Below are 54683 nucleotides of genomic sequence, written 5' to 3'. Positions count from 1 at the left end.
TCGCGTCACCGCGGCGTCAAGCGGCTCAAACCACGTTATCCTCGTCGCCATCGTGGCAGGCCTCCACCCTATCGCCCCAATATCGTCATTATACCCTCTAAGTGAACAGTATTGGGCGTATACCCCGACCGTGACCCCCTATGAGTACCGGCCCGGATTCGTCTCCAGCCTGGCCTGGACGGCTGGGGTGAACCGGCTTGAGGGCGGATACTGGTTCGACTGGTCCACGCTGCGCCAGGTCAGTCCGATCAGCGTGGTGGAGCAAAGCGGCAGCCCCGTGCGTCTCGATGGTCTGGCCGGAACGCTTCATCTGGCCGATGGAACCCGGCTGGCCTCCTATGATGCCACGACCGTCACCCGGACGAATGCCCTGTTCCTGCATGATCACCTCGACCTGCTGGGCGGACGGCTGGGCGTGGATGCCGCGTTCAAAGAGGCGATGGTCACCAGGATCGGGCGGAACGGCCTGCCGGGAGCGCCGGCGCAGCCCGGCCTGAGCGCCGCGGAATCGCTGCCGACATTCGGGGCGCGATTCGCGATCGATCGTCGCCATTCGGTCTTCGTGAATGCGTCCACGGCGTTCAGGGTGCCGACGATGAATGCACTTTACGATACCTACAACGCCGCGACGGGGCGGGTCGCGACCGCGGCGAACCCCGAGCAGAAGCCGGAATATTCCATTTCCGAGGAGATCGGCTATCGCTATGCCGGCGATCTGCTCACGGCGGGTGTGACGTTCTTCAACTACAATTTCACCAATCGGCAGATCAGCAGCCAGGTCGTGATCAATGGTGCGCAGGTCACCCAGAACATCAATGCGGGCGGGCAGACGTCGCGTGGTGTCGATATCGAACTGGGGACGAAATCCTGGCATGGATTCCGCTTCTATGCCTCGGCCGAATATCTGCATGCGACGATCGACAATAATTTTCGTGTCGGCGCGGATGCGTTGCCGACGGCCGGAAAACTGGCGGTGCGCAGCCCGGAATTTCAGGCGGCGCTGGTCGTCAATTACGATCGCGGCCCCTTTTTCACCACGATAACCAGCCGCTTCGTCGGGCGGCAGTTCGCGACCCTGATGAACGATCAGGCCATTCCCGGCTACGTCACGGCGGATCTGGCGCTTGGCTACCATCTGCCGGCCGTCGGTCGCGCGCATCCGGTCATCAAGGTCAATCTGACCAATCTTTCCAACAATCATTACCTGTCGGGCGTGGCGGGGATCGCGGCATCGTCGCGGGCCACGCGCGGGGAAAATGGCACGCTTATCAATGCGGCGGGTACGCCGAGCTATTACGTGGGCGGCGTGTTTGCGGCCGTAGCATCATTTTCCACCAATTTCTGACGGGATCGGGAAGAAACCCCTATGAAACAGGCCAGACTGATTGCCGCCCTGGTGTGCGCGGCGGGTATCGCATGCCCCACGGCCGGGTTGCGGGCCGGCCCGACGGTCTATCCGACCGGCGTCACGATCGACCGGGCCGGCAAGACATTCGATTGCTTCACCCTGTTCAGCGCCCCTGACGGCGCGACGCACCTGATCGACATGCGGGGGCGCGAGGTGCATCGCTGGGCGCATGCCGGACTGCCCGGTGCGATGATCGATCCGGCGCTGACAGGTGGCCAGGCGGGGCATGTCCTGTTGCAGAGCGCCGCGATCGCGGGGGAGAGCGCGGGTATCATGGAAAACCGGACCGTCGCGGAATTCGACTGGAACGGCCGGCCTGTCTGGCAATGGAGCGGCCGGGAGGGCACGGGTGGGGCCCGGCAGAACCATGACTGGGCGCGGCTGCCCAATGGCGACACGGCGTTGCTGGTCGCGTTGCGCCATCCGGTCCCGCAACTCGACGGGCATGTCGTGGACGATCAGGCGATTCAGGAGGTGGCGCCGGACGGCCGGGTGGTCTGGCAATGGGTGGCGGGCGAGCATCTGGACGAATTCGGCCTGTCGCCGGCAGGGTTGGCCTATCTGAAGGAAGAGACGGGTACGCCGGGCGCGCCCAATCCTTGGGGATATCTGGAAATCAACGATATGCGTCCGCTTGGCCCCAATCGCTGGTTCGATGGGGGCGATCGTCGTTTTGCGCCGGAGAATATCATGATCGATTCCCGCAAGGGCAATATGGTCATGATCATCGCGCGCGAGACGGGGCGCGTCGTCTGGCGGCTGGGGCCGGATTTTCCCGGATCGCCGCATGATGCGGACCTGCGGCTGGCGCGCAGCGCGCTGCCGCGCCCGGTCGATCAGATTTCCGGCCAGCATGATGCGCACCTGATTCCGCCGGGCCTGCCGGGGGCGGGCGATCTGCTGGTGTTTGACGATCAGGGGCCGGCGGGCTTTCCCCGTGTTGCGCTGGGCGTGTATGTCGGGTCGCGCGTGCTGGAGATCAATCCGATCACCCGCCAGATCGTCTGGCAATATTCGGCCTATGAGTCCGGTATGCCGCCATGGACGTTCTACAGTTCATTTGTCAGCAGCGCCCAGCGCCTGCCCAATGGCAATACGCTGATCGACGAAGGCATGAACGGGCGGATCTTCCAGGTGTCGCCCGCGGGGGAGATCGTCTGGGAATATGTCAGCCCCTATCAGGGGCAGGGGACCTTCGCGGGACGGAGCGTAATGACCCGGCTGGTCTACCGGGCGCAGGCGGTGAGCCGGGAATGGCTGCCTCGGCCGATAATGGCGCGATGACGGTGCAGGCCGGACTGTGCCGCGTACCTCTCGGCGAGGCGTTCAGCATCAGAATGCCGGCGGCCGGGATGACGGTGAACGGGACGAAGACCCGGAATGCTGTGTAGGCAGGCGCGGGGCCGAGGGAGACAAGGCGCCATGAACAGGATGCCAACGACAGGCTGGAGGCCATGACCATGGCGCGCGCTACGCGTGACGGCGGACGCTTGCAGTGAGGATCGAAGCTGAAGACAGACGGCCGCTTCTATAGGGCGGCCGTCTGTGTTTGGGGCGCTTTAGAATTCGGCGCCCACGGTCAGGAAATACATACGCGGGGCGATCGGGAAGGCCGAGTAGGTGGTCGAGGCGTTGCCGATGCTGAGTGTCGACCAGCCTTTCGTATTGGTCAGGTTGGTGATGTTGCCCTGGATTTTCAGGCCGCGCACATGGGGAATGCCGTGGATGGTGTAGCCCGCGTTCAGGCTGAACAGGGCGTAGCCGCCGACATGCTGGTCGTTGGTGTAGGTGGTGTAACGCTTGCCGATGACATCGCCGATGAACTGGGCGTTGAACGCGCCCCAATTGGTCGAGGCCACGAATTTTTCGGTCCAGTTCGGCACGCCCGCGACATTCTTGCCGGCGGTCGGCACGATCGACGAACCGGTCGAATAATTGTCGTTATAGACCGACTTGTTATAGGACAGCGCGTTATAGAACGAGAAATGGCGGCCGAACTGCGTGGTGAAGGAGAAATCCATGCCGTCGGTCGAGACCGAGCCCACATTGGTCAGGATGTTGGCGCTGCCGACGATCCAGGACAGGTTGGGCGCGGAAGCGACCGACAGCAGGCGGTTCGAGAAGTGGACGTGATAATATTCGAGCTGGCCGCTGATATGCGTCAGCGGGCCGAACGCGATGTCGCGGTTGGTGCGCAGGCCGGTTTCGTAGGTCCATGACGTTTCGGGGTGGCCGTGGTCGCGGAAATGGTCGAACGCCTCCTGCGTGGTGACGCCCCAGGGGGTGGCGTTGCCGGTGCCTTCGGCCTGGAAAGCCCGCATGTTTTCCTGGATGTTCGCGAACCATTGTTCGTGCGGCGTGATGTTCCACAATGCGCCGAAGGCGGGCAGGAACGGCTTGACCGCCGCGATGGTGCCGCCCGGAACGGTCGAGCCGGTCTTGCTCGCGACCGGCAGGGTGCCGTTCGTGTAGACCAGTTCGGACTTGAAGCCGGCGTTCAGCGAGAAAGTCTTCGACACCTGCCAGGTATCCTGAAGGTGCGTGGTCCAGGTATTGGTGTAGAAATAGTTGGTGTACTGGTGGATCAGCGGGTTCTGCTGCCGGTCGTAGGGTGTGGTCGGGTCGGAGGCCGAGAACGGATACCAGCGGCGGGCCTGGGTGTTGTTGTTGCGCTCGTACCAGCCGCCCAGTTCGATATGGTGGTTGCCCAGCTTGTAGCGCAGGGTCGAGATCAGGCCGCCGCGATTGTCCCAGTATTCCGTCGTGCGGGTGGCCATGCCGCTGCCGCCGAAGACGCCGGAAAGCTGCGAGGCCGAATAGGTGGGGTAATACGCGCGGAAGAGGGTAGGCAGGCCGGCCGCCGAGATCGGGCCTGCCACGACACCTTCGCCACCGTCATGGTGGTAGTAGATCTGGTTGTCCCAGTGCAGATTTCTTGAAAAATCATGCGTCCATTTGGTGTAGGCCAGAAAATCCTCGCGCTGGGCCGCGGAATAGTAGTTCCGGTAATTCAGGCCGGCGTCCTTGTATTCGGAGGAGTTGTAGTATTTCAGGGCTTCGTTAAGATTGGGGTAGATAAAGGGTTTTTTGTAAAGTGTCGTGTATTGGGGGTCGTAGATGCTGTCTTCGTTCGGCTCGACCTTGTCCGACCAGTCGAAGAAGGTGGTGATCTTGTTGTTGTCGTCCTCGTGGACGAACTTGGCGTTGACCTGGTTGCCGCCCTGGTGGCCTGCGAAATCCCATGCGCGGGCGTCCTGGCGGACCCAGGCGACATAGGCCGAATTGCCGTTGCCGAAATCGCCGGTGTCGATGCGCGCGAAGGTGCGGAACGTGGACCAGCTGCCGAATGTCTGGTTCAACTGGCCGCCGGCCCGGTGCATCGGGTCCTGCGTCTGGAATTCCAGCGTGCCGCCCAGGTTGCTGGTCGAGGCCGTGCCCAGCGCGCCGGCGCCCGTGGAGACCGACGCACCGCCCATGATCTCGCTGATGGCCGCGCGCTGGGGCGTCAGGCCGTTATAATTGCCGTAGGACTGGTCGCCCAGCGGCATGCCGTCGAGCGTGAAGCCGAGCTGGTTCTGGTTGAAGCCGTGGATGAACAGCGATGAATTCTGTTCGTTATTGCCCCAGGGATCGGCGTTTTCGAACACCACGCCGGGAAGGATTTCCAGGGCCTTCACCGGGCTCATGCCCGGCAGCATACGCTGCATCTGCACATGACTCACGCTCTGTTCGGAGCGGGTGCGGTGTGCTGTGGAGATGATCTGCTCGGTTGCCGGAGCCGGGGCTGTCGTCGGTGCCGGGGCCTTTTGCACCGCGTTTCGACGCGGCGTCGAGCCCTGCGTGGTCGTATCGGTCGATGCCGCGTGAGCCGAGGCCACGCTCATGGCCAGCAAGGTCGTGGCCAGCAGGGTGCGGCGGCGCGACGCGGCGGAGGGAACGGCTTTTTTCAGATGTCTGGATAAGAATGTTGGCTGCATTCCGGTCTCTTCCGATCAGGGCGAATTGACGCGGCGCTCTTAGCGGAATGAGGAGACGGATGGCCCATGAAGGTTTGAAGACGTTGCCGAAAAGCCACAATCATTACAAAGTTTGTCAAACGGGATGACGCGCGCCTTATATCGGACGTGTTTGTGGGCGTGCGACGGCTACAGGCCGTTCGGAAGCCTTCGGAGAGGGGGGCGCGGTGTGAGCGGTGGAAGTGAGGGCGTTTAGCGCGCCCTGGTCGCGCGGGCGATGCATTGCGCCACCACGATGCCGCTGGCCGGGATGAGAGCAAACAGCGCGAAGACCCAGAACGTGGCCTGTTCGATGCCGGCCACGTTGCCGTCCGCCAGGCCGGCGATGTTTGCGATCATGCCCGCCCAGGCGCCGGCCAGGGCCGTCGTGTAGAGTTGCACCGTGGTCAGCGAGGCCGACGCGAGATCGCGGTCGGCGGGCTGGGCGACCATGAGCACGCGGGTGAGCAGGTGTGGCCAGGCTGCCCCGACCCCGAGCCCGACGGCCAGGAAGGCCAGGCAGACGGGCAGCATCGCCGGCCATGCGCCATTGGTGGGTGTGGACAGGTAGAACGCCAGGAAGAGGATGCCGGCCAAACCCAGCGCGGGGGCGGCGACGAGGGCGCGCGCCACGCGGGGCGGCGGGGCGCCGGCGTTGAGGATGGCGCCGGTGGACCAGCCGGCCGCCATCAGCACCGAGAGATAGCCGGCGGTGAGCGGGGATTGGTGGTGGAGGTCCTGCAGGAAGAGTGGCGCGAAGATCTCGATGACTTCCACAGTCAGGGCCAGGCAGCCCATCAAAGCGTAGAGGGGGGCGAGGGCGGAGCCCCAGGTGAGTGCGCCGGCGGGCAGCAGGCGCGTGCGGTGGTGACGGTCGAGATGGGCGAGGCCGGCGAACAGGCCGAGCACGACGAGGCATCCGGCCAGATTGGCCCAGACATGCGGGCTGGAACCGGCCACCGACAGGCACAGGACGGAGCCGACCATCAGCGCGATCTGCGCCCACGCGACGCCGGGGCGGCCGGCGGGCTGGGTGCCGGTCGTGCGGGGCAGCACGCTGATGGCCAGCAGGACGAACGGGATGCAGAGGGCCGCGAGCGTCCAGAAAGCCATGCGCCAGGCGCCGAGGCCGGCGAACAGGCCGCCGATGGCGGGGCCGATCAGCGTGGCGACGCCCCACATCGAGGACAGCATGCTCATCGCCCGTGGCCACAGGTCGGGCGGGAAGACCAGCCGGATGACGGCATAGGCCATCGAGACCAGCAGGCCCGAGCCGATCCCCTGCATCACGCGGCCGGCCAGCATCACCGGCATGGCCGGGGCGGTGGCGCAGAGCACGGCGCCGGTGGCGAAGATCGCGGTTGCGATGCCGTAGGCGGTGCGTGGGCCGAAGCGGCCGAGCGCGCGCGCCGACAGCGACGAGCCGACGATCGAGGCGGCGACGAAAAGCGACGTGTTCCACGTATAATAACGCATGCCGCCGATATCGCGCACCGCCGAGGGCAGCACGGTCATGGCCATATACAGATTGATGGCATGCAGGACGACGCCGGCGGACAGCGTGATGGAGCGCGCGGCGTTGCCGCCCGAGAACAGGGCCGCCCAGCCGGTCGGGGCATGGAGCGGGCTTGTCTTTGCGGATTGAAAGGACACGGCCGCTATCCGTGTCTTTCGTCGAGCACCGGCCAGTAGATCGGCGGCTGGAGGAGCGGGCCGGGGCGGGCGAAAAGATAGCCCTGTCCGTAATCGCAGCCCAGTTCGCGCAGGATGGCGGCCTGGGCTTCCGTCTCGATTCCTTCGGCGACGACCTGCTTGTTCAGCGCCTTGCCCAGCGAGATGATCGAGCGGACGATTTCATGCGCGTTGCGGGCCGGCATCGTGAGTTGGTGGATGAAGGAGCGGTCGATCTTGATGATATCGACCGGGAAGCGCAGCAGATGCACCAGGGAGGCGTAGCCCGTGCCGAAATCGTCGAACGCGGTGCGGCTGCCGGCCGTGTGCAGCACCTGCAGGGCCTCGGCGATCTCTTCGGACGCATGGTCCAGGGCGATGCCTTCGGTGACTTCGACGCAGAGCCGGTGGGGCGGGACCCCGGCTTCCTGCAGGCGGTTGAGGATGTGCCGCCCTGCCGCCGCGCCGAGCAGATGCACGCCGGTGAAATTGACCGCGATGTAGGCCAGCCCGTCGCCGATATGGGCCAGTGCGTCCAGGGCGATGGAAATCACCTCGTCCTGCAGGCGCGGGCCGATTGTTTCGTCCGTCAGCAGGATCTGGAAATCCGGTGGCGTCAGCAGGCCGAGTTCGGGGTGGTTCCAGCGCAGCAGGGCCTCGCTGCCGCGTTGCAGGCCCGTCTTGAGATCGACCAGGGGCTGGTAGTACAGCACGAATTCGCCGGCCGCGAGGGCATGGGGCGCGTCGGTCAGCAGGCGCGCGGCCAGGGAGTCGGCGCGGTCGAATGCCAGCGTATAGGGCTGCCGGCGGCCGCCGCCGCGCTGTTTGGCCCAGTACAGCGCCCGGTCGGCCCGGTGCATGGCGGAGACGGCGGAGCCGCTACAGTCGGTCTGCCCCACGCTGAACCAGAGCGACAGCGTACGCCCGGACTGCGACCAGGGCTCGCCCTGGAGGGCATCGAGCCGTTCGAGCAGCGTCTGGGCAAGGGGCCGGGGCACGATGATGCCGAATTCGTCGCCGCCCAGCCGGGCGACGATGGTGTCGTCGGGAACGATCTGGCCGAGACGGGTGGCCATGTGACGCAACAGATTGTCACCCAGTTCCTGCCCGTAGGAATCGTTGACCGACTTGAGATGGTCCACGTCGATCAGCAGCAGGGTGGAGAGTGGCTCGGCCTGTTCGAGAGCCGTCTGGAAAGCGGCGCGATTGCCCAGTTGGGTCAGGTGGTCGGTCATTGCCGCGCGGCGCAGCGTTTCGGCCTCGGTCTGCATGACAGCCATCGCGCGGGCCGCCTGGTCGCGCGCGCGCCCGATATCGCGCAGGCGGTAGGCGACCGTGACCGAGAGGGCGACGGATTCGAAGGCGATGCAGGCGAAGGTTGTCATGTCGATCGCGTCGCTCTGGGGCAGGAGCCCTATATTGCGGGCCAGCCGCAGGGCGAAGACCGAGATGACGGGCAGCCAGCCCAGGAGGAAGAACCAGATGATCCGGCTTTGCCTGCGGATGGCGACCGTAATCGTCGCGGCGATCCACAGCACGTCCAGAATCAGCACGCCATTGAACAGGTGATCGGTCCAGATCGGCGGAAACAGCATGTCGGCCGCCGCGATGAAGCCGGCGGCGGCGGAAAGCACGGTCAGGACATAGCCTGTCCACAGCAGGCGCCGGTGGCGCGCGTCGGCCTCGATAAGCGTGAGCAGGAGCATGGTTCCGGCGGCGATCATCGCGCCCAGGAAACAGTCGCTGAGCCGGACGGCCAGCGGGCCGGTCAGGCGGTCGTCGAAAATGCCGAGAAAATTGGTCCAGGAGAGGCAGTAGCCCAGCGCCAGGACGGTCCACGCGGCATACCAGAGCTGGAAGCGGTCGCGCCGCCCGTCATAGATGGCCAGATTATAGACCATCGCGGAAACCAGGGCGCCGATCATGATCCCGATCAGGATCAGCCACGCTGTGCTCCGCGCCGCTTCGTCATCGGGGGTGCGGGCTTCGATTTTCCGGATGAAGTGGGCGCCGTCGAGATGATGAAAGCCGATCGACAGGCTCGAGATTTCCACGCCGGGCGAATCGAAGGGGAAACGCAGCAGGCCGCCAGGCGCCCAGTCATTGCCGACATGGCCGTCGGAATAGCTGTAATTCTGGATGCTGCCGTCGCCGTTGGTCGCGGCGACTGTGATGCGGTCGAAACGATTTTCGTCGAGGAGCAGGGACCAGCCCGAGGGGAGGTCTTTCAGCACCGACGGGTCGGAGAGACGCAGCCAGACCCAGCCGTCGGTGCGGGGCGGCATGCCGCAGCCCCGGATACTGTAAGCCGAATGGCCGATCTGCTCCACCATGCCCGCCGCGCCGTCCAGGCAGATGGAAGCATGAAGATCCACCGGCGCGGCATGGGCCGACACGCCCAGTGACGAGATCAGCATTGACAGCAGGATCGCCAATGCACCTTTGAACATCAGAAGGTCTTCACCCGCATCATGGCTTCCGCCGTGACGGGCGGGAGGACAGGCTGATTGATTCCCACGAGTACCCTTATATCGATTGTTGAGACGTGGCGTCGTGCGCGGTCTGAAGTGCGGTCAGGGAAGGTTCACAGCAACCATTCTCGTCTTGTCTGGTCTTTCTTACGAGGCAAAGGTAACCAAAGTGGCAACAGCATATGCCCTCGGCGCGCGGTGGTCGAGAGCCGAGTACGCGCCGATCGTCGTGTCGTCGGACCTGTGAGAGCCTGACCGAAAATGCGGTCTGGTGAGCGGGAGTGGCCCGTCAGGGCCGCGTCCGGCGTGTGTTTCCGAGCATCGGAGCGGAGCGGCCTTGATGGCCGTGGGCATCGAAGCGCAGGACACGCGCGGAGGACACGCCACCCGCGCGCATTTTCGGTCAGGCTCTGAGGGCGTGGGGCTGGGTGGCACATGGGGAACATGGCGCACGGCCGGAAACGGGGGGATGTCGGGTCGCACTTTTGTTGAGTCTCCCGTTGCGTTCCGGCATGGCGAGGCTGTCTGTGCCTTGTTTATCTATGCCGTATCGCCTTTGAAACGTAAGCCTTTCTGCATCCCTGTCGGTGATTTACATTCTTTTCACGTTTGATTGGTTATTCTTAACGCTGCCAGGCGATATGCGGGCTTTCCAGAGGGATCGCCATGCCGGCATGGGTGGGGACGACGCGGACGGTGTAATCCGTTACCGGTCGGTCCAGTCTGGTCGTGAGCGCGTAATGGGTCAGGCCGTCGGCGTCGCGGCAGCCGGCGGGGGGGATGATCGTTATGGCGGCCGGGCCGCCATCGACGGGATCGGCGTAGAACTGCACCTGGACCGCATCGGCGGGAACAGGCCCGAGCGCGAGCGCCACGGTGACATGGTATTGCCCGTCGGGCTGCGAGATCGTTACCGAGTCAATATGCATATCGGGCCAGGATGTATCGAGCAGGTCCTGCCATTGCACGATCTCGCGCGCCGCGCGGCCGCCATCGGCCAGCCGGGCGTGGTAGCGGGCCGCCGCCGGCAGGTAAAAACGTTCGGTATAGTCGCGCACCACGCGGTTGGCGGAGAAAAGCGGCGTCAGGCGCGCCATGCTCTCGCGCATCCGCGCCACCCACGACGCGGGAATGCCCTGGGGGTCGCGGGCGTAGAAGGCCGGGGCGATTTCGGTTTCGAGCAGGGTGTACAGCGCTTCGGCCTCGGCGGCGTCCACCGCAGGGTCGTCGCCATGTTCGCGGCCGTCGCCCAGTGCCCAGCCGACTTCCGGCGCGTAGGCCTCGGCCCACCAGCCGTCCAGTTCAGACAGGTTCAGCCCGCCATTGACCAGCACCTTCATGCCGCTGGTGCCGCTGGCCTCCCACGGGCGGCGGGGGGTGTTGATCCAGAGATCGACGCCCTGGACCAGGACCTGGCCCAGCGCCATGTCGTAATCGGCCATGAAGATGACGCGGCCGCGGACATCCGGCCGGAGCGAGAACGCGATCCAGCGCGTGATCAGGGCCTGCCCCGCCATGTCGGCGGGGTGGGCCTTGCCGGCCAGCACCAGTTGCATGGGCCGTTCGTGGTGCGAGAGCAGGCGCGCGAGGCGGTCGGGGTCGTGCAGCAGCAGGTCCGGCCGCTTGTAGGTCGCGAAACGGCGGGCGAAGCCGAGCGTCAGCACGTCGGGGCTCAGGGTCGGGACCGGCAGGTCCGAGGGGCCGCCGTTGCCCGTATAGCCCTGCTGCTGGGCGCAGAGGTCGGTGATCTTGCGGACGAAGCCCGCGCGGGCCTGGCAGCGGGCGGACCACAGCGTGCGGTCGTCGAGCGCGCGGATGCGGTCGGCCACGCCCTCCTGCGTGCCGCGCCAGCGTTCGGGGCCGGCGGCTTCGGTCCAGAGCGTGTCGGCCTCGACCGAATCCCAGCTTGGCGTGTGCACGCCGTTGGTGACGTGGCCGACCGGGACTTCGCATTCCGGCCAGCGGGGAAAAAGCGGCGCGAACAGGCGGCGGCTGACGGTGCCGTGCAGGCGCGAGACGCCGTTGACCGCGCCGCTGGCGCGGATGGCCAGCCATGCCATGTTGAAGGGCTCGCCATGATCGTTCGGATTGGCGCGGCCGAGGGCCAGCAGGCTTTCCATCGGGATGCCGAGCCGGTTGGCGGTGTAGTCCGCGAGGTAGGTGCGGACCAGGTCGGGCGGAAACCGGTCGAAGCCGGCGGGGACGGCGGTGTGGGTGGTGAACAGGGTGCCAGCCCGCGCGATGGTCAGTGCCTCGCGGAAGGGGATGTGCAGCCGGTCCATCAGGCCGCATGCGCGCTCCACCGCCGCGAAGGCGGCGTGGCCTTCGTTGAGGTGGCAGACATCGGGCTGGTAGCCGAGCGTATCGAGCAGGCGCCAGCCGGCGATGCCCAGCGTGAGTTCCTGGCGCAGGCGCAGGTCGGCGTCGCCGCCGTATAGCTGGGTGGTGACGCAGCGTACGCCGGGCGGATTGGCCGGGTCGTTGGTATCCAGCAGGTAGAGCGTCGCGCGGCCGACGGTCGCCTTCCAGGCGCGAATCCACACATGGCCCCTGGCGAAACGGATCGGGATGCGCAGCACGTCGCCTTCCTTCGTCAGCACCGGGCTGATCGGCAGCAGGGACGGGTCGTTGAACGGGTAGAGCGCGTGCTGCTGGCCGTCCGGCGTCAGTTCCTGGCGGAAATAGCCCTGGGCGAACAGCAGGCCGACCGCGACCACCGGCACGCCGAGGTCGCTGGCGGCCTTGAGCTGGTCGCCCGCCACGTTGCCCAGCCCGCCCGAATAGATCGGCAGGGCCTCGCTGAGCATGTATTCCATGCTGAAATAGGCGATGCAGGACAGGGCGGAGGCATCGTGCTGCTGCGCGAACCAGGTGGGGTGGCGCAGCCCCTCGGCCTGGGCGGCCATGGCGTGGCCGACTTCGCGGCGGAAGGCGGGCTTGTTCAGCAGCGCATTGAGGTGGGCGCGCGAGGCGTTGTTGAGCGTCGTCCAGGGGTTCTGGGTGTGTTCCCAGCATTCGGGATTGATCTGGCGCCAGAGCGGATCGGTCGCGTGGTTCCAGCTCCAGCGCAGATCCAGTGCGAAGCCGTGTAATGCGCGTTCTGCCGCGCGCGCGGTCAGCGTGGGATTCTCTGGCGCCATGTCACGTCGTCTCCCTTGTGTATGTTATCGGATTGTCGCGTCTGGCCTCGTGCGCAGCAGGACGCGGATCGACCGGGCCTGGGCGGGCAGGCGCGCCATGTCGCTCACCGGCGTTGCCGTTTCGGCGGTGAGGATGTCGGCGGGTGGGGCGGCGGCGGTATCGACGAGGCTGCGCCATGGGGTGGGGCCGCCACGCGCCACCTCGGGCAGGGCGAAATGCAGCGTGTCGTCCCAGCCGTTGATGAAGACATACAGATCGTCATCCGCCATCGCGGCGCCCCGCAGGAAGAAAGCCAGGCTGCGCGAGACGGGACGCAGGTCCGGTTCGCCGCCGTCGACGCCGTGCCATGAAACGTCGTCGCGCCAGCCGACGCTGCGTGCGATGGAGGGGTGGGCGGCGCGAAAGGCGATGAGCATCCTGACGAAACGCAGGAGCGCGCTTTCGTTTTCCGTCTGGCGCCAGTCGAGCCAGTTGGTTTCGTCATCGCGGTCGTATGGGTTGGGGTCGCCGCCCCGGCTGTGGCCGAATTCGTCGCCGGCCTGGAACATCGGCGTGCCGTTGGCCAGCATCAGCAGGCAGAAGGCGTTGCGCGTCTGGCGGCGGCGGAGCGCCTGCACCGGCTCGGGTGCGCCGTCGATGCCCTGATGGCCGCAATTGGCGGCGATCTGGCCGGGATCGTCGTAGGAAAACAGGTCGCGCAGCGTCAGCCCGTCATGGATGGCGATGTAGTTGATGCTCTGATAGGGGCGGGCGGCGTGGGCGCGGTCGTCGGGGAACAGGTCGGTGCTGCCGTAGAGGCGGGTCATCAGGGCCGGCACGCAGCCGTCATCGCCGCGCAGGAAGCGGCGGATATCGTCGCGGAAGCGGGCGTTCCATTGCCGCCAGGTCCGGCCGGGAAAGGCGCGGCCCAGTTGCATCAGCGAGCCGTCACCGACCCAGGGCTCGGCGATCAGTCGCGTCTGGCGCATGTGGGCGGCGGTGGAGAGTTCGGTGATGATCGGCGGTTCCGCGAGATTGATGTGCCCGGTCTCGTCGACCGAGAACATCGAGGCGAGATCGAAGCGCAGGCCGTCGATGCCCATCTCCTCGATCCAGAACCAGGCGCTGGAGAGAATGAGCTGTCGCACCATGGGCGCTGCCACATCCAGGTCGTTGCCGCAGCCGCTGCGGTTGGTGGGGCGGAACGGAAGGCCGGGTGCGCGCGTATAATAGCTGGGATTGTCGATGCCACGATAGGACCAGACGGGACCGCCGGCATGGTCCTCGCCCGTATGGTTGTAGACGACATCGAGAAAGACTTCGATTTCGGCTTCGTGCAGGGCGGCGACCATCGCGCGGAATTCGCGCCAGGAGGTGGCGACCGTGCCATCGGAGGCGTAGCCCGCGTGGGGCGAGAAGAAATTGAGCGGCATGTAGCCCCAGAACGTCCCGTGGAGCGGATCGCGCTGGAAGATCGGCATCAGTTCCACCGCCGTGACCCCGAGCGCCTTGAGGTAGGGGATGCGGGCCGTCAGCGCGGCGTAGCTGCCGCGTTGTGCCGGGTCCACGCCGGATGAGGGGTCGCGGGTGAAGGCACGGACATGCAGTTCGTAAATGACGAGATCGTGATCGTGGCGTCGGGGGCGCCGGGAGGGCGGGGGCGTGGTGGCCGTGCGTTCCGGCAGGACGCCCAGCGGCGCGCGCCCGGCGGTCGGCCCCGGCTTGCACGCGGCGTCGCGGTCGAAGTCGGGCGGGAAGAAGACGCCGCGTGCGTAAGGGTCGAGCAGCAGTTTTTCGGCGTCGAACAGCAGCCCGTCTTCCGGGCGGTGCGGGCCGGCGACGGAGTAGCCGTAATAACAGGCGTCGCCCACCCGGTCGGCGGGGAGGCGGGCGTGCCACATATCGCCCGTCTTGTTGTGCGGCAGGCAAAAACACACACGCAGGCACGGGGTGAGGAGATCGTCCGCGCGATAGAGCAGCAGGGTGATGGCGGTGGCGTTGCGTGAGAAGAGGCTGAAATTGAACGCCTGTTCCTCGGGCAACCAGAAGGCGCCGGGCGGAAAGGAGGCGCCGTCGGACGCCGTGAAACTGCTGCTGACCGGCAACGTCGCGTTCGGCATGGCCATGCTCGCCACGGGTGGGGGTGTGCGTAGCCTAACGGGATCGTGGCGCGAAGGCGAGAAAATCCCGCTTTGGCTGGAGCGGGGCGAGGACGGGCATTGCGGGTGCCGGCGCTTTTGGGCGGCGGCGCGGTGGAGTATTTTGGTGTGAGATTTTATGTCATGAAATATTGTGTTAATTTATGGAAAAAAATCGATTCTGTTTTTATGTTTGAAAAACATTGAAATTTCCTTATAATTCCTGTTTAATTGATATTGATAACAATCAAGATGGAGGTTGATGTTTTGCGATTGAGCCGTTCCGCGTTGTCCAGTCTGCCCGCTGTCGTCTACAGGCCGCGTTTCGATCCGGCCTTGTTGAAAAGCGGGATTTTGCATCTGGGATGCGGGAGTTTTCATCGCGCGCATCAGGTCGCGGCAACCCAGGCGGCGATCCATCATGCCGGAGACGACGGACTGCGCTGGGGCATCGTGTCGGCGACGATGCGGCGGCCGACGCTGACCGATCAGCTCCGGCAGCAGGATAATTGCTACACATTGCTGACCCGCGAGCCCGATGGCACGGTGGCGTCCGTGATGGCGGCGATCTCGGAAGCCGTGTTCGCCGGGGGCGATCCGGGGGCGTTGATCGGCCGGATTGCCGATCCGCTCATCAGGATCGTGACGCTGACCGTGACGGCCAGTGGCTATCACATCACCGCCGAAGGGCGGCTGGACCCGGAATCCGACGCCATTCGCGAGGATCTGTCGCGCCCGTTCCCCCATACCGCGCCCGGTATCCTCGTGGCGGGGCTCGATCTGGTGCGGCAGCGGGGCGGCGTGCCGCCTGTGGTGCTGAGTTGCGACAACGTGGCCGAGAATGGCGATACGCTGCGGCAGGTGGTGATGGATTATGCCGCGCTGCGCGGCGACGATGCGCTGTCGGCCTGGATCGGCGCGCATGTGGTCTTTCCCAATACGATGGTCGACCGGATCACGCCGCCTTTTCAGGAGGCGGATGTTGAGGATGCACGGCGGCTTCTCGGTGGCGTGGAGGATGCGATCCCGGTTTCGGCGGAACCGTGGTTTCAGTGGATCATCCAGGCTTTCGATGGTGAGCGGCCGGTCTGGGAGGCGCATCCGGGCACGCGCTTCGTGCGCGATGTCGGTGTGTTCGAGCGGGCGAAGTTGCAGATGCTCAATGGCACGCACATGATCCTGGCCTATGCCGGGGGGCTGGCCGACCTGCCGACCGTTGCCGAGGCGGCGACCGATCCGGCGCTGGGGGCGATTGCCACGCATTTCATGCGGCATGAGCAGTCGGCCGGGGTGGCGCTGTCGGAGGAGGATCTGGATTCCTATGCCGCCGGGCTGATGACGCGCTTCTGCAATCCGGGCATCGCGCATGATGTGGAACGGATCGGGCGTAATGGCTCGGCCAAGATGGCCGCGCGGGTGATTGCGCCGATGCGGGAGAATCTGGAAGCCGGTCGGCCGGTGACGGGGGCGGTGCTGCTGATTGCGTGCTGGATCCGATGGTTTGCGCTGCATGAGCAGGAAGCGCTGGAAATCGGCCTGACGGACCCGCGGGCGGATGCGCTGCGGCAGATCTGCGCCGATGCGCGGGATGATCATCGGGCGCAGGCGGAAGCGTTTCTGGCGATGGAGGAGGTGTTCGGGCCGCCTCTGCCGGATCATGACGGGCAGGTGGCGGCTATTGCCGATATGCTGCGGCGGCTGAGCGATGGAGATGTGCGGGCTGTGTTGCGCGAGGTTGCGAAAGCGTGTTCGTAAGGGCAGATGAGTTCATACCCGCCCGGGATATAGCTGGGGTGGAAAGCATGCGGGGGCGGCAGCTTTGGGGGGGAAGCGGAAGGTCGGCTTCGAAAACACAGAATGCATAAGCGGACGTCAGCATCCCCTAAGAGTCCGGTCGAGATCATTTTGAACAATTTCAAAACCTTATAAACGGGACGTACCCCGTCCACCAAGTTTGCAACGAATAAAACTCAATGATTTCAAGGTCCGGTGAAATCTACCATACCTGCAAGTGGTTGAAATTTCATAGAAAGATCTCGGCCAGACACTAAGATACCCTGAAGGGACGAGGGTTCTTACTTCTGTTCCGTACCGACGTATCGTCTCCACAGGCAGAAAGACGTTGCTGCTGCTCACTTCAAAATAACTGCCGATGCACTATCATCTCAAGGGCACAACCTCTGGAGTTCGGTTTGCCCGCGTGACAGGATAGTCCGGTCTTCGGACAAGCTCTGGTTCTGATTAAGAATCTCAGCTTTGCTATTTTTCAGGTGGCCATCCAGGTCAGAGAATGTCTCAGATATATATTCGCCAACCATTTCCATTGCGGCATCCTTGAAGGATGAAAGATACCCATCGGCAGCATCCTGGATCGCTACCATCCTGCGTTCTTTCTCTCTTCTCTGGGCGTAATCTTGTCGGATCGCGCGACCGACGGAGTATAGAGCCGACCCTATTGCAATAGCAGGTCCAACGGCTTTACCAATTTTTTCGGCAGCAACGGCGATCTTCTTCTCGCCCACACCTTTGAACAGAGATTTCAGAATAGTGCTATCTGAGGTCTTCGAAAGGCCTTTTCCAAAGGTTAGAACATTCTCGGCTACCCCAGACATATCCTGGGCACTGATTGTCAGGATCTGTTGGCCAAGACTTCTCGACATTTCGGCTAGCTCTTGAGCTAGAACACTCGGGGTTGCATCATGCTTTATATCCATCTCAATGCGTCCAGACTGAGTGTCTTTCTTCGTGTAACTCTCGGATGGCATATAGTTGTGGTTTAGCTCGCGGAAGACCTCTTCCGTTTCCCGCACCAGAAATGTCAGGATTTTCCCATTCATTTGCTCTGTGACTTCTTCAATCTCAGAGTAGGGATAATCTGGATTGTCAGCTTTCGCACGGCAAAATGCGACAACGCGTTTTTGTTTCTCCAGGACCACCGTATCAATGGTCGAAGTTGCTGAGGTGCGGATCCGCTCCTTGCCCTTGCGAGCGCCTTGCTCCAACTCCTCGACTTTCTGACTCTCGACAGTTCCCGCCTGCTTCTCGAGTGCCGTGCTGGCAGCATCAATGACATCAATGACATCTTTGGCTGCGCTGCGGCACACAGTCGCGAAATCACAGGTTTCAAGGAACGCGTACAAACGGTTTTCAAGCTGTTCCAGTCCACTTCTCCGGATCAGCATGTTCTTACCCTCGATGCGACCTTTTAGTGCTGTCCGGGCATTTATGACGCACACAGGGACGTGCTCGAGAACGTTTTCGATGCCTGCCTTTTCAGCGGCCATCTGCATGTGTTCCCTGGCAATATTAACTACTGTCAGGTAGTCTGTTCCCTCAGGATCCAGCCCGAGCTTGTCATTAATAACGAGCATCACCCGCCGGTTCCTGGCTACAATCTCCATCATTGCTTCCCAGGTAGCGTTTTCTGCTGCGGTTCCGCCTGCGGCAACCACGAAGAGGACAACGTCGCTCTGGTTCAGGGACTCTTCAGTGACTTTTTCATGTTCGATCGGGGCATCGATACCCGGTGTATCGAGGAGTGAGTAGCCTTTCCAGTCATAACCTTTGACCTCTGCCGTTTCCGGCCGATCTGCCATCGAAGCCTTTTCGGCACCCATCAGAGCGTTCAAAAGTGTGCTTTTACCTGCATTGTAGACTCCATAAACCATGATCCGGGGGCGATCGGATTGGGCTTTAAGCTTCAGATTAGCTTCCAGGTCGTCAACCTTTTCAGGGCCGAGCCAGCGGCTGACAATTGGACTGACCTTGTCAAACGCGGTGAGGATGTCGTTGAAATCAAGAATTCCCATTTGCCAGTTCCTCTTCAATGCGCTTGGCACTGTGGTTCACGCTGGCTGCAATGCCGCGGACCTCTTCGTTGAAAAAAGACAGTGACGTCTGGTTTCCTTCCTGGACCCACTGTTCTAACGATGTCTGTAACTGCTTCCGGTTTTCTCTGGCCCAATCTTCGATCACTGCATATGCACTGTTGAACACCTCTCCGATGTTAGGGCCATGGCTGACTTTGACTTCTTTCTCGCCGTCCAGAAGTGAACCAGCCATCTTCCCCACAAAGCCGCCTACCGGGGCAGTGATGAGCGACAGCCACCCCGCTCCTGCGATACCACCAATGGCCGTACCGGCTGCGGCAGCGATATTGCTGCCCAGTTCACTCTTATGCATTCTGGTTTCCGTGATTTCCCGGAAACGAGGAATTCTGTCAGGCTCTTTGAGTTTCGCACGGAAAGCCTGCATCCCCTGATCGCGTCCGAAACGACCCAAGAGGTTCTTGCCGCGCTCCTGGAGCGAAGCAAGGAACGCGGCTCGTAACTCATTCTTCAGAGCCAGGTTCAACTGATCCTTCGAGTTCTTGATCACCAGGCTGTTGGTCACATCGCGAAGCGATTTCTTTATGTCTGTTTCAAAAGCCCCACACTCTACCCGGACCTCAGCTTCCTTCTGTAAAATGGCTTTTTCGAACCTGCTGCTGGCTGCTTCATAGACTTTCAGGTCCTCACTCAACTTGAGAAGGGACGTCCTGAGATCGGCTAGAGCCACCCTGGATCTGTAATCCAGCTTTTGGGTTCTGAATCTCTCTACCAGTGTGGAAAAGAAATCCTCCATTCCGCTGCTGGTCCACCGTTCCTGGACCGGGCAGGCTCCTTCAAAGGCAAAGCGTGCTGAGAGAGAAAGTATGGAGAAATCAGCATCTTTCAGCCCGGCCGCATCAACTGCCTTTTGAACGAGATTTCGTACTCTCTCCTGCTGTTCACCCTGCACCGAGGGAGATTTCATAATCGTCGCCTGAATGAGCTCGCCATCCGAGCCCTCGTCATCTTCAATGATGTCTGAGGCAGTTATGACTATGAGGAGCGGTTTTCCACGCCCGAGCAAACTGACGATTTCTTCGATATCAGATCTGCGTTCTGGGCTGCTCGACGTCAGGGTGTAGATGACCAAATCCGCGGTATCGACGTATTGGGATGCAAGCCTGCCGTTTTCACTGTTGACGGAGTGGATGCCTGGGGTATCAACCCATGTGAAGCCGGGAAAAGAAAAATACTGGATCGAGGACGTGGTCTCACCAACGCCTATCCCAAAGCTTTGTTGCCGGTCCATCTTTTCCGAGGACATGGCCTCGTTGAGCGAGCCACCAGCCTCGTAGAAGAATGCTGGTTTGGGATTTGCTCGCTTCACATCTTCCGCCTGCGGTGTGGGCACACCATAGGCGACGAAGTTGCCGAGCGATGATTTGCCAGCTTTAACCTTGCCGAACACGCAGACCATACGCCCCTGGCCACATTTTCCAGCGAATTCATACCGCTTGCCAAGTGACGCCAGGTCTTCGATCAGTCTGGTTGTAGTGTCCCCGATCGAAGCGCTCCAATGTTGCCTGGCCTCCCGTAGCGGATGGACGGGAGGAAGTTTCGCCCCCTCTTCGTTCACCAGTTCAACGGCTTCATACAACGTAGAACTGATGGCATTCAGAGAGGAGAAGCGCGCCTCCAACCCGTAACCGTTCTCAACCCTGACCATCTTGTCGACGACATCAAGAAAATGGCGCCGGTCTTTCACCAAGACTTTTTGAGAAGTTGCATCCATTTTCCGAGCCAAATTAAATAAGAATTCATCCGACTATAAAAGTTTGTTACAATTAGTTCAAGACCCTTCTATTTTCGGATTGATTGCAACTTCTGGTTGCTGGAAATATGCCATTTTCAGCTAAGGAATGGGCTGGCAAGATTGGTACAGGTTGCCGGGTTTTCTGCTGAAGGACCATGACTCGATGACGCACCGGACTGCGCGCCACTCCTCGACGTGAGCCCAGAGGTTCTTACCAAGGTGCTGATAACGAGAACTATTGCCGACTGTTCGCTTTCCGAAAACCAAATAAAGCTCTACTTATGACCGAAATGAGGCGGAAGCAGCCGTAATTGATAAAAACGAGATGTCGAGGGCGGACGGGGTTTGTTGCCCGCCCTTCGATCTTTTGGAATGTGTGTAGAGATGCGCGCGGGGGCTTTTGGGCGAGCATTTCCATTCAGAGACTGCTTGTAAAGCCAGCCTGTTGAACGAAGAAGTCGTTTAGTTTTGCGCCCGGTATATATGCTTCGCGCTTCGGAATGGGGCGGCCTTTGGGGGCGCCGAAGCGCAGAAAAACGCGCGTCGGACCGCCGCCGAACGGATGATGTTGCAGACAGCTTCCGGGCGTTCAGGCGTGGGCCTGTTCCAGCCAGTGGCGGACATGGTCCAGGTCGTCGACGATGGCCATGGCTTTTTGGCGAACGTCTTCGGTGGGGGCCAGGAGGTCGGGGACCACGATGACGGGGATGCCGGCGGCGTGGGCGGCGCGGGCGCCGTTGTGGGAATCTTCCAGCGCCAGGCAGGCTTCGGGGGCGATGCCGATTTTCTCCGCCGCCGTCAGGTAGGGTTCGGGGTTCGGCTTGCCGCGCGTGACATCGTCGCGCGTGACGATGGCGTCGAAGCGGGTCAGGAGGCCGACCAGTTCCAGGTGGTGGTCGGTGCGGTAGCGGCTGGACGAGGTGGCGATGGCACGGGGGAGGCTGAGCCGGTCGAGCAGGTCCAGCAGCGGGGTGACGCCCTTTTTCAGCACCAGACGGTCGCTGTCGACGTAGCGGCGGAGATGCTCTTCCTGCAACGCGAAGAAGCGTTCGAGCGGGAAATCGGTGCCGTAGGTGTCGTGCACCATCTGGCGGCAGGTGTCGGCCGGCATGCCGATCATGCCGCGGCAGAAGGCCAGCGGCACGTCATATCCGAGGTCGGTCCCCGCTTCGGCCAGCGCGTCCATCGCCAGGGTCTCGCTGTCCAGCAACAGGCCGTCCATGTCGAAAATCACGCCTTTGACGGCCTGGAAGGAGGATGCGGTCAGGTGGTGGGGGAACGGGTATCCCGGCATGCGTTATGCGTCTCTCTGCTGTTTCTTTCGCGCGCATTATCGACCGTTGGTCGGGCCTGGTGCAACCCGGGAAGAGATGTTTCGTAAATGGTATTGATTTAAAAGAGGAATTCAGGGTGTCTGCGTGGCGTGCGGCGATGGTGGATCGGGTTGGGGAGAGCCTTGCCGGCCGGCTTTGCATGGTGGGGCGTGTGCGGCGGCCTGTCGGCAATGCGCGGGCAGGGGGCGCGGGAGGGTGGAGGCTTTTGGCATTCGCGTCTATTATTGCCCGGTCGGGATGATTTTGTGGGCCGATAGTCTGCTGGTAGTCTGCTGGCTTCCTTTTTCCTGCTTGTTTGTCCGACCGGTTCGCCGGTCATTTCTGTTCGAGAGCGATCCTGTCTTGCCCGTGTCCCGGTCCCTGGTTTCTTCTCTGCGTGGTGCAGCCTCTGTCTCCGCGCCGTCCCGGCGGGAGGCGCGGCGGAGCGAGACGCATGCCGCGCTGATCGAAGGGGCGATGCGCCTACTGTCGACCCAGGGGTTCGACGCCACCACGGTTGACGAGATCGCGGCCAGTGCCGGCATTTCGCGGCGGACGCTGTTTCGGTATTTTCCGACCAAGGCCGATATCGTGACCGCGTGGGCGCAGAACATGACCGATGTGCTGACGGCCAGTGTCGAATCCTGCCCGGCGGATTTCAGCCCGCCGGATATCATTCGCACGGCGCTGGAAGCCGTGGTGCCGGAGATGGCGAAGAACCGTGCCGAGGCGTTCGCCTTCGTCTGTCTGATCGAGCGTACGCCGGCGCTGCTGTCGGTCAGCCTGCGGAAATATGCGGGGTGGGAAGATGCGCTGGCGGTCGCGCTGGCCAGCCGGCTGCCGGCTTCGCCCGATCAGGCACTGGCGGCGCGGGTGGCCGCGCGCTCGGGGATCGCGGCCTTTCGCACGGCGCTGGACGAATGGATCAGGCTGCGCGGGCGGCCGGCGCTGGTGCCGATCCTGCGCAGGGTGCTGGTATTGCAGGCGGAGCTTCTGCCCCGCCTGTCGGAAGACCCTGAATGGGTTTCCAGAGGGCGGCCGGCCCTGGGGGGGTCACGGGCACGGCCCGCGTAGCGATCAGTCCAGCCGCACCGACGGCCGCACGAACGCGTCGATCCGGTCGGCCAGGATGGACATCAGGCCACGGAACAGGCCGTACAGTTCCACCTGATGCTGGCGGTAGAGCATCAGATGGCCCAGCCGCGCACTGAGGCCGTGCAGGAAGCCGCCGCCGAAGACGGTGCCGCCCGGAAGCGTGCCCCAGCCATTGTAATTGCCCAGGGCCACGATGGCGCCCTTGTTGCGGAAGACGCAGTTGGGAACCGGGATGCCGTGGCGGAGCAGCGCCGGCAGGTGGCGGGCCAGGTGATGGGCCTGCTGGCGGGCGACCTGCGCCGTGGGCGGCAGGGGGTCAGCGGAGATGAACGAACAATCGCCCATCGCGAAGATATGCTGGTCATCCTGCGATTGCAGGTTGGGGTGGACCAGGATCTGGCCCGAGCGGCTGAGGGAGAGCCCGTCGAAGGCCGACGTGACGTCCGGTGCCTTCACCCCCGCGGCCCAGACGCGCAGGGTGGCGGAAATGCGCGTGCCGTCCTTCAGGCTCAGCCCTTCGGCGTCGGCCCCGGAGACCATGGCCGAGGTGCGGACCGAGACGCCGATGCTCTCAAGCTGGCGCTGCGCCGCTGTGGAGACGGCTTCGGGGAAGGCGGGGAGCACGCGGGGGCCGGCTTCCAGCAGGGTGATCCGCAGTTGCGGCGGGGTCGTGCCGAAGGAATGCAGGGCGACCAGATCCAGCGCCTTGTGCAGTTCGGCGGCGAGCTGGGTGCCGGTGGCGCCGCCGCCGACAATGGCGATGTCGAGCGGTTGGCCGACGGCATAGGCGCGCAGAAGCTCCATGCGGAACTTTTCGTTGAAGCCGTTGGCCTCGACCAGATTGTCGATGAACAGGCAATGTTCGGCCACGCCGGGGGTGCCGAAATCGTTGGCGCGGCTGCCGATGGCCAGGACCAGGGCGGCATATTCGACCGTGCGGCTTTCCAGCACCACTTCACCCTCGGCGGAGCGGAACGGGCCGAGAATGGCGCGCTTGTTCGCGCGGTCCAGCGCCACGATCTCGCCGGGCCAGAATTCGAAATGGCGGTTGCTGGCCTGCGCCATGAAGCTGATGCGGTCGTTCTCGTTCTGCGCCGTGCCCGCCGCGAAGCAGTGCAGCATGGGCTTCCAGACATGCGAGAAGCTCTTGTCGATCAGTGTGATCCGGGCCAGCCCCTGACGGCCCAGCGTGTCGCCCAGCCGGGTGGCCAGGGCCAGTCCCGCGACGCCGCCCCCTACGATGAGAATTTCCGGTTTTGTCGCCATCGCGTCTTCATGGTCCATCTGCAAGGGGTTGCCACGGGTGGGAGGGGCACCGTTGGGAGCGCCCGCCCGGTGATCTGGGCACCAGCCGGACTGGTGGGCTGGTGCGCGAGAGCGGCCGGACAGGCCGCGCCCGGCATGTGTCCGCGCACGCCGGAGCGGAGCGGCCTCGATGGCCGCGTGCCCCGGAGTATAGCGGACGCGCGGCGGATCGCCACCAGCGCGCCCGTCCGGTCTGGTTTTCAGAAGAAGCCGAGCTTCTTCTCGCTGTAGCTGACCAGCAGGTTTTTCGTCTGCTGGTAGTGCTCTAGCACCATCTTGTGTGTTTCACGACCGATTCCGGACTTCTTGTAGCCGCCGAAGGCGGCGTGCGCCGGATAGACGTGATAGCAGTTGATCCACACACGCCCGGCTTCGATGCCGCGCCCCATGCGGTAGCAGGTGTTCGCGTTGCGCGACCAGACGCCCGAACCGAGGCCGAATTCGGTGTCGTTGGCGATGGCCAGGGCCTCTTCCTCGGTGCGGAAGGTCGTGACCGCCAGCACCGGGCCGAAGATCTCTTCCTGGAAGATGCGCATCTTGTTGTTGCCCTTGAAGACGGTGGGCTGGACGTAGAAGCCTTCCTTGAGCACGGTGCCGAGATCGGGCGTGCCGCCGCCGGTAAGCAGTTCGGCGCCCTCGTTCCGGCCGATGTCGATGTAATCGAGGATCTTCTTCTGCTGCATCAGCGAGTTCTGGGCGCCCATCATGGTGGTGGGGTCCAGCGGGTTGCCCTGCTTGATCGCCTTGACGCGGGGCAGCGCGCGCTCGATGAAGCGCTCGTAGATCGATTCGTGCACCAGCGCGCGGCTGGGGCAGGAGCAGATCTGGCCCTGGTTGAGCGCGAACAGGGCGAAGCCTTCGATCGCCTTGTCGAGATAGTCGTCGTCATGGTCCATGACGTCGGCGAAGAAGATGTTCGGCGACTTGCCGCCCAGTTCCAGCGTCGCCGGGATCAGGTTTTCCGCCGCGGCGTGGGCGATCATCTTGCCCGTGGGCGTGGAGCCGGTGAAGGCGATCTTGGCGATGCGGTGGCTGTTGGACAGCGCGGAGCCGACATCGCGGCCCAGGCCGTTGACGATGTTGAGCGTGCCGGGCGGGAACAGGTCGCCGATCAGTTCCATCAGCACCAGGATGCTGGCGGGGGTGGTCTCGGCGGGTTTCATGACCACGCAATTGCCGGCGGCCAGCGCCGGGGCCAGCTTCCACGAGCCCATCAGCAGCGGGAAATTCCACGGGATGATCTGGCCGACCACGCCCAGGGGCTCGTGGAAATGATAGGCGATCGTGGTATCGGTGATTTCGCTCAGCGCGCCTTCCTGCGCGCGGATACAGCCGGCGAAATAGCGGAAATGGTCGATCGCCAGCGGGATGTCGGCGTTCAGGGTCTCGCGGATCGGCTTGCCGTTGTCCCACGTCTCGGCACGGGCGAGCAGGTCGAGATTCTGCTCCATCCGGTCGGCGGCCTTGAGCAGGATCAGCGAGCGGTCGGCGGGCGACGTGTGAGCCCAGCCCTTGAATGCCTTGTGGGCGGCATCCAGCGCCAGTTCGATATCCTCGGCGGTGGATTGCGGGACCTCGCACAGCACGCTTCCATCGACCGGCGTGATGTTGGACATGTAGGTGCCCTTGACCGGGGCAACCCATTCTCCGCCGATATAATTCTCGTAGCGTGCCTTGAAGGGGGGCTGTTCGTTGACAGACATGCGGACACTCCTTGGACTGCGACGGCCCGATCCGACAGGTGGCCGGAAAGGGAGCCGGACATCAAACAGGACCGGGCTGGTCCAGTTGTTGTATACCGCGTTATATAGACGGGGGGGCGTCCGGCAATCGGGGTGGAGGTCACATCCGCGTGAAAAATGGCACTGAGTGCCATAAAGCGGCTTTAAAAAATCTTATGTAAAAATTGACTTGTTTTGAAAAGAGCAGCCCGGCCGGCACGAGTCCTGCATCAGGTGCCGCCCAGTGCGCCGGTGCCGAAGGCGAGGCCGGCGGCGGCGATCAGGGTGGCGTAATAGGCGTCCGACCGGCTGATCTCGGCATCCAGCAGGCCGTTCTGGGCCAGTTGGGCCTGGGTGATCGAGCCGGTGCCGCTGCGATAGGCGGTCAGGGCGGCGTCGAAGCTGGTCTGGGAGGCCGTGCGCAGGCTGGTGGCGGCGGCGTAGGCGTGCAGGCCGGTGCGGACGGCGTTTTCCGCCGCCACGATCTGCTGGATGGAGTCGTTGACCGTCTGGCGCAGGGTGACTTCCGCGCTGTCCGACTGGTCCTGCGCCTGTTTGACCACCGCGGCGCGCAGGCCGCCGTCGAAGATCGGCACGCTGATGCCGCCGAGAACCAGGCTGCTGAAGCGGTTGGCGGAAAGATTGAGGGTGGGAGCGGAATCGCTGCCGATTCCGGGCACCGACGTGAGGTTCATCCGCCCGGTGGCGTAGGAGACGTTGCCGGTCATGAAGATGCTGGGCAGGAACGCATCGCGTGCCGCGCTGACGCGGCTGTGCGCCGCCCGCGCCGCCGCGTAGGCGGCGAGTACGTCGGGGCGCCGCGCCACCGCGCGCTTGACCATGTCCTCGCTCAGCCGGGCGTCGTCCTGGGTCAGGGGGCGGCCGGAGACGTCTTCCAGGCCGATCCTCGTGTCGGCGGAGACGCCGGTTGCGGTCAGCAGGGCGAGGTAGGTGTTTTCGTCCTCGCCTTCGGCCTGGACCAGGCGGAGGGCGACCTGGGCGGTGGCCTGCCGGGCCTGCGTCACGTCGAGGATCGTGCCCTGGCCCTGGTGCAGGCGGGCCTCGGCGGCCTGCTGGACATGCTGGGCGTTGTCCAGGGCGGTGTGCAGCAGCCGGACGCGGGCGGTGGCGGCGGCGTGGGTGTAGAAGGCGGTGGTGACGGCGTAGATCACCTTCTGATGCGCCGCCGTGAACAGCACATTGGTGGCGATCTGGGCTTGTCGCGCGGCGGCAATGGTGGCTTCGCGCCGGCCGAAATCGAACAGCAGCCATTCCAGGCCCAGCGTCTGGACCTCGCCCGCGCCGGAATTGCTGGTGCCGGGACCGTTGGCAAGGGGCAGGGTGCCGTAGCCGTTGATGGCCAGCGACGCATCGGAGGTCTGGCCATGGCTGTGGGACCAGCCGCCGACCACCGTGGCCGTCAGGTGCGGCAGGTAGGTGCTGCGGGCGATACCGACCGCCAGGGCGGCGTCGCGCGCCGTGTTCCAGGCGCGGCGGGTCTGGGGATTGGCGGATTGCGCGATGTCGATCAGGTCGGCCAGCGTGTAGGGCTGGGCCGTTCGTGCCGGCAGAGCGGGCGATGCGCCGCGTGTGACGACCTCCGGGTCGGCGGGGAGGCTGTAGCCGGGCGGCAGCGTCAGGCCGCGCTTTCCGTGACCGGGGGGGACGATCGCGCCTTCCGTCGTGACATCGGGCGTCCAGGGGCGGTCGGGGCGCGGTGGGGCGGTGGCCAGTTCGGAGGTGGCGCAGCCGGCGAGCAGCAGCAGGGTGGCGGTGGCGGTGGCGGTGGCGGTGACGGTGACGGTCTGGCGGTGGCGGGTCATGAGGCGCGGGCTTCTACTGCGGCGATGCGTGTGGCGGTTTCGGTATGAGGGTCGGTCAGCATGTCGGCGCCGAGGCGGGCGGCGTCGGCGAAGCCGGTCTGGAACGATATGATCCGGTCCATTTCCGCGCGCATGTGGATCGGTTCGGCCAGGGCGTATTCCACCTGCCGTTCGCCCTGCGAGACGGCGGATTGCAGGGCCGCCACGCAGGCGGCCTGTTCCTGCCGCGTCGTGGCCGCGTGCTGGCGGCGCAGCAGGGCCGCGACCGCGTTCAGCCGCCGGGCGATGCCGTCATAGGCGCTGGTGGGCCAGGAGCTGGTGAACATGGCGTAGGTGATGGCGTTGCCCACCATGATGCCGACGATCCGGTCGCGGGCGGTGGTCATGTCGCTGGTCGGGCCGTAGCCCTTGAGGTCGGTCAGGTAGAAGGCCAGGCCGATCTGGAAGCCGGCATAGGCGATCCGCTCGTCGCCCGTCTTGACCCAGGCGGCCAGCAGCGAGACCGCGAAGACCAGGATCAGGAAACCGGTGATGTCCTGAAGATGGGGCTGGACGAAGATGATGGCGGCGATGCCGATGGCGCCGCCGATCAGGGCGCCGCTGATGCGGAGTGTCAGCTTGGCGATCATCTCGCCCATCGTCGGCTGGGCGACGATGAAGCAGGTGATGATGCAGGTGTGGATGCCCGGCCAGTCGACGATCCGGAACAGCAGGTAGCTGCTCATGACGGCGGCGGTGCCTTTCACCGCGAAGCGGACATGGGTGGGGTTGGTGAACGCATCGGGGGTGAAGAAGCCGCTTTTCTTTTCCGCGGGTGTGTCCGGCTGTTTCGGCGGCGGGGCGGGCGTGGTGAAGACGGCCAGCAGCGCGGCCATGGTGGCGCAGGCCGGCCGGTCGGCGGGCGTGGCGGGTGCGACGATGGCGGTGGGGTAGTCGCCCTCGGCAAAGATGGCGGCCATGTGCTCCAGCGTGTCGATCAGGGCCTGTGGGGGCGGGGCGTCGGGGGCGCGTGTGGCTTCGGCCTCCGCCAGGGCCAGCACGGCGACGGCGGAGTCCGCGGCCTGATGCAGGCAGGCGAGGTCGGCCGGGCGCCAGAGCCGTTCCAGGCCGGCCATGCGCAGGGATTTCGCCATGCCCGTGGCGCCTTCGCGCAGCAGGTCGGTGGCATGGGCGCGGGCTTCGGCGTCGGTGCCGCGCAGCAGGGCCGCGCTGACGCGCAGGCGGGCGGCGATGTCGTCGGTCAGGACCCGGCGCGGCGAGGGGCAGATCAGCAGGCCCAGCACCACCATCACCGCGCCGGGCACCGCCAGGAACAGGTCGGTATAGAGCAGAGCGCGGGTGACGACTTCGCCGACCGGCACCTGGTCGATGGCCACCAGCCCGTAGACCACGATCAGCCCCAGCATATAGGCCATCGGCTTCAGCTTGCTGGCCGAGCCGAGGAAGAAGAAGCCGAGCGACAGCAGGGTGATGGCGGCGACCAGCGCCAGCGGGTGATCCAGCGTCAGGCCGATCAGCCCGTAGATCAGCAGCAGCAGGATCAGGATCAGAATATTGACCGCGATGCCGGCGACCGCGTTGGTGACACGGTCTTTCTGCCACAGCGCCATCGTGACCAGCGCCGGCACCGCGAGATCCGGCACCTGCCAGATTTCGCCGACCAGCACCGTCGCCGTGCAGCCGGCCGCCATGCGCAGCGCGTAGCCCAGCCGGCCCGGCGTAGGGTCGCGCACCAGGCGCCAGAGACGTGCCGGAGTCAGGGGGGCGTCGGTCATGTCAGGGACAGGCGGCGCCATGGCGGATTTCGACCGTGGCCGTGGCGCCCATGCGCAGCAGGGTGGGGGTGGCGCCTTGCAGGCGGACCCGCACCGGAAAGCGCTGGGCGACATGCACCCAGTCCATCTCTCTGGGCACCAGCGGCAGCGACCGCGCCAGGCCGGCGGAGTCCGCCGAGAGCACGCCCCAGCCGATGCTCTCCACCCGGCCCTGGATCGGGGTGCGGCGGTCGATCATCGAATAGACCGTGGCGCAATCGCCGGGGTGGACCATGGGCAGGGTGAGTTCGCGCAGGTTGGCCACCGCGTACCAGGCGTCGTCGGCGATCAGGGTGAACAGCACCTGCGAGGGGGCCAGGACTTCGCCGGCCTTGACCCGCAGGCTGGTGACGTAACCATCGGCCGGGGCGGTGACCGTCGTCTGGCGCAGTTCGTAGCGGGCGCGGTCCAGTGCCGCCTGGCTGGCGGCCTGGGCGGCCGTGGCGCTGGCGAGGTCGCCGATCGCGACGTTGGCCGCCGCCGATTGCTGGCGGGCCTGGGACAGCGAGATTTCGGCATCGTTCCGCGCCACTTTGGCCTGGTCGTATTGTTGCAGCGGGACGTAGGCGTGGCTTGCCAATGGCGCCAGGCGCGTGACTGTCCGGTCGGTCAGGTCGCGGTTGGTCTGGGCGCGCGTCACCTGATCGCGGGCGGTGGCGGCCTGGGCGGTGCGGACGGCCAGCAGGCGGCGCTGGTTCACCAGTTCCGCCGTGGCCAGCGCCAGGTTGGCTTCGGCCTGGCGCACCGTCAGCGCGTAGGGTTCGGGGTCGAGGCGGTAGAGCAGATCGCCCTTGTGGACATGCTGGTTCTCGTGCACCGGCAGGTCGATCAGCCGGCCGCCGACGACGGAGGCGACATGCACCAGTTCGGCGTCGATGGCGGCGCTGTCGGTGGACGGATAGGAATCGTCCTGATGGGCGACATGCAGGCCCGCGAGCGTGGCGGCTCCGATGCAGGCCACGGCGATGAGGATGCCGATGCGGCTTTTGCCGCCCATGCGTACCCGCTCCATGCTCATGGCCCGAACGCCAGCGCCCACAGGGCGAGGGCGGCCAGGGTGCCCAGGGCGACATAGGTGAACAGCCGGAAACTGAGCAGGGCGTCGATGCCGGTCAGCAGGAAGACCACGCGCAGTCCGACGGCCACCGCCACGCCCGTGAGCGCGCACAGCATCCAGGCCGGGAAATAGGCGCCGACGATCGGGAAGGAGGGCGCGCCGTGCAGCGCGCAGCCGTTCAGGGCGAGGAGGGGGAGCAGGTTTGTTCTTTTTGGGGATAAAAAGAAGCAAAAAGACTTTTGTCTCATTGGGCTCCGCATGGGCTGGCAGGATTCCATCTCTCTCCCTTTAGAAGGTTTTGCCGGTTCTTTTTTCAAAAAAACGGAAAAAAACGATCAACTGCGTAAAAGCGGCGCCATCAGGCCGGCCAGCCAGTCGGCGAACACCCGCACCCGGCGGGCGGCGTGGCGGCGATGGGGGTGCAGCAATGTGAGCGGCATGGGCTCGGCGCGCCAGTCCGGCAGCAGGTCGACCAGCGCGCCGGAGCGCAGATGGTCCTGCACGTCGAAGGCCGGGACCTGGATCATGCCCAGCCCGGCGAGGCAGCAGGCGATCAGGGCTTCGGCGCTGTTGACGGTGACGCGGCCGGGCAGGGTGAGGGTGCGCAACGTGCCGTCCTGAATCCATTCCCAGGGTTCCACCCGTCCGCTGGCGGGCGAGGCGTAGCGCACCGCCTGGTGGGCCGGCAGGTCGTCGGGGTGGCGGGGGATGCCGTGCCGGGCCAGATAGGCCGGGCTGGCGAGGTTGAGCAGGCGGAATTCGCCCATGCGGCGGGCGATCAGGGCGGAATCATGGATCGGGCCGACGCGAAGCGCGCAGTCGGTGCCGTCTTCGATCAGGTTCACGGCGCGGTCGGTTACGCCCAGTTCGATGGTGATGTCGGGGTAATGGGCGAGGAAGTCGGGCAGGGCGGGGGCGACGACCAGCCGGCCGATGCGGCCGGGCATGTCCACCCGCAGCGCGCCGCGCGGCCCGGCGGGATCGCGGCGGAACTGGCTTTCCGCTTCCTCGATGTCCGCGACCAGACGGACGCATTGTTCGTAGAAGGCCGCGCCGTCGGGCGTGGGGGCGACGCGGCGGGTGGTGCGGGCTAGCAGGCGGGTGCCCAGCCGGGCCTCGAGGTCCTGGATCGCGGTCGAGACCGTCGAGCGCGGCAGGTCCAGCGTGGCGGCTGCGCGGGTGAAACTGGCGCTTTCCACCACGCGGGCAAAGATGCGGAACAGGTCGATGCGGTCCATCGCTTCCCTCCAAACTTTCGCGACATGGGAGTGCTTGTTCGGATTCTACGACATGTGTTGTTCGGAAACGCAAATTTATCCGCGTTTTTGGAATGATATCGTGGGCCGCATGATCTCCCGCATCCGGCGGGGGAGGGACGGGAAGGAGCCATCGAGATGGCCGATCACAGCATTAGCGGAAAGACGGTCCTGATTGCCGGCGGGGCGAAGAATCTGGGTGGGCTGATCGCGCGCGACCTGGCGGCGGCCGGCGCGAAGGCGATTGCGATCCATTACAACAGCGATTCCTCGCGGCCTGACGCCGAGCGGACGCTGGCCGATATTCGCGCGGCGGGGGCCGAGGCGGTGGCTTTTCAGGCCGACCTGACCACGGCCGGGGCCTGTGCCGGGCTGTTCGCCGATACGGTGGGGGCGATCGGTCGGCCGGATATCGCGATCAATACCGTGGGCAAAGTGCTGAAGAAGCCGATCGTCGAGACCACCGAGGCCGAATTCGACGCGATGGCGGCGATCAATTCCAAGGCGGCCTATTTCTTCATCAAGGAAGCGGGGCTGTATCTGAAGGACAACGGCAAGCTGGTGACGCTGGTGACGTCGCTGCTGGGGGCCTATACGCCGTTCTATTCGACCTATGCCGGGGCCAAGGCGCCGGTGGAGCATTATACCCGCGCGGCGTCGAAGGAGTTCGGCGCGCGGGGGATTTCGGTCAACGCGGTCGGGCCGGGGCCGATGGATACGCCGTTTTTCTATGGGCAGGAGGCGCCGGAGGCCGTGGCCTATCACAAGCAGGCGGCGGCGCTTTCGGCCTTCAGCCCCACGGGCCTGACTGAGATCGAGGACGTGGCGCCGTTCATCCGTTTCCTGGTTTCTGACGGCTGGTGGATCACCGGCCAGACCATCCTGATCAATGGCGGCTACACGACCAAGTAATCGGGCCGGTCGGCAGGTCGTTCCTTCCGCGATCCGGCTTTGCGCCGGCTGGGGCCGTGTCTATGGTGACGGTCCGGGCGGCGCGGCATGGCGCCGCCCCTGTTCGTTTCGGGGGGACGGTTCTTGGGTCTGAAGCAGCGCCATATTCTGTTCATGGCATTGGGCGGGTCGGTTGGGGCCGGATTGTTCCTCGGCTCGGGCGGGGCGATCCAGCAGGCGGGAACGTCGGTGCTGCTGGCCTATGTGCTGTGTGGGATCGTCGTGTTCCTGATCGGCCGGGCGGCGGCGGAACTGGCGCTGTCCGACCCCGAGGGGCGGACGCTGAACGCCTTCGTCGGGCGGTATCTGGGCGCGCGGATGGAATTCCTGGTCGGCTGGAGCTACTGGCTGATCTGGACGCTGGTGTGCATTTCCGAAATCACCGCCGCCGGTATCTTCGTGCGCCATTGGATGCCGGACGTGCCGCAATGGGCGGTCGCCGCCGTGCTGGGAGGGGTGCTGCTGGCCGTGGGGTCGCGCGCCGTGGCCACCTTCGGCGAGATGGAATTCTGGCTGGCCATCATCAAGATCTGGGCCATCCTGGCGCTGATCGGCTGCGGGCTGGTCACGATCCTGGGGCATGTCGGGCCGGGGGGCGCACATGCTTCCTTCGGCCATCTGTGGGATGCGGGGGTGATGCTGCCGCACGGGATGGCGGGGTTTGCCGCCATCCTGCCGATGGCGCTGTTCGCCTTCGGCGGCACCGAGATCATCGCGCTGACGGCGGCGGAGACCGATGACGCCGTGCGTGTGCTGCCGCGCGTGATCAATGGCATCGTCGGGCGGATCATCGTTTTCTATGTGGGTAGCCTGGCCGTGATCATGGCGATCGTGCCGTGGGGCGAGGCGGATGCCACGCACAGCCCGTTCGTGCTGGCCTTCCAGCATATGGGGCTGCCGATGGCGGGCGAGGCGATCAATGGCGTCATGGCGCTGGCGGCGCTGTCGTCGTGCAATGCCGGGCTGTATGCCACCAGCCGCACGCTGGCGTCGCTGTCGGAAAGCGGCATGGCCTCGGCGCGGCTGCGCGAGCGCTCGGCGTCGGGGGTGCCCGCGATGGCGTTCGCGGCTTCGTTCGCGACCGTGCTGGCCGGCGTGGTGCTGAATTATTTCCTGCCCGACCGGCTGTTCGGTTACGCGATCCAGGGGGTGGCGTTTCTGCTGATTTTCGTCTGGGCGTCGATCATGGTGGCGCATCTGGCCTATCGGCGCAGCGCGGATGGCGCGCGCAGGGTGGTGGCGGCGCTGCCGGGGGCGCCGGTCAGCAATTGGCTGGCCATCGCTTTCCTGCTGGCGATCGGGCTGGATATCGTCTGGGGCGGGCGGTTGTATGTGCCGTTCCTGCTGGATGCGGCGTGGCTAACGGTGCTGGTGCTGCTGCATGGCCGGTTGTCGGCGCGGCGGGCCGGGGCCTCGGTGGTGTGAGGCCATCGGCGGAACATGACGGCCCGTGAGCCTTGTTTCGGGCGCTGCGCCCGGCTTTACGCGCCGGTCGTGGCCGCGGCCAGCACGGCTTTCACCAAGGCTTCCATGTCCACGCGGCCGTCGATCGTCACGTCTGTCGGCCAGCCGTCGAGTCCGACGGTCGGAGCGGCAGACCCCTCGGCAGCCTGACGGCTCAATTCTGCCCGTGCCGCGCCCATGGCGCGGGCCATCGTCAATATGTCCATGGATGGGTTTTCCCTCACGTTGGAGCCATGTGCAATCCTTGGCCGTGGATCTGCCGTGACCTGCCGGATCTGGCGGGATGTCGGCTGGGCATGGGCATGTCGCCATGGTCGGTCACGAATCACGCGTGGCGCGAATGCGCTGTTCTGGGATGGTCGGGGAAGGGAGACGGGGACGAGGCACTGGATTGCGTTGTGGGTGGCTGTTGTGACGCTCGCCGGCTGCGGTCAGCAGCCGATGGTCCAGAGCCCGACGATGTCCCGGTAGGGCGCCAGGCGCAGGCCCTCCAGCCGGCGCAGCAGCAGAGCCGCGACGGCAAGCGAATCCATCTCCATGATGGGCTCCATTGGCGAGCAGGAATCAAAAAGGCCGCCCCGAGGGACGGCCTTGCGAACTTGCGCATAATCGCAAGCCAGCCTGTCGGCGGCCCGCGCGCGCGGGGGAAACCCGTCTTTATGTAGATACAGAAAATCTTGACGCCCTCATTAAATGTAGCTACAAGAATGGTCATGGACATTGAGTTCGATCCGGCCAAACGGGCCATCACACTTTCCGAGCGCAGGCTTGATTTCGCCGACGCCGCGATCGTGTTTTCGGGCCTGACCGCGACGGTGCCGGATGATCGCAAGGACTATGGTGAAGAGCGGTTCATCACCGCCGGCGATCTCGATGGCCGTCTGGTTGTTCTGGTCTGGACCCCGCGCGGCGCGGCTCGCCGCATTATTTCGATGAGGCATGCACATGACCGAGAAGAAGCTCTCTGGCGCGCCCGCATGGGTTGACCCGGACGATGCGCCGGAACTGACCGAGGCGTTTTTCGATCAGGCCGAGATCCGGCAGGGCGAGAAGGTCGTCCGGAAAGGTCGGCCGCGTTCGACAAACCCGAAGAAACTGGTGTCGGTGCGCCTGGATCAGGATGTGCTGGACGGGTGGCGCGACACCGGGCCGGGCTGGCAGGGCCGGATTAACGATGCGCTACGCGACGCACTGAGGCGGGCTGGATGACGGGACCGACTTGATCTGGAGTTGCTGGGTCAGCAGGGCTACCTGCACCGTCAGGGCGGCGACCTGGTCGCGCGGGGCGACGATCGTGTCCTCCCGCTCGTCGAGATCCGACTTCAGGTCTCTGATCTGGTCCGACAGGTTTTTGATCTGGTCCTGCGCGGCTCGGCCGCCGAAACCGACGAGCCACCGGACGGTAAACAGGAAACCGCCAAATGCGGCGGCGGCCGCAGTCCATCAGGGCTGCGGCGTGATTGCAGGGTCAGACATCAGGACTCCAGGCATAAAAAACCGCCTCGGGGGTGGCGGATCGCGCATGGCGGCGGCCAGATTCCGAGTGTCCAGCGTCAGGCGCGTGAGTTGCGACGCATCGACGGTCGGCACGGCGGCGAAGGTTTCGACGGTCGTACGGGAGTCGGACAGCGACATATCGCCATGCGCCGCGATCTGGCGCGCGGTCGCTTCGGCCGAAACCGACATCGCTTCGTAGTCGCTCCGCGTGGCCCGCAGGTGCTGCGACAGGCTCGCGAGATGGGACTGCTCGCTCTCGGCCGCGACCCCGACCGCGGCGAGCGAGCCGACGGCCACGACGGCGGCCGCAGCAATCCCGACTGGTCCAGACAGGGCTGCGCCGACCAGGCCGATAGCATTTTTCAGGCCGCCCATGGTCGCGATCGCGTTCGGCGCCTGATAGAACGCCGCCTGCATGGCGCTGCCGCCCGCCAGGACCTGATCCGCGAATTTATGCACTTCGTCGGCCAGGATCCCGACCTGATAGCCGGACAGCTTGTGAGACTGCGTCAGGACATCCGTGGCATCCCGCGCTTTGCGCGCGGCTGCGACTTCCCGCCCGAGCGCATCGACCTCCTTCTGATACCCCGACACGATAGCATCCGCATCGGCCTGCGACATCTTGCCGCTGGCAACGGCGCCCCCGGATTCCTTCTGCGCCGTGGCGAGGTTTGCTTCGGCGTGCTGCAAATCGATCGTCTTGCGCGTCACTTCATCGACCGACGCGTCCAGGCGCTGCATGACGGACAGGCTCTGGGCATGCGCTTCCGTCAGGTCATCGACCGCACCCCGTGCCGCGCGGACGGCTTCGACTTCCTGCTTCAGCCGGTCGACCTGAGCCTGCTGATTGGCGATCTGGCCATTTACATCGTCGCTGGACATGCTGCCGCCCGCCACAACCGAGGATGCCATCACCTGCATCTGGGCAAGCCTGCTCTCGGCCTGCTGCAACTGGATGATGCCGCGCGAAACCTCATCCACCGAGCGGCCCATTTTCAGGAACGCAATGGTCGATACATCGATTCCCCGGCTCAGGGTCGAGGACATGCTGCCGGCGCGCAGGATGTAGGGGACGGGATCGCCACCCATCACGCCGTTGACGCGCGTGGTATAGATGGTGCCGGTCGTTCTGCCGGACTGGATGGCCTCGTCACGCAGGCGGCGCGATTCAGCGGCCACCATGCCGCGCACTTCCGCGCTATTCATGGCCGCGCTGGTATTCAGGGTGATCTGACGGCGGACAACGTTCGACCAGCGGGCAGAGGTTGCACGTCGGGCCATGGGGTGTCCTTTGCTCTTTCGTGATCTTGGATATCGCTTGCGCCGGGCGATTTTTTTGTATATACAATTTGCAATGAGATACGCTTGGGATGAAAACAAACGCCTCAGCAACATCGAGAAGCACGGTGTCGATTTCGTCTCGGCGGTTGATTTCGAGTGGCGCGCCTCTCTGGTCAGGGCCAGCCATTCAGGCGCGGCGGAGCCGAGGCTGATGGCGATGGCTCCGATCCGGACCAGAATTCACGTTCTCGTCTTCAGCATCGAAACACGGTGCGTGCGCATCATCAGCCTGCGGAAGGCCAATGCACGGGAGGTCATCATCTATGGGTCGCAAAAGTAATTTCATCGTGCCGACAGAGGCCGAGGATGCGGAGATCAACCGGGGTATCGCCCAGGATCCCGATAACCCGGAATGGACCGATGCGGATTTCGCCGAAGCGAGGCCGATCGCCGCCGTGGCCCCTTCCATGGAAGGCGTCCGCCGTGTTCGTGGCCCGCAGAAGGCGCCGGTCAAGACGCTGGTTTCCATTCGCCTTGACCCGGATGTGGTTGACCGATTGAAGCAGCAGGGTCGCGGATGGCAGGGCCGTGCCAATGATATCCTGCGCCATGCGGTCGGGCTGGACTGAAAGGCCATAAAGAAGCGCACGCTCCCTCATTGGCCGCCCCGTCAAGAAAAGAAGACCCGCAGTTCCTCGCTGATCTGCTGTGCGCGGATCGTCAGGTAGGCCCGGTCCATGACGATCACCAGATGCCGCACGAACCGCGACTGGCGCGGCCCGAGGTCCTGATTGCGGCACCAGGCGTCGATTTCATTGACCGCCAGGCCGACAGGGCGGGAAAATATCTTCTGTTTCCCCATCCCGGCCCCCAGGCCCTCGGTGAGACCTCCGCGCGATGCGTGCAATTCGTGCCAGCATCGCCAGGGGGTCATGCACCACGGCTCCGGGTCTACGCGCTTCTGGAGCGCGTCCAATGCCCTCCAGTTCAGAGGGTGTATCGGACGATCCCCCAATGCTACGAGTCAGGGGCCATGCTCAAGCGCCCAGGACAGGGCGCCGATCAGTTTTTTTCCGCGTCCTCGACTTGATCCTTGTCTTCGATACCGACCGAGGCGACGGCATCGAGCGTGAGGCGCAGCAGAATCACGTTTTCGCGGTGCAAAAGCATGTCGCGGAAGGCCGCGTTATCAGCCGCCAGAGGGGGCGCGGGTGCAATCCGGGTGATCGTGAACGTCCCGCCGACCGCGATCGGATTGCCTTCGATCGTGAGGGTGCCGGTGACGGTCTAGTTGGACTGGTTGATATTGGCCCGCGGATTGCGGAGCGCCGCGTTCAGGAAGCGGAATTCGTATCCATCGCCGTCGTCATCCATGACGGTGATGGCGATAACGCCTCACACACATGAGCCATCTGGATGGTCATGGGAGGCGTGCCATTCGAGATGGTGGCCAAGTATCTGGGCAACAGTGTCGATATGGTGGAGCGCGTCTACGGGCATCATAGCCCGGACTGGCTGCGCAGGGCCGCCGCCGCCCTCTCGGGGTTTTCTGTGCCAACTGGCACAGAGAATGTGCCGGCACACGCCGAGGAAAAGTAAGGGAAATCATGGTGCTGCTGGACAGGATTGAACTGTCGACCTCTCCCTTACCAAGGGAGTGCTCTACCACTGAGCTACAGCAGCAACGGGGTGGGCGGTTCCTACCGCCTCCGGGGGAGCGTGGCAAGCCCCCTTGGCGAGAAAACATGACCGGGTGGGTTTGCCGCCGGTCATGCCTCTCGCCGAAGCGCGGTCAGTCGTCGCGGTGGATCTTTTCCATGCGCTCGTGGCGCTCCTGCGCCTCGATCGACAGGGTGGCGATCGGGCGGGCTTCCAGGCGCTTCAGGCCGATCGGCTCGCCGGTTTCCTCGCAATAGCCGTACGATCCGTTCTCGATTCGCAGCAGCGCCTGGTTGATCTTGGAAATCAGCTTGCGAGCCCGGTCGCGGGTGCGCAGTTCCAGCGCGCGGTCGGTCTCGACGCTGGCGCGATCGGTGATGTCGGCTTCGTGAATCCCGCCCTCCGAGAGGCTGGCCAGGGTCTCGTCCGCCTCCTTCAGGAGGTCGGCGCGCCATTTCAGGAGCTTCTGGCGGAAATATTCCACCTGAAGCGGATTCATGAACTCCTCGGATTCCGAGGGCTGGTAATCGGGGGGCAGTGTGATCATGGTGCGCGTCCTTGAATTTCGCCCCTGGACGAGATTATCGCCCGACAGGGACCCGCCGCGAAACGGGCGGCTTATACGCCGGCCTCCGCCATCCGCCAAGCCTGAAGCCGCCCGGATTCGTCTGGAAAAGCGGGTTTCGAATCGGAGTTCCCCTTACGCCGGCCCATGGGGCGTGGTCTGGGCGACCCTGCGCGGGGCCGTGGCCGGAGGCGTCGCGTCGGGGAACGTGGTCTCCCATCCGCCGCCCAAGGCGGAATAAAGCTGCACCAGGTCGGTCGACAGGGTGGCCGTGCTGCTGGCCAGGTCGGTCTGCGCGCCCAGGATTCGGCGCTCGGCGTCCAGCACCGTCAGGAACGTCACCATGCCATGACGATACTGGTCGCGGGCCAGGTCCAGCCCGCGCTGGTCGGCCGCGACCTCGCGCGCCAGGCTGTCGCGGCGCATCTGTTCGTCGCGATAGGCGGTCAGGGCGTTATCGACCTCGTGCCACGCGCCCAGAACCGTCTGGCGGTAGGAAATCGCGGCTTCCTGCTGGGCCGATTTGCGCAGTTCGAGCTGACCGCGCAGTCGGCCGCCCTGGAAGATCGGCAGGGTGATCGAGGGGCCGACATTCCAGGCCCGTGCGTTCCAGAACCCCAGGTCGCGGAACGACAGGGACTGGAAGCCGAAGCCGGCGTCGATGGTCACGCGGGGGTAGAACTCGGCGACCGCCTCGCCGACCTGCGCTGTGGCCGCGTGAAGCTGGGCCTCGGCCTGGCGGATGTCGGGGCGGCGGCGGGCCAGTTCGGACGGCACGCCGGCCGGGACGCGCGGCGGCACCGGCGGGATGGCCTCGGCCTTGAGCAGTTCGCCGGCCAGGGCGGCCGGGGGTTCGCCCAGCAGCAGGCTGAGCGCGTTGATCTGCAAGGCGATCTGCTGCTCGGTCTGCGGGATACGCGCCGTTGTGGCGTCGAGCTGGGATTGCGCGCTTTCCACGTCCAGTTCGCTGACCAGTCCGGCCCGGTTGCGCTGGCGGCTGAGTTCCAGCGTGCGGGCCGCGGTGTCGCGATTGTCCAGCAGGATGTGCAACTGGGTCTGCGCCTCGCGCAGGGCCATGTAGTCGCGGGCCAGTTCGGCCATGCGGGCGGTCAGCACGCCACGCCGTTCCTCGTCCGACGCCTGCATGTCGGCTCCGGCGGCTTCGTACTGTCGGCGGACGCGGCCCCACAGATCGACCTCCCACGTCGCGTCGATACTGTCCTTCCACTGGTCGAAGAGGGGGATCGAGAGCTGGCCCGATTCGTCGGCCAGGCTGGCGCCGCCCAGTTGTCCGCCGAGGGCCTGCTGGACCTGCGGGGTCTTGCCCACGTCGCTGACGATGCGTTGCAGCATCTTGGTGCTGTATTGCGCGCGGGAGTACGACCCGGCGGCGCTGAGGCCCGGATAGCGCTCGGCCCCGGCAATGCGGAGCTGGGCGCGGCTCTGCGCCAGTCGGGCGGTGGCGATGGCGACCGACAGGTTCTGCGACGCCACGCGGCGCTCCAGTGCCGACAGTTCGGCATCGTGGAACACATCCCACCATGCGGGGTCGGGCGTTGCGTCGGAAATGTCGCTGGTGACCCGGCCGGTTGCGGGGCCGGTCGGCGGCGTGGCGCCCGGTCCGGCCCAGTGCGGAGGCGTCCAGGTCGCGGGCTTGTGGAAGTCCGGCCCGACCGCGCAACCGCCGGCCAGCGCAGACAAACCGATGATGGCGGCCCGCCAAGAATATCCCTTATGCACCAGACGGTCCCCTGCTTCCCCCGGTCCCGCCAGCGGTCCTATCGACATGACGGGAGGCAATATGACATCATCATGAATAATGACCGACCGGTTCGGTCATTGCCGATACCCTATCGGCTTTCCCCGTCTGGTCAATCCGTCCGGGCCGGAAAGCAATGCTCGCCGGAGGTTCAGTACGCACCATGTCAGCCGCTCAGTCGCCCACCGTGCCGGATCTGCCGGGGATTTCCAGCGCGAAGCGGCGGCAGATCATGGATGGCGCGGCCCGGGTCTTTGCCGAGCACGGCTACGAAGGGGCCAGCATGTCGCAGATCGCGCGGGATGCCGGGGTCTCGAAGGGGACGCTCTATAATTACTATGACAGCAAGGCGAGTCTGTTCGCGGCCTTCATCGAGGAATGCGCGTGCGAGAAGCTGCCCAACCTGTTCGAGACGATCGGGGAGGCGCAGAGTCCCGAGGCCACGCTGGAAGACATCGCCACCGCGATGATCCGGCTGACCACCTCGCCGCTGTCGCTGATGCTGAACCGCATCGTGGTGTCGGAAGCCGCGACGTTTCCACATCTGGCCGAGACGTTCTGGCAGGTGGGGCCGTGCAAGGCGGTGGGGATTCTGGCCGACTGGCTGCGGGCGCGGACCCGCGAGGGCATTCTGGACGTGCCCGATCCCGAACTGGCGGCGGAACTGTTCTATGCCCTGTGCCAGACGCGGATTACCTGGCGCAAACGTCTGCAACTGCCGGTGGATGCCGACCCCGTCCATATCGCGATGATTGCGCGGACGGTGACGCGGATGTTCCTCAACACGTTCCAGGTCGGCAAGGGGCCGCCGGTGCCGGAACCGGTTCGTGATGAAGCGGTTTGATCCAGATCAAGTCGCTCGGGCGGCATTCGCGCCATCGTTGTGACGGAACAGGCCGAGCCTGCACTCCAAATCATGTGGAAAACCGGGGCTTCGGCCCCGGTTTTTTATTTGGGCTCGTGGGGTTCGGCAGGCCCGTTCCGGTGTGTGGAAACGTCCGTCCGGGCGATCGGCACGGCGTCCGGCCCGCCTTTCGGATGCGCGCCGTTCGGACGATCGGGCGTGATGGCGGGATTCTGGCGAACTTTCCTGCTATCTCATGCGTTTAAATCTATCCGTCGGCGCAAAAATCTTCTTTCGCCGTGGCTTCGTTCCCGCCCGTCAGATCCCTCAGCCGGAGGACTCATGTCCGTCGACGTTTCCGCCACGCCTCGCCTTGCTCGCTCTTTTGGCGTTCGTCTTTCTTTTGCCCGCCCGTGTGCCGCCCTTGCGTTGATGGTGGTCGTGCTGCTTTCGGGCATCGTGCCGCGTTCGGCTCTGGTGCCGGCGGCACAGGCGCAGGATCGCGCGGCTTCGGCGCAGCGGGCCGTGGCGCCGGATCGTACCCAGTTGCGGCACCTGCTGGATACGCTGGACGATCCTCAGCGACGTGCGGCTTTTTTGCAGGATCTGCGCGCATTGCAGGCGTTGCCGCCGGGGGCCGCCGACGGGAAAGCGGCTGAGGCAGCGAAGGCGGCCAGTGCGCCCGCGCCAGCGGCTGCGGCGGATAAGCCTGCGCCGATCGCACTGGCGCCGGGCAGTCTTGGCGCCGTGGCACTGCATGGGCTGGGTGGCATGGCCGGCACGATTATCCAGCATGTGCGCCATTTCGGCGCGTTATTCAGCGATCTGAGCAGTGTGGGCATCTGGGGGGAGCGGATGATGGCGCCCGGTGCCCAGCGCGACGGCCTTGTGGCTCTGGGGTGGCGGCTGGGGCTGGTGATGTTGGTCGGGCTGGCTGTCGAGCGTGGGCTGGCGATGCTGCTGCATCGCTATCTGGTTCGGATCGATGGAAGGCTGGCGACGCGGCTGCCTCTGCCGGTGGCCGAACCGATCGCCGAGCCGATGGTCGAGCCGATCGGCGAGCCGATGGACGAAACGGACCATGCGGCGACGGCCCTGCCGCCGGGTGGGAGCGTGGAGCCTGACGGCGACGGGGCCAGCGCCGAACGGGTGCGCGTGCAGGAAGCCACAAGCCGCTGGCGCGCGGCGCGCCTGCTGCGGCAATTGCGGCTGCTGCCATGGGTCGTGCTGCGCCTGGTGCTGGAACTGGCGCCGGTGGCCGCTTTCCTCGGGGTCGCCACGCTGATGGCCAATGTCCTGGCCGGCGATGAGGACGCGGCCCTGCCGGCGGCGCAGATCATGATGATGGTCATCAATGCGTACGCGATCGGTCATGCGGCGATCGTTTTCCTCGCCGCTCTGCTCTCGCCACGGCTGCCGCATCTGCGGCCGCTGCCGCTGGGTGACGACATGGCGCGCAGTCTGACCGCCTGGACGACTGCGCTGATCGTGCTGCCTGTCGCGGCCCTGTGTCTGGCTGATGCCGGTGGGCTGCTGGGGCTGTCGGAACCGGGGCAGAATGCGATCGGGCTGGCGATCCTGCTGGCGGAACATTTGCTGGTGGCGGGATTGATCCTGAGAATGCGGCGCCCGGTCGCGGCCATGTTGCAGCCGTCGGCCGTGATGCGCTGGCGGCTGGGGCATGGGCTGTTCGACGGGCTGGCCGACCGGTGGTGGATCGTCGCGCTGGTGCTCGATGCCGCGTTGTGGCTGGTGTCGGCGGCCGATCTTCCCGGTGGTTATATGCGGATCTGGCAACTGTGCGCCATCGCGCTCGGGGTGCTGATCGTGTTCCGGGCGTTGGCGACCCTGCTGTTCGGGTTGCTGGACCGTACATTCCGGCCCGGCCAGGAGGCCGGTGCCGCCGCCGCCGGCGTGGCACTGCGTGGCGCGCGGTATTATCCCTATGTCCGTCAGGCGCTGGCGTGGATTCTCGGGATTGCGGGTGCGGTCACGCTGTTGCAGGCCTGGGGGGTGCCGGCCTTCGCGTGGTTTGCTGACGGCATGGTGGGGCGCCGGCTGGTTTCGGCCGCCGCCACGGTGCTGGTGGCGCTGGCGATCGGCATCGTCGTCTGGGAATATGTCAACGCCACGCTGGACCGGCAGATCGAGCACTATACCAGCAGCGCGCAGCCGGGACGGGCGATGCGCCTGCGTACGCTGTCGCCGATCCTGCGCACGGTGCTGCTGGTGTGTCTGAGCATCGTGGTGCTCATGACCGTGCTCAGCCAGATCGGGATCGATATCGCGCCGCTGCTGGCCGGGGCGGGGATTATCGGTGTGGCCGTCGGGTTCGGGTCGCAGAAACTGGTGCAGGATTTCATCACCGGCATCTTCCTGTTGCTGGAAAACGCGATGGAGGTGGGGGATTCGGTGACCGCCGGTGGCCTGTCCGGCACGGTGGAGACGCTGTCGATCCGTACCCTGCGGCTGCGCGCGAGCGATGGGTCGGTGCATATCATTCCCTTCAGCGCCGTTTCCACCGTCACCAACGTCAATCGCGGCCGGGGCAATGCCGCCGTCAGCGTCGATATCGCGCCGGATCAGGATATCGACCGGGTCGCCGCCGTACTGGCGGAGATCGTGCAGGATATGCGCAAGGACCCGGATCTGGCGCCCGGCATGCTGGGTGACCTGCAATATCAGGGGGTGAACGCGGTGTCTTCGCAGGCTGTGACGCTGCTTGGTCAGATCGTCTGCACCGACAAGGCGCGCTGGCCGGTGCAGCGGGCGTTCAACCGCCTGCTGGTGCAGCGCTTTGCCAGCGAGGGCATCCGGCTGGCGCGGCCGGTGCAGAGTGTGGAATTGATTCCAGCGCCTCCGGGGCCGGCGGGGGCGGAGGAGGGTGTGCCGGAGAGCGCGGCCCTGCCCGACGCCCCGGCAGGGGGCTCGCCGCCTGCATCTCGCTGAAGGCCCGACGAGGTTGCTGCCATCGCGATCATGCTGGCTTCGGATGAAGCAACCTATGTGACGGGAGCGGAGATCAATATCGACGGCGGTCTACTGGCCGGTTCTGCGGCCGTTCCGACGTGATTTCCAGGGAAATGGTTGGAAAAACCGATTGAAACTCGGGAGGTTTTCTGTGCTCCGTCTCGTTCCCTTCGGATCCGAACATTTCCCGCTGTTTTCACAATGGTTCGCCAGTCAGGCGGATGTCGTGCAGTGGGGCGGGCCGGCTTTGTCGTTCCCGCTCACGGTGCCACAGCTTGAGGGCATGCTGGCCGAGGCAGAGTCTGTGCCGCCGTCACGCCTGTGCTGGATGGTTACATGCAAAGACGCGATGGTCGGCCATGCGCAACTCGGCTTCGATTGGCGCAACGGCAATGCCCGACTGTCCCGCGTGGTCGTGGCGCCTGCTGCACGGGGGCAAGGGGTGGCGAGGCCGATGCTGCGTCTGATCGTGGACGAGGCGTTCGCGCAACCTGCGATCGGGCGCGTGGAACTGAACGTGTACACGTGGAACACGCCCGCCATTCGGACTTACGAGAAACTCGGCTTCAGGACGGAGGGGGTGCGGCGTTCTGCTGCATGCGTCGATGGGGTGTGTTGGGATGCTGCGATCATGGGATTGTTGCGGCCGGAATGGGCAATATCCGATGGCCCGCTGGATAATCCCTGACGGCCTGATGCGGGCGAACCCCGACGAGGCATCGGGCATCGGGGGCGCTGGCACGGTCTGGGTCGCCGGCGCCCCTCTGCCGCTGATGGCGGTTTATTTGAGCTGGGCCTCGTAGGCGGCGAGCAGGGTTTTGGTGTCGGTGGCGAGTTTGGTCAGGTCGGCGTTCTTGGAACTGGTAATTCCGCTTTCGAGGACGGGTTTCATTCTGGCGTCGTCGCGCGACAGGTAGCGTATGTAGGCGCGGTCGAACGCGGCGCCATGGAGGTGCTGCATCCGGTCGATGATCTTCTGGTTCGCGGCGGACGGCTTGGGGGCCAGGGTGATGGCGTGGGCTGATACCAGCTTCGCCAGCCTGTCCTGATTGCCGGTCAGGTCCTTGACCATGGTCGCGCCGAGGGTGGCGATGTCGCTGCGGGCGGCGTTGGTCTGGGCGATTTTGGCCAGGGCGATCCGGGTCAGGTCCATTTCGTTGAGTTTCTGCACGAGATCCGTGTCGGCGATCGTGAGGGTGGGGGCCTGTTGCAGGGGCGGCAGGGGCGGCACGGGGGGCTGGCCGGCCGTGCAGGCACCAAGGGCGAGAAGGGCTGCCGTGAGCGGAGGCAGGGCGCGCGATGTGTGGCGAGACAGGAGCGGCATAAGCGGCTTGAGCGACATGAGCGGCAGAGTCTCCTTGGATGTCCGTTGCGGTTCGGGATGAGGGGCCGTGAGGCCGGACCGCGTTGCGAAGGCGCCGTTGCTGGGGGCTGGCGCGACCGGGCTCCAGTTCCGTGACGGACGCCCTCCGTGCTGACGATCGGTGCCATGATGATCGTGCGGGGCGTGGAAGGCAATGGCGAAGTAAAGACGTAATTCTTTCGTTAAGATATTCGCCGATCCGGCTGTCATGAGATGGCCATAATACATGAAACAATGCGTTTCATTGAAAAAGCGACATTCTGTGCCCGGCCTGGGCCTTGCATCGACCGGAAAGAGCGCACTAGGTTCGTGCGATAGAGGCGCCGTGCGGGGCGTGGGAAGATTGATTATGGGGATAATCCAGGAATGAACTGTCGCACTCTGTGTCTGCTCGCGGTCTTTTCGCTTCCTCTTGGGCTGAGCGGGTGCGGATATATGGATTCCCGGGCGGCTCACAAGGCGCAGATCACCATGATCGGCATGACATCCTATGACCTCCAAGCCTGTGCGGGACTGCCGGCCGCCACCAAGCAGCTCAATGATACGACCCAGATCTTCATTTATACCGGAACGCATCCGCAGCCGAGCTATGGCGGTTCCACATTGATTCCGGTGGGTGATATCGCCACGACGATCGCGCAGTTCGGCGGCGGTGGCGGGACGACCTGCACCGCCGTGATCCGCCTGGATCATGACCGGGTGTCGGACGTGCATTATGCCGGCGATAACGACGAACTGGTGGGAACGGATGGAATCTGCTCCATCATCACCCGTGGATGTGCGCGCCAGCCCGAAGGCACGATGAAGAGTTCAGCCGGTGGCATCTTCGGGCCGGTTTCGGCCTTCCATCCGCCGACCACGCCGAACCAGTCGACCTCCGCCACCTATTCCGCGCAATCGGGAACGGTCGTTGCCAATCCGGACAAGAAATCGTCCGATCCGGTGATCGTGCCCCGGACGCAGTGAAAATCGCGCGGTAGGCCGCGCGACTGTTCGTAACGGCGGTTCGGCCGGGACCGCCGGGCCGCCCGTGTGGGTTATCGTGTCGATCCTGTCGCGCTGCGGTGGGGTGGCATGGTTGCCGCCGGGTTGGTATTGATCCGCCCGATGGCCTGGGCCTGGGCCTGGGCCTGGGCTTGGGCTTGGGCCTTGGTCGTGACCCAATGCAGTTCCTTCTCGGCTTCGGGGACGCTCAACGTGCCGGCATCGACATCCAGGCCGATGCGCAGGGAGGCGAGATCGACCTGTGAAATCAGGTCGTAATTGGTGCCGACCGCGCTCGGGCCATATCTGAGATGGGCGTTGGTGATGCAGGTGAACCGGTCGTAGGCGCTGCCTTTCCTGAACGGGTAGCGGGCAAAACACCGGGAGACGGCTGTATGCAGGTCGCCTTTGCCCTGATCATCATCCGTACATCCGGCCGGCAGGGCGCAGAGCACGATAACGGCGAGTATGTGCCTTTTCCCGTTGAGCATTATCTGTTCGCCGCGATACGCGTCGAGATGGGGCGGGTAAAACATTCGCGGAATAAAAAAGACGACGAAGACGCGGAGATCATATTCGATATGCGGGTATGGGGTTCGGAAGGGTATATGAGGGTATCAGGGATAGCATCGTGAAACCAACACGTCCCCGGAACCGGCGAACGAAAACATGAGCGCGTAGGGAAATGACGACCTGTCCCGTGCGTGCGCTGCGCAGCGACGACATTGATGCCGTCGCGCGGCTCTGGCGTGAGAGTGCGCTTTCTATCGGCGTCGAAGCCGACATCGTGTCGGACGTGGCGGAATATCGTGAGCGCCTCGAAGCGGAATGGAAGCGGGCGTGGCGCGTCTATGTGGCGTGTGATGCATCCGGCATCGCCGGGTTTATGGCGTTCGAGCCGGAAACGTCCTGGCTGCGGCAGCTTTTTGTGGACCCGGCGCGGAAGGGGGCGGGCATCGGGAGCAGTCTGCTCGATGTCGCCAAACGGGAGATGCCCGAGGGGTTCTGGCTGCGCACCAGTGTGGCGAATGGTGCGGCTCGACGCTTCTATGAGAAGCATGGGCTGCGCAATATCGGCGAATTTCCGCATGAGCATTGGCCTGTGACGATCGTCCGCTATCAATGGTCTCGCGAGTGCCTGTAACGGTTCGGCTTGTCAGGTTTCCAGAACATGTGACGCATCCTGCCGCTGGGCGGCGCATTCTGCGGCCAGAAAATCGATCAGCGCGCGCACGGCGGGGGATAGTCCCCGGCGGGAAGGAAAGACGGCATGTACGATGCCGGCACGCGGCCGCCAGTCGGGCAGGGCCTGGAGCAGTCGGCCCTCCTTGATATCGCGCCAGACCATCATGGTCGGAAGCTGGACGATGCCGGCGCCCGCCAGAGCGGCTTCACGCAGGACGGCCATGTCGTCGGTGGCGAGGCGGGGCGTGTGGAAGATCGTTGCCGTCTGACCGTCCGCGTTTTCGAGAAGCCATGAATGGCTGGCGGGCGGGGTGTTGAAATCGAGGCTCGGCAGCGTGTTCAGGTCGGCCGGGGAGGCCAGGGGGGCTGCGATCAATGAGGGGGCGGCAACCAGGCACTGCGTGCTGGTGTCGAGCACGCGCATGATGAGGTTTTCCGATTGCAGCGGCGGGAAGCGCACCCGGATGGCGAGATCGAACCGGTCCTCCAGCAGATCCACCCGCCGGTTCGTGCTTTCGAGGCTGAGGGTGACGGCGGGATAGCGCATGATGAACCGGGCCAGCAGCGCACCGAACTGGATGGTCAGGAGCGAGACCGGGCAACTGAGGCGGATGATGCCGCACGGTTCGGCATGATGCCGGGCGACCGATTGTTCCGCGGCTTCCGCCTCTTCCCGGACGACCACGCACCGTTCGTAGAAGCCACGCCCAGCCTCGGTTACCGAGAAATGGCGGGAGGACCGCTGGAGCAGCACGGTATCCAGCCGTTCTTCCAGCAGCCGGACCCGGCGGCTGAGGAGGGATTTCTGGAGGCCGGTGGCCTGTGCGGCGCGCGTGAAGCCGCCGTGGCGGACGACCTGCACGAAATAATAGAGATCGTTGAGGTCGTTCATCGTCTTATGAATAGGACGCACCGTTCGATGGGGCAATCTTTGTGCGCGGGCGGGAGCGCCCCATCTTGCCGTCATGCAGGGGCGTCGCTGTCGGAGCCCCGTCGATCGGGAGCATGGCAATGCAGAAGACGATTCTCGGCCGCTACGGCAATGATCGCGGCCATTGGGTGGGGGACGGCTTTCCTGTCCGTTCCCTGTTTTCCTACAGCGCGTTCGGCGCGCATCTGAGTCCGTTCCTGCTGCTGGATTATGCCGGGCCTTATACGTTCGGCCCCACGGAGGCGCGGCGTGGTGTGGGCGAGCATCCGCACAAGGGATTCGAGACGGTGACGATCGTCTATGATGGCGAGGTCGAGCACCGCGATTCCTCGGGCGGCGGCGGTGTGATCGGGCCGGGTGACGTGCAGTGGATGACGGCGGGGAACGGCATCCAGCATGAGGAATTCCATTCGGCCGACTATGCGCGCGCGGGCGGTGCGTTTCGCATGGTGCAGTTGTGGGTGAACCTGCCGGCCGCGGACAAGGGGGCGCCGGCAACCTACCAGACGCTGCGCGCGGCCGATATTCCGGTTGTTTCTCTGCCCCATGATGCCGGCACGCTGCGTGTGATCGCCGGGGATTACGGGACGGGGCATGGACCGGCGCGGCTGTTCTCGCCGTTGAATGTGTGGGACGGCACGCTGCATGCGGGCGCGCAGGTGACGCTTGACCTGCCGGTCGGGCACAGCACGGCGATCGTCCTGCTGGAAGGACGCCTGGTCGTGAATGGCGGCATGGAACTGGCGAGCGCGCAGTTCGCTCTGCTCAGCCGGGAGGGCGCGGAGGTGACGTTGCAGGCGACGGAGGCGGCCAGCTTTCTTGTCCTGACCGGACAGCCGTTGAACGAACCGATCGCCGGCTATGGCCCCTTCGTGATGAACACGCAGGAGGAGATCCGCCAGGCGATCGAGGATTTCAACAACGGACATTTCGGCGGGATTGCCGCCTGACCGGGCGGGTGCCGCCAGCCCGGTCGCGCAGCCGAAGGGGAGACTGTACCATGATCGAGATGATGATCGAACAGCGTCGCCGCAGTCTGGGCGGCGGGCTGGAAGTGGGGCGCATCCTGCCCTTCGCGCGGCGACGGATGGTCGGGCCTTTTATCTTTTTCGACCATATGGGGCCGATGGATATCGCGGCGGGGGTCGATCGCAGCCTCGATGTGCGGCCGCATCCGCATATCGGGCTTTCCACCGTCACGTACCTGTTTTCGGGGGAGGTGGTGCATCGCGACAGTCTGGGGTCGGAGCAGGCGATCCGGCCGCAGGAGGTCAACTGGATGACGGCCGGCAGCGGGATCACGCATAGCGAGCGGTTCGAGAAGGCGCGTGCGGTGGGGGACCATCTGCATGGCATCCAGGCATGGGTCGCGCTGCCGAAGGGTGATGAGGAGGCCGCGCCCTCCTTTTCGCATCATGAAGGGGACGATCTGCCGCAATGGGATGCGGCCGGCGTGCGGGGGCAGCTTATTGCGGGGCGGGCCTATGGGCTGACCGCCGCGGCGCGGACACATTCGCCGCTGTTCTATGCGCATCTTGAACTCGCGGCCGGCGCGCGGGCGGAAATTCCGACCGTCTATCCGGAGCGGGCGCTTTATATCGCCACCGGAGCGATCGAGATCGACGGCGAGCGGTATGAGGCGGGGCGGATGCTGGTGCTGGGGGCCGGGGCCTCATCTTTCCAGGCCCTGGCGCCGACGACCGCGATGGTGCTGGGGGGCGAGCCTGTCGGGGAACGGTTCCTGTTCTGGAATTTCGTCAGTTCCTCGAAGGCGCGGCTGGCGCAGGCCGCCGAGGACTGGAAGGCCGGGCGGATGAAACTGCCCGAGGCGGACCATGACGAATTCATTCCCCTGCCGTCGGGCGACCCGTCGCCGCCGCCGATGTCCTGAGAGCCTGACCGCGAATGCGCGCTGGCGGCGTGTCCTCCGCGCGTTTCCTCCGCGCGTTTTCTGGGCTTCGGTGCTCGTGGCCATCAAGGCCACTCTGCTCCGATGCTCGGAAACACACGCCGGGCGCGGCCCGATACGGGCCGTTCTCGCTCGCCAGCCCACATTTGCGGTCAGGCTCTGACAGGCCCTGACGCGGCTGACGTGCGGGAGACGGCGCGCTTTCGGTTCAGGAATTGACCGTCAGCGCACCCGTCGGCAGTTGGGTGGATGTTTTCGCGCGCGGCTTCGGGGGCGAAGGCGCGGAACGCCGATGCGGATGGCGACATCCAGACCCTCTTCGATCAGATCAAGGTTACGGTCCGACAAGACCGGGGTGGCCTGAATGTTTTCGAACCGTGCCAGGAAATCGGACGGTACTGGTGCAACGTGGTGGCGCCCGAATGTCGCCGGCGCCGTGATACGGAGCATGCCGGAGGGCTGATCCGCCTCATGCGTGGCGGTCCGGGTTAGGGCATCGTATTGCGCGATGAGGTTCCGCAATCCGAAAGACTGTCGTGCCAGAATAGCGTCTCGCCATGGTTGTGCAAAACAATGACCCTGCCGGGATGACAGCGAACGAAAGGTCGCACCGATGATGACGCTCTACGGCATGCCGTTTTCGGGCCATGCCCGATGCCGTGCCTTCGTGTAGGCGTCGGGCTGTTGTCGCGCCTCCAGTCGCTGGTGCAGGTGACGCCAATAGTCGGGGCTGACCTCGGTCGGGTCGATATCCTGCGCCTCGACCGTATCGATCGCTTCCAGCACGCGCTGGACGCGCGGCCATGAACTCTGGTGCAGCAACACCTCGCCACCCGGTTGCACGCAGGGGACGGTCTGGTAGTCTTCGCCGGAGCCGACCGTGCGCACGATGTCGATGTGCGATTCAACCGTTCCGTATTCGTTAGCGGCCCAGAGAACGAAGGCGAATACGTTGTCTGGGGAGAAGCTGAGCATGCGCCGCTGACGGTCGAGGATCGTGTCCGCGATCGGCCGCCCGAAGCGCAGCCAGCGTTCCACCACCTTTTCGATCCACGTCACTTCGACCGTCGTAATCAGCACCGGAAGGTCTCTAGATATCGCCATTTAACTCCTTGCGGGCTAGTTCTTGGCACTCCATATTTTCCGCGTCGTCCGACACTGCTTAACAGACACGGAGGATTCCAAAATGCATTTTTCTCGTATGATTCAGGCTGGTGCCTTTATTGCTACACTGGCTTGCTGCGCGGCTGCCCTGCCTGTGCAGGCTCAGGATGCGTTGCGCGTCGTTGACGCGCGGGGACACCAGGTCGGTATCCTGGTCCCGGTCCAGGGCTTCGCGACGACAGCGGCAATGCCTGATATCGACATGTTCGAGGCTGTTGATCGCATGATGGCACGCAATATGGCTCTCATGGAGGCAGTCGATCGGACATTGGCTTCGCGGCTGGACGGCGTCCTGCGCGCCGTGCCGGCTGTTGGTCACGACCTCTCGAAACAGAGCATGTCTTGGCAGCGTTTCGAGGCGGTCAGCACCGGTGGACCCACCGCCTGTACGCAGACGATCACGATCACATCAAACGGTCGGGGGGCGCCAATCGTTCATGTGTCACGCACCGGAAGCAAAGCCTGTCCGACTCTCGCCGCGCCGATGGCAGTTGACAATCCCGGAGATCAAAAGACTGGTTCCATGGCTCTGACGCCCGCCGTCGAGACGCGGACGGAAGTCCCGACAAACGGACGCGCTGGAAGCGCTCTCTAAGACAGGTGGTGGCCGGAAAACCCAAGGCCACCATCATCAGAGAGAAATATATTGATTTTCTGCGATCATCGCCATGATGGTTAACGAAAATCAACAAACCCCATGTAATTTCTCTCCGCAACACCGCTACAGAAAACAAACACAAATAAAAATAATAAAATTATTCATTAAAAAGAATCTGCATTTCGCACCCCCTTGACGAGGCAAGCATCTCTTCCAATCATGCTTTCGCTGGACGCCATCGGGTCCGGCATAGGCTCTGTGAGCCAGACAACTGGAATCCATGTTGCTTTAATCGGAGGATGTGGATGTCGACACTGAAAGGACTTTATTCCCGCTATCGCCGCTCCTTGCGCACAGCCGCCCGGAGATGGCGCAACCGACTGGAGGGAGGCGTATCATGGTAACCCGCCCCCTTTTCGAAGACGATCCGCTAGCTCCGCGTGTCCTCTCCGTGCTCCGCCGCCTCGGTCATGACGGACGGGGCGTGACGCTAACGTCTCTGGTGGCCCACACCGGTATACCGGGGATCAGACTTCGCGCCACGCTGGAACGTCTGGTCCAGGCGGGTGCGGTCGCCCCTGCCGGGTGCGATCCCCTGGCTTCTGATCTCGCGTTCCGTCTCTCCTTTCGGGCAAGAGCCGTACCGCCAGTTCCGGTCGCGGCGTAAGGTACCGACCGCGCCGGGTAGATCAGAAACGCCTTCTCCGAGCGGAAACGCCGTCTTCCCTGGAACGACCGCAGGAACGAGAGGGTGGAGCGGGGCCTTCCATCGGAGGCCCCGCGTCTCTGAAGGTGAAGTCGAAAGCAGCGAGAACAGGGAGATGTCAAGTTTTATCCATTTTCTCAACCTGAAGGCGCTTCAGCACTATTGGAACATCCATCCCCCCGTGCCCCGTTCACTGGGGACAATGCGGCCAGTTTGGTCACACTCCGCAGGAGAGATGGCGCACGCGGAACAGACTGCCAAGCAACCTCGGCGCCTTCGGCAGAGGGATAGACCACACGCCGCTGTCGGTCTCGTCCTCATGCCGCTGGTCGGAATGGCCTCGCCGGCATCGGCTCATGCGCCGCATGATGTGCTGTCGTGCGAGACAGAAACGCAGCCGGTGAACATTCCATCCATGCCACTGGACCGCGCCATCGAGATATTGGGCCGGCAGACCGGGTGCCCGGTCCTTGTCGACCCGGTTCTTATGGACGGCCGGACCTCCGCAGCCGTAAAAGGCGCCTATACGCCTCAGGCCGCCCTCCTGCATCTGTTCGGGTCCGTGCATGTCGACGTCACCGCTACTGTTTCGGGCTTGAGCGTCAGCCCTCTGGATGCGACGGCTCTGACATCGGGCGACACGCGCGCCGGCCTGAGGACTGCATCATGACTCTTCACACGGACAGGCCGAACAGAATTTTGTCGCTTCCGACCGTTCAGATCGGCACAGAACTGGCGGTCCTGCTGGCCGACTATCTCGGCGACGAGGAAAAAGGCCGGGGATATGACGGCCTCATGCGTCGGGCGGCCGACCACCGGGTTTACGATCGGGTTTCTCGCTGGAGAACCGCGTCAGACCCGGAAGCAACCACCGTCGCCGTGGTCCGAAAACTCCTGCCTGTCGCTGACCGCACGCACATGGCCAAGGCCCTGGGCTGGTCGTTGGGAGCCCTCGAAAACCAGCTGACATCGGCCTTGCCAAAGGCCGTGCGAGATCATGCCAGAACATTGTCCTGTCGTCTGCCACGCTGGCACCGGCTCTGA

The 54683-nt window shown here is 64.6% G+C and carries 47 protein-coding genes, 1 tRNA gene and 1 pseudogene; 23 read left to right on the top strand and 26 right to left on the bottom strand.

Going from position 1 to position 54683, the window contains the following annotated elements; all coding sequences use genetic code 11:
* Positions 1 to 130: 130 nt before the first annotated feature.
* Both HLH25_RS14020 and HLH25_RS14015 read left to right on the top strand, forming a co-directional pair.
* Positions 131 to 1345: a TonB-dependent receptor domain-containing protein gene (locus tag HLH25_RS14020; protein WP_182974646.1), complete on the top strand. Its 1215-nt coding sequence runs from the start codon at positions 131 to 133 to the stop codon at positions 1343 to 1345.
* A 21-nt stretch (positions 1346 to 1366) separates the two neighbouring features.
* Positions 1367 to 2692 (top strand): arylsulfotransferase family protein, encoded by a 1326-nt coding sequence (locus HLH25_RS14015; RefSeq protein ID WP_182974645.1) that lies wholly within the window; start codon positions 1367 to 1369, stop codon positions 2690 to 2692.
* 275 nt (positions 2693 to 2967) lie between these two features.
* On the opposite strand, the gene HLH25_RS14010 is transcribed toward HLH25_RS14015, so the two are convergent.
* The 5 genes from HLH25_RS14010 to HLH25_RS13990 all read right to left on the bottom strand — a co-directional run bounded on the left by HLH25_RS14010 (position 2968) and on the right by HLH25_RS13990 (position 14785).
* On the bottom strand, positions 2968 to 5292 hold the full coding sequence (locus HLH25_RS14010; protein ID WP_182974660.1) for a TonB-dependent receptor: 2325 nt from the start codon (positions 5290 to 5292) through the stop codon (positions 2968 to 2970).
* 324 nt (positions 5293 to 5616) lie between these two features.
* Positions 5617 to 7056, bottom strand: coding sequence for an MFS transporter (locus HLH25_RS14005; RefSeq protein WP_182974644.1), 1440 nt, complete (start codon positions 7054 to 7056; stop codon positions 5617 to 5619).
* A 5-nt stretch (positions 7057 to 7061) separates the two neighbouring features.
* Positions 7062 to 9524 (bottom strand): putative bifunctional diguanylate cyclase/phosphodiesterase, encoded by a 2463-nt coding sequence (locus HLH25_RS14000; RefSeq protein ID WP_182974643.1) that lies wholly within the window; start codon positions 9522 to 9524, stop codon positions 7062 to 7064.
* A gap of 644 nt (positions 9525 to 10168) precedes the next feature.
* On the bottom strand, positions 10169 to 12685 hold the full coding sequence (glgP, locus tag HLH25_RS13995; protein ID WP_182974642.1) for an alpha-glucan family phosphorylase: 2517 nt from the start codon (positions 12683 to 12685) through the stop codon (positions 10169 to 10171).
* Between the two features lie 24 nt (positions 12686 to 12709).
* Positions 12710 to 14785, bottom strand: a complete 2076-nt coding sequence (locus tag HLH25_RS13990) for a glycogen debranching protein (protein WP_182974641.1) — start codon at positions 14783 to 14785, stop codon at positions 12710 to 12712.
* A 306-nt stretch (positions 14786 to 15091) separates the two neighbouring features.
* On the opposite strand from HLH25_RS13990, the gene HLH25_RS13985 reads away from it, so the two are divergent.
* Complete coding sequence (locus HLH25_RS13985; RefSeq protein ID WP_246402344.1) at positions 15092 to 16558, top strand: mannitol dehydrogenase family protein; 1467 nt, start codon at positions 15092 to 15094, stop codon at positions 16556 to 16558.
* Positions 16559 to 16968: 410 nt separating this feature from the next.
* On the opposite strand, the gene HLH25_RS13980 is transcribed toward HLH25_RS13985, so the two are convergent.
* The 3 genes from HLH25_RS13980 to HLH25_RS13970 all read right to left on the bottom strand — a co-directional run bounded on the left by HLH25_RS13980 (position 16969) and on the right by HLH25_RS13970 (position 21719).
* Complete coding sequence (locus tag HLH25_RS13980) at positions 16969 to 18612, bottom strand: GTPase (RefSeq protein ID WP_182974640.1); 1644 nt, start codon at positions 18610 to 18612, stop codon at positions 16969 to 16971.
* Positions 18599 to 20404, bottom strand: coding sequence for a P-loop NTPase family protein (locus HLH25_RS13975; protein WP_182974639.1), 1806 nt, complete (start codon positions 20402 to 20404; stop codon positions 18599 to 18601). The genes HLH25_RS13980 and HLH25_RS13975 overlap by 14 nt, the downstream gene beginning before the upstream one ends.
* A 610-nt stretch (positions 20405 to 21014) precedes the next feature.
* Complete coding sequence (locus HLH25_RS13970) at positions 21015 to 21719, bottom strand: HAD family hydrolase (RefSeq protein WP_246402341.1); 705 nt, start codon at positions 21717 to 21719, stop codon at positions 21015 to 21017.
* Positions 21720 to 22107: 388 nt separating this feature from the next.
* On the opposite strand from HLH25_RS13970, the gene HLH25_RS13965 reads away from it, so the two are divergent.
* Positions 22108 to 22812, top strand: coding sequence for a TetR family transcriptional regulator (locus tag HLH25_RS13965; protein ID WP_310889113.1), 705 nt, complete (start codon positions 22108 to 22110; stop codon positions 22810 to 22812).
* A 3-nt stretch (positions 22813 to 22815) separates the two neighbouring features.
* Here HLH25_RS13965 and HLH25_RS13960 read toward each other — a convergent pair whose 3' ends face one another.
* From HLH25_RS13960 to HLH25_RS13930, 7 genes are all read right to left on the bottom strand, one after another.
* On the bottom strand, positions 22816 to 24099 hold the full coding sequence (locus HLH25_RS13960; protein WP_182974638.1) for an NAD(P)/FAD-dependent oxidoreductase: 1284 nt from the start codon (positions 24097 to 24099) through the stop codon (positions 22816 to 22818).
* Positions 24100 to 24338: 239 nt separating this feature from the next.
* A complete protein-coding gene (gene exaC, locus HLH25_RS13955; protein WP_182974637.1) occupies positions 24339 to 25841 on the bottom strand; it encodes an acetaldehyde dehydrogenase ExaC in 1503 nt (500 codons plus the stop codon).
* A gap of 248 nt (positions 25842 to 26089) precedes the next feature.
* The gene (locus tag HLH25_RS13950) at positions 26090 to 27682 is read right to left on the bottom strand and encodes a TolC family protein (RefSeq protein WP_182974636.1); all 1593 of its coding nucleotides are present in this window, start codon (positions 27680 to 27682) and stop codon (positions 26090 to 26092) included.
* Positions 27679 to 29478 (bottom strand): FUSC family protein, encoded by a 1800-nt coding sequence (locus HLH25_RS13945; protein ID WP_182974635.1) that lies wholly within the window; start codon positions 29476 to 29478, stop codon positions 27679 to 27681. Before HLH25_RS13945 ends, HLH25_RS13950 begins: the two co-directional genes overlap by 4 nt.
* Positions 29459 to 30508, bottom strand: a complete 1050-nt coding sequence (mdtN, locus tag HLH25_RS13940) for a multidrug transporter subunit MdtN (protein ID WP_182974656.1) — start codon at positions 30506 to 30508, stop codon at positions 29459 to 29461. Before mdtN ends, HLH25_RS13945 begins: the two co-directional genes overlap by 20 nt.
* 2 nt (positions 30509 to 30510) lie before the next feature.
* Positions 30511 to 30801: a YtcA family lipoprotein gene (locus tag HLH25_RS13935; protein WP_182974634.1), complete on the bottom strand. Its 291-nt coding sequence runs from the start codon at positions 30799 to 30801 to the stop codon at positions 30511 to 30513.
* Positions 30802 to 30888: 87 nt separating this feature from the next.
* On the bottom strand, positions 30889 to 31791 hold the full coding sequence (locus tag HLH25_RS13930; RefSeq protein WP_182974633.1) for a LysR family transcriptional regulator: 903 nt from the start codon (positions 31789 to 31791) through the stop codon (positions 30889 to 30891).
* 156 nt (positions 31792 to 31947) lie between these two features.
* Here HLH25_RS13930 and HLH25_RS13925 point away from each other — a divergent pair, with 156 nt between their 5' ends.
* The gene (locus tag HLH25_RS13925) at positions 31948 to 32721 is read left to right on the top strand and encodes an SDR family oxidoreductase (RefSeq protein WP_114728638.1); all 774 of its coding nucleotides are present in this window, start codon (positions 31948 to 31950) and stop codon (positions 32719 to 32721) included.
* Between the two features lie 87 nt (positions 32722 to 32808).
* On the top strand, positions 32809 to 34185 hold the full coding sequence (locus tag HLH25_RS13920; RefSeq protein WP_182974632.1) for an amino acid permease: 1377 nt from the start codon (positions 32809 to 32811) through the stop codon (positions 34183 to 34185).
* Between the two features lie 56 nt (positions 34186 to 34241).
* On the opposite strand, the gene HLH25_RS13915 is transcribed toward HLH25_RS13920, so the two are convergent.
* Positions 34242 to 34430: a hypothetical protein gene (locus tag HLH25_RS13915; protein WP_182974631.1), complete on the bottom strand. Its 189-nt coding sequence runs from the start codon at positions 34428 to 34430 to the stop codon at positions 34242 to 34244.
* A 507-nt stretch (positions 34431 to 34937) separates the two neighbouring features.
* Between HLH25_RS13915 and HLH25_RS13910 the strand changes: the two genes are divergently transcribed.
* Positions 34938 to 35210 carry a BrnT family toxin gene (locus HLH25_RS13910; protein ID WP_182974630.1) on the top strand — a complete coding sequence of 91 codons (273 nt, stop codon included), beginning with the start codon at positions 34938 to 34940 and terminating at the stop codon, positions 35208 to 35210.
* Positions 35170 to 35433, top strand: coding sequence for a BrnA antitoxin family protein (locus HLH25_RS13905; RefSeq protein ID WP_182974629.1), 264 nt, complete (start codon positions 35170 to 35172; stop codon positions 35431 to 35433). Before HLH25_RS13910 ends, HLH25_RS13905 begins: the two co-directional genes overlap by 41 nt.
* Before the next feature lie 234 nt (positions 35434 to 35667).
* Here HLH25_RS13905 and HLH25_RS13900 read toward each other — a convergent pair whose 3' ends face one another.
* Positions 35668 to 37002, bottom strand: a complete 1335-nt coding sequence (locus HLH25_RS13900; protein ID WP_182974628.1) for a hypothetical protein — start codon at positions 37000 to 37002, stop codon at positions 35668 to 35670.
* A 37-nt stretch (positions 37003 to 37039) separates the two neighbouring features.
* Here HLH25_RS13900 and HLH25_RS13895 point away from each other — a divergent pair, with 37 nt between their 5' ends.
* Both HLH25_RS13895 and HLH25_RS13890 read left to right on the top strand, forming a co-directional pair.
* Positions 37040 to 37342 (top strand): BrnT family toxin, encoded by a 303-nt coding sequence (locus HLH25_RS13895; RefSeq protein WP_246402338.1) that lies wholly within the window; start codon positions 37040 to 37042, stop codon positions 37340 to 37342.
* Complete coding sequence (locus HLH25_RS13890) at positions 37326 to 37631, top strand: BrnA antitoxin family protein (protein ID WP_182974627.1); 306 nt, start codon at positions 37326 to 37328, stop codon at positions 37629 to 37631. The genes HLH25_RS13895 and HLH25_RS13890 overlap by 17 nt, the downstream gene beginning before the upstream one ends.
* 41 nt (positions 37632 to 37672) lie before the next feature.
* On the opposite strand, the gene HLH25_RS13885 is transcribed toward HLH25_RS13890, so the two are convergent.
* The gene (locus tag HLH25_RS13885; protein WP_182974626.1) at positions 37673 to 37936 is read right to left on the bottom strand and encodes a hypothetical protein; all 264 of its coding nucleotides are present in this window, start codon (positions 37934 to 37936) and stop codon (positions 37673 to 37675) included.
* Between the two features lie 152 nt (positions 37937 to 38088).
* Here HLH25_RS13885 and HLH25_RS13880 point away from each other — a divergent pair, with 152 nt between their 5' ends.
* Both HLH25_RS13880 and HLH25_RS13875 read left to right on the top strand, forming a co-directional pair.
* Entirely contained in the window at positions 38089 to 38409 is a 321-nt protein-coding gene (locus tag HLH25_RS13880) for a hypothetical protein (RefSeq protein WP_182974625.1), read from the top strand.
* 15 nt (positions 38410 to 38424) lie between these two features.
* Entirely contained in the window at positions 38425 to 38601 is a 177-nt protein-coding gene (locus tag HLH25_RS13875; protein ID WP_182974624.1) for a hypothetical protein, read from the top strand.
* 9 nt (positions 38602 to 38610) lie between these two features.
* On the opposite strand, the gene HLH25_RS13870 is transcribed toward HLH25_RS13875, so the two are convergent.
* The 3 genes from HLH25_RS13870 to HLH25_RS13860 all read right to left on the bottom strand — a co-directional run bounded on the left by HLH25_RS13870 (position 38611) and on the right by HLH25_RS13860 (position 41014).
* Positions 38611 to 38685 (bottom strand) — tRNA-Thr (locus HLH25_RS13870).
* Between the two features lie 109 nt (positions 38686 to 38794).
* Positions 38795 to 39208, bottom strand: coding sequence for an RNA polymerase-binding protein DksA (dksA, locus tag HLH25_RS13865; protein WP_114728646.1), 414 nt, complete (start codon positions 39206 to 39208; stop codon positions 38795 to 38797).
* 153 nt (positions 39209 to 39361) lie between these two features.
* Positions 39362 to 41014 carry an efflux transporter outer membrane subunit gene (locus HLH25_RS13860; protein ID WP_182974623.1) on the bottom strand — a complete coding sequence of 551 codons (1653 nt, stop codon included), beginning with the start codon at positions 41012 to 41014 and terminating at the stop codon, positions 39362 to 39364.
* A 134-nt stretch (positions 41015 to 41148) separates the two neighbouring features.
* Between HLH25_RS13860 and HLH25_RS13855 the strand changes: the two genes are divergently transcribed.
* From HLH25_RS13855 to HLH25_RS13840, 4 genes and pseudogenes are all read left to right on the top strand, one after another.
* The gene (locus HLH25_RS13855) at positions 41149 to 41829 is read left to right on the top strand and encodes a TetR/AcrR family transcriptional regulator (protein WP_182974622.1); all 681 of its coding nucleotides are present in this window, start codon (positions 41149 to 41151) and stop codon (positions 41827 to 41829) included.
* Between the two features lie 342 nt (positions 41830 to 42171).
* Positions 42172 to 44778 (top strand): mechanosensitive ion channel domain-containing protein, encoded by a 2607-nt coding sequence (locus tag HLH25_RS13850; RefSeq protein ID WP_182974621.1) that lies wholly within the window; start codon positions 42172 to 42174, stop codon positions 44776 to 44778.
* Between the two features lie 12 nt (positions 44779 to 44790).
* Positions 44791 to 44901: pseudogene (locus tag HLH25_RS13845) on the top strand (short-chain dehydrogenase); the annotation flags it as partial.
* 49 nt (positions 44902 to 44950) lie between these two features.
* Positions 44951 to 45487: a GNAT family N-acetyltransferase gene (locus tag HLH25_RS13840; RefSeq protein WP_182974620.1), complete on the top strand. Its 537-nt coding sequence runs from the start codon at positions 44951 to 44953 to the stop codon at positions 45485 to 45487.
* A 93-nt stretch (positions 45488 to 45580) separates the two neighbouring features.
* On the opposite strand, the gene HLH25_RS13835 is transcribed toward HLH25_RS13840, so the two are convergent.
* The gene (locus HLH25_RS13835) at positions 45581 to 46141 is read right to left on the bottom strand and encodes a DUF4142 domain-containing protein (protein WP_246402331.1); all 561 of its coding nucleotides are present in this window, start codon (positions 46139 to 46141) and stop codon (positions 45581 to 45583) included.
* A gap of 492 nt (positions 46142 to 46633) precedes the next feature.
* On the opposite strand from HLH25_RS13835, the gene HLH25_RS13830 reads away from it, so the two are divergent.
* Positions 46634 to 47128, top strand: a complete 495-nt coding sequence (locus HLH25_RS13830; RefSeq protein WP_182974653.1) for a hypothetical protein — start codon at positions 46634 to 46636, stop codon at positions 47126 to 47128.
* A 71-nt stretch (positions 47129 to 47199) separates the two neighbouring features.
* Here HLH25_RS13830 and HLH25_RS13825 read toward each other — a convergent pair whose 3' ends face one another.
* On the bottom strand, positions 47200 to 47637 hold the full coding sequence (locus HLH25_RS13825; RefSeq protein ID WP_246402329.1) for a hypothetical protein: 438 nt from the start codon (positions 47635 to 47637) through the stop codon (positions 47200 to 47202).
* Between the two features lie 194 nt (positions 47638 to 47831).
* On the opposite strand from HLH25_RS13825, the gene HLH25_RS13820 reads away from it, so the two are divergent.
* On the top strand, positions 47832 to 48290 hold the full coding sequence (locus tag HLH25_RS13820; protein ID WP_182974619.1) for a GNAT family N-acetyltransferase: 459 nt from the start codon (positions 47832 to 47834) through the stop codon (positions 48288 to 48290).
* Between the two features lie 12 nt (positions 48291 to 48302).
* On the opposite strand, the gene HLH25_RS13815 is transcribed toward HLH25_RS13820, so the two are convergent.
* On the bottom strand, positions 48303 to 49223 hold the full coding sequence (locus HLH25_RS13815) for a LysR substrate-binding domain-containing protein (protein ID WP_182974618.1): 921 nt from the start codon (positions 49221 to 49223) through the stop codon (positions 48303 to 48305).
* Positions 49224 to 49342: 119 nt separating this feature from the next.
* Between HLH25_RS13815 and HLH25_RS13810 the strand changes: the two genes are divergently transcribed.
* Together HLH25_RS13810 and HLH25_RS13805 are read left to right on the top strand one after the other, a co-directional pair.
* Positions 49343 to 50212 (top strand): pirin family protein, encoded by an 870-nt coding sequence (locus tag HLH25_RS13810; RefSeq protein WP_182974617.1) that lies wholly within the window; start codon positions 49343 to 49345, stop codon positions 50210 to 50212.
* A 50-nt stretch (positions 50213 to 50262) separates the two neighbouring features.
* Positions 50263 to 51153 (top strand): pirin family protein, encoded by an 891-nt coding sequence (locus HLH25_RS13805; RefSeq protein ID WP_182974616.1) that lies wholly within the window; start codon positions 50263 to 50265, stop codon positions 51151 to 51153.
* A gap of 240 nt (positions 51154 to 51393) precedes the next feature.
* On the opposite strand, the gene HLH25_RS20340 is transcribed toward HLH25_RS13805, so the two are convergent.
* Both HLH25_RS20340 and HLH25_RS13795 read right to left on the bottom strand, forming a co-directional pair.
* Positions 51394 to 51621: a LysR substrate-binding domain-containing protein gene (locus HLH25_RS20340; protein ID WP_182974652.1), complete on the bottom strand. Its 228-nt coding sequence runs from the start codon at positions 51619 to 51621 to the stop codon at positions 51394 to 51396.
* A 174-nt stretch (positions 51622 to 51795) separates the two neighbouring features.
* Positions 51796 to 52275 carry a DUF2840 domain-containing protein gene (locus HLH25_RS13795; RefSeq protein WP_182974615.1) on the bottom strand — a complete coding sequence of 160 codons (480 nt, stop codon included), beginning with the start codon at positions 52273 to 52275 and terminating at the stop codon, positions 51796 to 51798.
* Positions 52276 to 52357: 82 nt separating this feature from the next.
* On the opposite strand from HLH25_RS13795, the gene HLH25_RS13790 reads away from it, so the two are divergent.
* From HLH25_RS13790 to HLH25_RS13780, 3 genes are all read left to right on the top strand, one after another.
* A complete protein-coding gene (locus HLH25_RS13790; RefSeq protein WP_182974614.1) occupies positions 52358 to 52930 on the top strand; it encodes a hypothetical protein in 573 nt (190 codons plus the stop codon).
* A 1109-nt stretch (positions 52931 to 54039) separates the two neighbouring features.
* Positions 54040 to 54309 carry a hypothetical protein gene (locus HLH25_RS20335; protein ID WP_246402327.1) on the top strand — a complete coding sequence of 90 codons (270 nt, stop codon included), beginning with the start codon at positions 54040 to 54042 and terminating at the stop codon, positions 54307 to 54309.
* Positions 54306 to 54683 carry a hypothetical protein gene (locus HLH25_RS13780; protein ID WP_182974612.1) on the top strand — a complete coding sequence of 126 codons (378 nt, stop codon included), beginning with the start codon at positions 54306 to 54308 and terminating at the stop codon, positions 54681 to 54683. The genes HLH25_RS20335 and HLH25_RS13780 overlap by 4 nt, the downstream gene beginning before the upstream one ends.

It is taken from the genome of Gluconacetobacter dulcium (genome assembly GCF_014174165.1).
Lineage (GTDB): Bacteria > Pseudomonadota > Alphaproteobacteria > Acetobacterales > Acetobacteraceae > Gluconacetobacter > Gluconacetobacter dulcium.
This window is presented reverse-complemented; position numbering and strand designations above follow the sequence as displayed.

What these genes read in the sequence shown, in the direction of transcription:
- HLH25_RS13930 (WP_182974633.1), bottom strand. Translation starts at nt 31,791, where the DNA reads ATGGACCGCATCGACCTGTTCCGCATCTTTGCCCGCGTGGTGGAAAGC.
- HLH25_RS13975 (WP_182974639.1), bottom strand. Translation starts at nt 20,404, where the DNA reads ATGGATGCAACTTCTCAAAAAGTCTTGGTGAAAGACCGGCGCCATTTT.
- glgP (WP_182974642.1), bottom strand. Translation starts at nt 12,685, where the DNA reads ATGGCGCCAGAGAATCCCACGCTGACCGCGCGCGCGGCAGAACGCGCA.
- exaC (WP_182974637.1), bottom strand. Translation starts at nt 25,841, where the DNA reads ATGTCTGTCAACGAACAGCCCCCCTTCAAGGCACGCTACGAGAATTAT.
- HLH25_RS13810 (WP_182974617.1), top strand. Translation starts at nt 49,343, where the DNA reads ATGCAGAAGACGATTCTCGGCCGCTACGGCAATGATCGCGGCCATTGG.
- HLH25_RS13860 (WP_182974623.1), bottom strand. Translation starts at nt 41,014, where the DNA reads ATGTCGATAGGACCGCTGGCGGGACCGGGGGAAGCAGGGGACCGTCTG.
- HLH25_RS14010 (WP_182974660.1), bottom strand. Translation starts at nt 5,292, where the DNA reads ATGAGCGTGGCCTCGGCTCACGCGGCATCGACCGATACGACCACGCAG.
- HLH25_RS13885 (WP_182974626.1), bottom strand. Translation starts at nt 37,936, where the DNA reads ATGACCCCCTGGCGATGCTGGCACGAATTGCACGCATCGCGCGGAGGT.
- mdtN (WP_182974656.1), bottom strand. Translation starts at nt 30,508, where the DNA reads ATGGAGCGGGTACGCATGGGCGGCAAAAGCCGCATCGGCATCCTCATC.
- HLH25_RS14015 (WP_182974645.1), top strand. Translation starts at nt 1,367, where the DNA reads ATGAAACAGGCCAGACTGATTGCCGCCCTGGTGTGCGCGGCGGGTATC.
- HLH25_RS13935 (WP_182974634.1), bottom strand. Translation starts at nt 30,801, where the DNA reads ATGAGACAAAAGTCTTTTTGCTTCTTTTTATCCCCAAAAAGAACAAAC.
- HLH25_RS13780 (WP_182974612.1), top strand. Translation starts at nt 54,306, where the DNA reads ATGACTCTTCACACGGACAGGCCGAACAGAATTTTGTCGCTTCCGACC.
- HLH25_RS13850 (WP_182974621.1), top strand. Translation starts at nt 42,172, where the DNA reads ATGTCCGTCGACGTTTCCGCCACGCCTCGCCTTGCTCGCTCTTTTGGC.
- HLH25_RS13980 (WP_182974640.1), bottom strand. Translation starts at nt 18,612, where the DNA reads ATGGGAATTCTTGATTTCAACGACATCCTCACCGCGTTTGACAAGGTC.
- HLH25_RS13970 (WP_246402341.1), bottom strand. Translation starts at nt 21,719, where the DNA reads ATGCCGGGATACCCGTTCCCCCACCACCTGACCGCATCCTCCTTCCAG.
- HLH25_RS13790 (WP_182974614.1), top strand. Translation starts at nt 52,358, where the DNA reads ATGCATTTTTCTCGTATGATTCAGGCTGGTGCCTTTATTGCTACACTG.
- HLH25_RS13900 (WP_182974628.1), bottom strand. Translation starts at nt 37,002, where the DNA reads ATGGCCCGACGTGCAACCTCTGCCCGCTGGTCGAACGTTGTCCGCCGT.
- HLH25_RS13825 (WP_246402329.1), bottom strand. Translation starts at nt 47,637, where the DNA reads ATGCTCAACGGGAAAAGGCACATACTCGCCGTTATCGTGCTCTGCGCC.
- HLH25_RS13910 (WP_182974630.1), top strand. Translation starts at nt 34,938, where the DNA reads ATGGACATTGAGTTCGATCCGGCCAAACGGGCCATCACACTTTCCGAG.
- HLH25_RS13815 (WP_182974618.1), bottom strand. Translation starts at nt 49,223, where the DNA reads ATGAACGACCTCAACGATCTCTATTATTTCGTGCAGGTCGTCCGCCAC.
- HLH25_RS13805 (WP_182974616.1), top strand. Translation starts at nt 50,263, where the DNA reads ATGATCGAGATGATGATCGAACAGCGTCGCCGCAGTCTGGGCGGCGGG.
- dksA (WP_114728646.1), bottom strand. Translation starts at nt 39,208, where the DNA reads ATGATCACACTGCCCCCCGATTACCAGCCCTCGGAATCCGAGGAGTTC.
- HLH25_RS13915 (WP_182974631.1), bottom strand. Translation starts at nt 34,430, where the DNA reads ATGGACATATTGACGATGGCCCGCGCCATGGGCGCGGCACGGGCAGAA.
- HLH25_RS13950 (WP_182974636.1), bottom strand. Translation starts at nt 27,682, where the DNA reads ATGACCCGCCACCGCCAGACCGTCACCGTCACCGCCACCGCCACCGCC.
- HLH25_RS13960 (WP_182974638.1), bottom strand. Translation starts at nt 24,099, where the DNA reads ATGGCGACAAAACCGGAAATTCTCATCGTAGGGGGCGGCGTCGCGGGA.
- HLH25_RS13945 (WP_182974635.1), bottom strand. Translation starts at nt 29,478, where the DNA reads ATGGCGCCGCCTGTCCCTGACATGACCGACGCCCCCCTGACTCCGGCA.
- HLH25_RS20340 (WP_182974652.1), bottom strand. Translation starts at nt 51,621, where the DNA reads ATGCTCCGTATCACGGCGCCGGCGACATTCGGGCGCCACCACGTTGCA.
- HLH25_RS13925 (WP_114728638.1), top strand. Translation starts at nt 31,948, where the DNA reads ATGGCCGATCACAGCATTAGCGGAAAGACGGTCCTGATTGCCGGCGGG.
- HLH25_RS13920 (WP_182974632.1), top strand. Translation starts at nt 32,809, where the DNA reads ATGGCGCCGCCCCTGTTCGTTTCGGGGGGACGGTTCTTGGGTCTGAAG.
- HLH25_RS13835 (WP_246402331.1), bottom strand. Translation starts at nt 46,141, where the DNA reads ATGTCGCTCAAGCCGCTTATGCCGCTCCTGTCTCGCCACACATCGCGC.
- HLH25_RS13905 (WP_182974629.1), top strand. Translation starts at nt 35,170, where the DNA reads ATGACCGAGAAGAAGCTCTCTGGCGCGCCCGCATGGGTTGACCCGGAC.
- HLH25_RS13875 (WP_182974624.1), top strand. Translation starts at nt 38,425, where the DNA reads ATGGGAGGCGTGCCATTCGAGATGGTGGCCAAGTATCTGGGCAACAGT.
- HLH25_RS14000 (WP_182974643.1), bottom strand. Translation starts at nt 9,524, where the DNA reads ATGTTCAAAGGTGCATTGGCGATCCTGCTGTCAATGCTGATCTCGTCA.
- HLH25_RS13830 (WP_182974653.1), top strand. Translation starts at nt 46,634, where the DNA reads ATGATCGGCATGACATCCTATGACCTCCAAGCCTGTGCGGGACTGCCG.
- HLH25_RS13990 (WP_182974641.1), bottom strand. Translation starts at nt 14,785, where the DNA reads ATGCCGAACGCGACGTTGCCGGTCAGCAGCAGTTTCACGGCGTCCGAC.
- HLH25_RS13890 (WP_182974627.1), top strand. Translation starts at nt 37,326, where the DNA reads ATGGGTCGCAAAAGTAATTTCATCGTGCCGACAGAGGCCGAGGATGCG.
- HLH25_RS13855 (WP_182974622.1), top strand. Translation starts at nt 41,149, where the DNA reads ATGTCAGCCGCTCAGTCGCCCACCGTGCCGGATCTGCCGGGGATTTCC.
- HLH25_RS13795 (WP_182974615.1), bottom strand. Translation starts at nt 52,275, where the DNA reads ATGGCGATATCTAGAGACCTTCCGGTGCTGATTACGACGGTCGAAGTG.
- HLH25_RS13820 (WP_182974619.1), top strand. Translation starts at nt 47,832, where the DNA reads ATGACGACCTGTCCCGTGCGTGCGCTGCGCAGCGACGACATTGATGCC.